General features: G+C 67.4%; 40 protein-coding genes and 6 pseudogenes. 33 read left to right on the top strand and 13 right to left on the bottom strand.

The genetic code is table 11. The annotated features are described in order from the left end of the window. Positions 1–212 precede the first annotated feature (212 nt). The 3 genes from ABFX81_RS41300 to ABFX81_RS41290 all read left to right on the top strand — a co-directional run bounded on the left by ABFX81_RS41300 (position 213) and on the right by ABFX81_RS41290 (position 2,088). Positions 213–410: a hypothetical protein gene (locus ABFX81_RS41300; protein ID WP_346139649.1), complete on the top strand. Its 198-nt coding sequence runs from the start codon at positions 213–215 to the stop codon at positions 408–410. A gap of 73 nt (positions 411–483) precedes the next feature. Continuing rightward, entirely contained in the window at positions 484–717 is a 234-nt protein-coding gene (locus ABFX81_RS41295; RefSeq protein ID WP_086852979.1) for a hypothetical protein, read from the top strand. Between the two features lie 63 nt (positions 718–780). Beyond that, positions 781–2,088 carry a hemopexin repeat-containing protein gene (locus ABFX81_RS41290; RefSeq protein WP_346139648.1) on the top strand — a complete coding sequence of 436 codons (1,308 nt, stop codon included), beginning with the start codon at positions 781–783 and terminating at the stop codon, positions 2,086–2,088. Positions 2,089–2,526: 438 nt separating this feature from the next. Here ABFX81_RS41290 and ABFX81_RS41285 read toward each other — a convergent pair whose 3' ends face one another. Continuing rightward, positions 2,527–3,369, bottom strand: coding sequence for a DNA/RNA non-specific endonuclease (locus ABFX81_RS41285; protein ID WP_346139647.1), 843 nt, complete (start codon positions 3,367–3,369; stop codon positions 2,527–2,529). A gap of 238 nt (positions 3,370–3,607) precedes the next feature. Here ABFX81_RS41285 and ABFX81_RS41280 point away from each other — a divergent pair, with 238 nt between their 5' ends. Continuing rightward, positions 3,608–4,465, top strand: coding sequence for a caspase family protein (locus tag ABFX81_RS41280; RefSeq protein WP_086852975.1), 858 nt, complete (start codon positions 3,608–3,610; stop codon positions 4,463–4,465). Between the two features lie 339 nt (positions 4,466–4,804). Here ABFX81_RS41280 and ABFX81_RS41275 read toward each other — a convergent pair whose 3' ends face one another. Next, entirely contained in the window at positions 4,805–5,239 is a 435-nt protein-coding gene (locus ABFX81_RS41275; RefSeq protein WP_346139646.1) for a hypothetical protein, read from the bottom strand. Positions 5,240–5,466: 227 nt separating this feature from the next. Between ABFX81_RS41275 and ABFX81_RS41270 the strand changes: the two genes are divergently transcribed. The 9 genes and pseudogenes from ABFX81_RS41270 to ABFX81_RS41235 all read left to right on the top strand — a co-directional run bounded on the left by ABFX81_RS41270 (position 5,467) and on the right by ABFX81_RS41235 (position 16,777). Next, positions 5,467–8,838 carry an NACHT domain-containing protein gene (locus tag ABFX81_RS41270; protein WP_346139645.1) on the top strand — a complete coding sequence of 1,124 codons (3,372 nt, stop codon included), beginning with the start codon at positions 5,467–5,469 and terminating at the stop codon, positions 8,836–8,838. Positions 8,839–9,072: 234 nt separating this feature from the next. Beyond that, a complete protein-coding gene (locus ABFX81_RS41265; RefSeq protein WP_086852973.1) occupies positions 9,073–9,528 on the top strand; it encodes a hypothetical protein in 456 nt (151 codons plus the stop codon). Positions 9,529–9,678: 150 nt separating this feature from the next. After that, positions 9,679–10,092, top strand: a complete 414-nt coding sequence (locus ABFX81_RS41260) for a hypothetical protein (protein WP_086852970.1) — start codon at positions 9,679–9,681, stop codon at positions 10,090–10,092. Between the two features lie 66 nt (positions 10,093–10,158). Next, positions 10,159–10,548 (top strand): annotated as a pseudogene (locus tag ABFX81_RS42350) (site-specific integrase); the annotation flags it as partial. Between the two features lie 296 nt (positions 10,549–10,844). After that, positions 10,845–11,030, top strand: a complete 186-nt coding sequence (locus tag ABFX81_RS41255) for a hypothetical protein (RefSeq protein ID WP_346139644.1) — start codon at positions 10,845–10,847, stop codon at positions 11,028–11,030. A 160-nt stretch (positions 11,031–11,190) separates the two neighbouring features. Next, positions 11,191–11,694: a hypothetical protein gene (locus ABFX81_RS41250; protein ID WP_086852965.1), complete on the top strand. Its 504-nt coding sequence runs from the start codon at positions 11,191–11,193 to the stop codon at positions 11,692–11,694. Between the two features lie 253 nt (positions 11,695–11,947). After that, complete coding sequence (locus ABFX81_RS41245; RefSeq protein ID WP_346139643.1) at positions 11,948–14,599, top strand: tetratricopeptide repeat protein; 2,652 nt, start codon at positions 11,948–11,950, stop codon at positions 14,597–14,599. A gap of 887 nt (positions 14,600–15,486) precedes the next feature. After that, complete coding sequence (locus tag ABFX81_RS41240) at positions 15,487–16,143, top strand: RNA polymerase sigma factor (protein ID WP_346139642.1); 657 nt, start codon at positions 15,487–15,489, stop codon at positions 16,141–16,143. Positions 16,144–16,147: 4 nt separating this feature from the next. Further along, complete coding sequence (locus tag ABFX81_RS41235) at positions 16,148–16,777, top strand: hypothetical protein (RefSeq protein WP_086842992.1); 630 nt, start codon at positions 16,148–16,150, stop codon at positions 16,775–16,777. A gap of 131 nt (positions 16,778–16,908) precedes the next feature. Here the strand turns inward: ABFX81_RS41235 and ABFX81_RS41230 are convergent, their stop codons facing one another. Next, positions 16,909–17,478, bottom strand: coding sequence for a TetR family transcriptional regulator (locus tag ABFX81_RS41230; RefSeq protein ID WP_086842990.1), 570 nt, complete (start codon positions 17,476–17,478; stop codon positions 16,909–16,911). An 87-nt stretch (positions 17,479–17,565) separates the two neighbouring features. Between ABFX81_RS41230 and ABFX81_RS41225 the strand changes: the two genes are divergently transcribed. Together ABFX81_RS41225 and ABFX81_RS41220 are read left to right on the top strand one after the other, a co-directional pair. Continuing rightward, positions 17,566–18,489 carry an oxidoreductase gene (locus ABFX81_RS41225; protein WP_086842988.1) on the top strand — a complete coding sequence of 308 codons (924 nt, stop codon included), beginning with the start codon at positions 17,566–17,568 and terminating at the stop codon, positions 18,487–18,489. A 317-nt stretch (positions 18,490–18,806) separates the two neighbouring features. Continuing rightward, complete coding sequence (locus ABFX81_RS41220; RefSeq protein ID WP_346139640.1) at positions 18,807–19,451, top strand: HNH endonuclease family protein; 645 nt, start codon at positions 18,807–18,809, stop codon at positions 19,449–19,451. Positions 19,452–19,849: 398 nt separating this feature from the next. On the opposite strand, the gene ABFX81_RS41215 is transcribed toward ABFX81_RS41220, so the two are convergent. The 4 genes and pseudogenes from ABFX81_RS41215 to ABFX81_RS41200 all read right to left on the bottom strand — a co-directional run bounded on the left by ABFX81_RS41215 (position 19,850) and on the right by ABFX81_RS41200 (position 22,895). Next, on the bottom strand, positions 19,850–21,145 hold the full coding sequence (locus tag ABFX81_RS41215) for a GNAT family N-acetyltransferase (protein WP_346139638.1): 1,296 nt from the start codon (positions 21,143–21,145) through the stop codon (positions 19,850–19,852). Between the two features lie 73 nt (positions 21,146–21,218). Beyond that, positions 21,219–21,353 (bottom strand): annotated as a pseudogene (locus ABFX81_RS41210) (ATP-binding protein); the annotation flags it as partial. A gap of 87 nt (positions 21,354–21,440) precedes the next feature. Continuing rightward, complete coding sequence (locus ABFX81_RS41205; RefSeq protein WP_346139636.1) at positions 21,441–22,163, bottom strand: hypothetical protein; 723 nt, start codon at positions 22,161–22,163, stop codon at positions 21,441–21,443. Positions 22,164–22,325: 162 nt separating this feature from the next. Beyond that, the gene (locus ABFX81_RS41200) at positions 22,326–22,895 is read right to left on the bottom strand and encodes a TetR family transcriptional regulator (protein WP_086842984.1); all 570 of its coding nucleotides are present in this window, start codon (positions 22,893–22,895) and stop codon (positions 22,326–22,328) included. 119 nt (positions 22,896–23,014) lie between these two features. Between ABFX81_RS41200 and ABFX81_RS41195 the strand changes: the two genes are divergently transcribed. Both ABFX81_RS41195 and ABFX81_RS41190 read left to right on the top strand, forming a co-directional pair. After that, positions 23,015–23,164 carry a hypothetical protein gene (locus tag ABFX81_RS41195; RefSeq protein WP_306971789.1) on the top strand — a complete coding sequence of 50 codons (150 nt, stop codon included), beginning with the start codon at positions 23,015–23,017 and terminating at the stop codon, positions 23,162–23,164. After that, the gene (locus tag ABFX81_RS41190; protein WP_086842982.1) at positions 23,161–23,688 is read left to right on the top strand and encodes a hypothetical protein; all 528 of its coding nucleotides are present in this window, start codon (positions 23,161–23,163) and stop codon (positions 23,686–23,688) included. The genes ABFX81_RS41195 and ABFX81_RS41190 overlap by 4 nt, the downstream gene beginning before the upstream one ends. Before the next feature lie 82 nt (positions 23,689–23,770). On the opposite strand, the gene ABFX81_RS41185 is transcribed toward ABFX81_RS41190, so the two are convergent. Both ABFX81_RS41185 and ABFX81_RS42345 read right to left on the bottom strand, forming a co-directional pair. Beyond that, entirely contained in the window at positions 23,771–24,283 is a 513-nt protein-coding gene (locus ABFX81_RS41185) for a DUF4396 domain-containing protein (protein ID WP_086843001.1), read from the bottom strand. Positions 24,284–24,438: 155 nt separating this feature from the next. Continuing rightward, positions 24,439–24,618, bottom strand: a pseudogene (locus ABFX81_RS42345) (DUF305 domain-containing protein); the annotation flags it as partial. A 177-nt stretch (positions 24,619–24,795) separates the two neighbouring features. On the opposite strand from ABFX81_RS42345, the pseudogene ABFX81_RS41175 reads away from it, so the two are divergent. From ABFX81_RS41175 to ABFX81_RS41165, 3 genes and pseudogenes are all read left to right on the top strand, one after another. Then, a pseudogene (locus ABFX81_RS41175) lies at positions 24,796–25,131 on the top strand (HNH endonuclease family protein); the annotation flags it as partial. An 827-nt stretch (positions 25,132–25,958) separates the two neighbouring features. Further along, on the top strand, positions 25,959–26,444 hold the full coding sequence (locus ABFX81_RS41170) for a hypothetical protein (RefSeq protein ID WP_086842999.1): 486 nt from the start codon (positions 25,959–25,961) through the stop codon (positions 26,442–26,444). Next, positions 26,441–27,106: an HNH endonuclease family protein gene (locus ABFX81_RS41165; protein ID WP_346139630.1), complete on the top strand. Its 666-nt coding sequence runs from the start codon at positions 26,441–26,443 to the stop codon at positions 27,104–27,106. Before ABFX81_RS41170 ends, ABFX81_RS41165 begins: the two co-directional genes overlap by 4 nt. Before the next feature lie 194 nt (positions 27,107–27,300). On the opposite strand, the gene ABFX81_RS41160 is transcribed toward ABFX81_RS41165, so the two are convergent. Then, positions 27,301–27,534 (bottom strand): hypothetical protein, encoded by a 234-nt coding sequence (locus ABFX81_RS41160; protein WP_086842978.1) that lies wholly within the window; start codon positions 27,532–27,534, stop codon positions 27,301–27,303. A 207-nt stretch (positions 27,535–27,741) separates the two neighbouring features. On the opposite strand from ABFX81_RS41160, the gene ABFX81_RS41155 reads away from it, so the two are divergent. From ABFX81_RS41155 to ABFX81_RS41145, 3 genes and pseudogenes are all read left to right on the top strand, one after another. Further along, entirely contained in the window at positions 27,742–28,068 is a 327-nt protein-coding gene (locus ABFX81_RS41155) for a hypothetical protein (protein ID WP_086842976.1), read from the top strand. 555 nt (positions 28,069–28,623) lie between these two features. Then, positions 28,624–29,445, top strand: a complete 822-nt coding sequence (locus ABFX81_RS41150; RefSeq protein ID WP_086842974.1) for a lipase family protein — start codon at positions 28,624–28,626, stop codon at positions 29,443–29,445. 392 nt (positions 29,446–29,837) lie between these two features. Continuing rightward, positions 29,838–29,945, top strand: a pseudogene (locus ABFX81_RS41145) (MFS transporter); the annotation flags it as partial. Positions 29,946–29,963: 18 nt separating this feature from the next. On the opposite strand, the gene ABFX81_RS41140 reads toward ABFX81_RS41145, so the two are convergent. Continuing rightward, positions 29,964–30,790, bottom strand: a protein-coding gene (locus ABFX81_RS41140) for an IS5 family transposase (RefSeq protein ID WP_428837271.1) whose coding sequence is annotated in 2 segments (ribosomal slippage) — positions 29,964–30,434 and positions 30,437–30,790 — 825 coding nt in all. Because the reading frame shifts where the segments join, the coding sequence is not laid out codon by codon here. 38 nt (positions 30,791–30,828) lie between these two features. Then, positions 30,829–31,019: pseudogene (locus ABFX81_RS41135) on the bottom strand (IS5/IS1182 family transposase); the annotation flags it as partial. A gap of 392 nt (positions 31,020–31,411) precedes the next feature. Here ABFX81_RS41135 and ABFX81_RS41130 point away from each other — a divergent pair. From ABFX81_RS41130 to ABFX81_RS41115, 4 genes are all read left to right on the top strand, one after another. Continuing rightward, a complete protein-coding gene (locus ABFX81_RS41130; protein WP_346139628.1) occupies positions 31,412–32,899 on the top strand; it encodes a NucA/NucB deoxyribonuclease domain-containing protein in 1,488 nt (495 codons plus the stop codon). A 31-nt stretch (positions 32,900–32,930) separates the two neighbouring features. Beyond that, on the top strand, positions 32,931–33,533 hold the full coding sequence (locus tag ABFX81_RS41125) for a hypothetical protein (RefSeq protein ID WP_346139626.1): 603 nt from the start codon (positions 32,931–32,933) through the stop codon (positions 33,531–33,533). A gap of 178 nt (positions 33,534–33,711) precedes the next feature. Further along, positions 33,712–34,344, top strand: a complete 633-nt coding sequence (locus ABFX81_RS41120; protein ID WP_086842966.1) for an HAD-IA family hydrolase — start codon at positions 33,712–33,714, stop codon at positions 34,342–34,344. Positions 34,345–34,383: 39 nt separating this feature from the next. Next, on the top strand, positions 34,384–34,599 hold the full coding sequence (locus tag ABFX81_RS41115) for a hypothetical protein (protein WP_086842964.1): 216 nt from the start codon (positions 34,384–34,386) through the stop codon (positions 34,597–34,599). A gap of 190 nt (positions 34,600–34,789) precedes the next feature. On the opposite strand, the gene ABFX81_RS41110 is transcribed toward ABFX81_RS41115, so the two are convergent. After that, positions 34,790–35,299, bottom strand: a complete 510-nt coding sequence (locus ABFX81_RS41110) for a lamin tail domain-containing protein (RefSeq protein WP_428837270.1) — start codon at positions 35,297–35,299, stop codon at positions 34,790–34,792. A 953-nt stretch (positions 35,300–36,252) separates the two neighbouring features. Here ABFX81_RS41110 and ABFX81_RS41105 point away from each other — a divergent pair. The 6 genes from ABFX81_RS41105 (at position 36,253) to ABFX81_RS42340 (ending at position 42,950) form a co-directional block, all read left to right on the top strand. Further along, positions 36,253–37,872: a hypothetical protein gene (locus ABFX81_RS41105; protein ID WP_346139623.1), complete on the top strand. Its 1,620-nt coding sequence runs from the start codon at positions 36,253–36,255 to the stop codon at positions 37,870–37,872. A gap of 565 nt (positions 37,873–38,437) precedes the next feature. Next, positions 38,438–39,526, top strand: a complete 1,089-nt coding sequence (locus tag ABFX81_RS41100) for a dsDNA nuclease domain-containing protein (RefSeq protein WP_086842957.1) — start codon at positions 38,438–38,440, stop codon at positions 39,524–39,526. Beyond that, positions 39,516–40,097 carry a hypothetical protein gene (locus tag ABFX81_RS41095; protein ID WP_346139621.1) on the top strand — a complete coding sequence of 194 codons (582 nt, stop codon included), beginning with the start codon at positions 39,516–39,518 and terminating at the stop codon, positions 40,095–40,097. The genes ABFX81_RS41100 and ABFX81_RS41095 overlap by 11 nt, the downstream gene beginning before the upstream one ends. Beyond that, positions 40,094–42,010 (top strand): hypothetical protein, encoded by a 1,917-nt coding sequence (locus tag ABFX81_RS41090; RefSeq protein ID WP_086842953.1) that lies wholly within the window; start codon positions 40,094–40,096, stop codon positions 42,008–42,010. Before ABFX81_RS41095 ends, ABFX81_RS41090 begins: the two co-directional genes overlap by 4 nt. Before the next feature lie 88 nt (positions 42,011–42,098). Continuing rightward, a complete protein-coding gene (locus ABFX81_RS41085; protein WP_346139620.1) occupies positions 42,099–42,755 on the top strand; it encodes a hypothetical protein in 657 nt (218 codons plus the stop codon). A gap of 45 nt (positions 42,756–42,800) precedes the next feature. Then, positions 42,801–42,950, top strand: a complete 150-nt coding sequence (locus tag ABFX81_RS42340) for a DUF7178 family protein (protein ID WP_428837269.1) — start codon at positions 42,801–42,803, stop codon at positions 42,948–42,950. Positions 42,951–43,372 lie beyond the last annotated feature (422 nt).

The raw sequence follows: 43,372 nt of genomic DNA, 5'->3' as shown, positions 1-43,372 counted from the left end.
GCAGCGGCCCGCCCCGTCGGTCCGCACCCGGACAGCTCCGGCTCGAGCTGCCCCAGCAGTCCGCCCCCATCGAGCGCGGCCGACGCCCCGAGGGTTGCGACGCCACCGGCGGTGCCCAGGCCAGCGGCTTCCTCGGCAGCCTGCTCGGCGACATCCTGCCGTTCTGAGGGCCACACGCCCCGGGGCAGGAGACGAAAGGAAGGGAAAGCACCATGTTCAACGAGAACGAGACCAAGGACTCCGGCAGCGGCCCGCCCCGTCGGTCCGCACCCGGACAGCTCCGGCTCGAGCTGCCCCAGCAGTCCGCCCCCATCGAGCGCGGCCGACGCCCCGAGGGTTGCGACGCCACCGGCGGTGCCCAGGCCAGCGGCATCCTCGGCAGCCTGCTCGGCGACATCCTGCCGTTCTGAGTCCCGAGTCATCGGCGGGACCGGCGCCGCGGACCCGTGACCGGCCCGGCCCCGCCCGATCCGAGGAAGCACCATGCGACTCGATCTGCCGAAACTGGCACCGGCGGTCGACCGGCGGGAGCACTACCTGCCGCATCGCATCGTCGTCATAGCCCGACCCCCGGGCATGCCTGAGTTCCTGGTGTACCAGGGGCCGAAGGGCCCCTTCGGCTCCCTGCCGGCCGACCCCCCGCCGCTCGTGCGCGGGTACGGACGCGGCTGGAGCTGCGCACCGACAACAGGCTGCCGGTGGACCGGCGTTCTGTGAGGAAAGGACGAGGGCGGGCCGCCCGAGCGGCGGCCCGCCACCGTGACGAGAAGGAGCGGAGCTATGGCCAAGCTGCGATCGGCGATCTCCTGGTCGAACGACAGAACTTATCTTTTCTACGACGACGACACCTACGCCGTATACGACTCCGCCACCGGCCTCCAGGAGGACTCCGGGCTCGGCATCGGCGACTGGCACGGACTGCCCCGCTCGCCCGACGCGTTCGTGTGGTGGGGCGTGGGCAAGGCGTACGCCTTTACCGGCGGCGACTATCTGCGCTACGACGGCCCTTCCAACCAGGTCGACCCCGGCTACCCGCTGGCGATCGGCCCCCAGTGGCCCGGCCTGCCGACCGGCGCCAGCGGCGGGCCCGACTGGCGCAACGGCATCGACGCTGCCGTGAACTGGGGCAACGGCAAGCTGTACCTCTTCAAGGGCGACGCGTACGTGCGCTACGACATCGCCGCCGACCGGGTCGACCCTGGCTACCCCGTCAAGATCGCGAACCGCTGGACCGGCGTGTTCCCGGCGAACCTGGACGCCGTGACGTATACGGGCGGGAGGTACGCGTACTTCTTCAGCGGCGGACAGTACCAGCGCTTCGACCTCGACACCGACCAAGTGGACGACAGCGGGCCCCTCGACCTCTCCTTCCGCTTCACCCCCACGCCCTCCGGAGGCGTGGCACCGGCCCGGCTGCTCACCCTCGCCCAGGCCAACGGGCTGATGGCCGACCTGATACGGCGCGGCAAGCTGACCCTCAAGAGCCCGCCGTTCGTCGACGGGCCAAGCGGGATCGTGTCACCGAAGCCCGACCAGCGCGTGGTGGTGAGCCCGCCGGCCTTCGACGGCATCCGCTACACCAACCAGATCGCCCCGGCGTCGACCGTCATCGACAACCTCGACCAGCGCATGCTTGTCGCCCTGTACCGGCTGACCCGCTGGACCAACTCCTCGGCGCCGGACATCGCCGAACTCCTCCACCTGGGCATCGGACACGGCGGGCCCAACCCGAAGGACTGTCACAACCAGGGCCGGGCGATCGACCTCTCGGCGATCAAGGGCGAGGTCGACGGGGCCGGGTTCACTCGGTCGGTGCTGAAGCACTGGGGCGAGCTGCCGCGGCCGGCTGGGGTCAAGGTCCGCATCAGCCCGTCGGCCGATCCACTCGGATACGGGCTGTTCACGACGGTCTTCCGGTTCGGCACCTTCGAGTGCGAGGGCAACGGCATCGGCCCGCAGAACAAGTGGCCCATGCCGGAACTGGGCGAGGGCGGCTTCGTGGTCTATCCGGACCACAAGGACCCGGGCCTCGCGGCGGCCCATCAGAACCACTTCCATCTACAGGTCGGCGTCACGAGACTGCCATGACGGCGCCGCTGCCCCGGCCGCGCCGCTCAGCCCGTCAGCTAGGTGTGCTGTTCGGAGAGGTTGGTGACGCGGCTGGCTGGGGTGTAGCCGCCGATGCCGGCTGCCAGGGCCTGGGTGCCTAGACCTGGGGACGGTGATCACGCCACCAATCACAAGTTTAAGAAGAGTGCCCCCGCCTGGTACGCGGACATGTATGAGCGGCAGCGCAAGGCGCATTCCTCGCGCCGTATCCGGGTCGAACACGGCATCGCCCACCTGAAGAACCGACAAGCGTTGGCCTGCTGTCTCGGCCGCCACGAGCACATCGGCGACACTGTTCACGCCGTCGCCGACCTGCTGACCCATCACCGGCCGCAGACCCGACGTCGCCACGAAAGACGTGAACACCGAGCCCTACCGCCATCCTCGACGTTTCCCTGCCTACCGTGCACGAGCTCGTTAGACGACGATGTCCTCGAACCGTTCCAGCTGAGTCCACCGCTTTTCGGCACGCATCCGCGGAGGAAGCCGGTCAGCAGCCGGAAGTGGACCCAGGTCCAAGCCGGCTGCCTCTGCGACGTCCGCCACGGGCACCTGGAAGGTGCGGAATGCGCCTAGCGGCGGCGGATCTCCAGCTCTTGCCGCCTCAGCCAGAGCTCGTGCGGCTGCATCACGGGTCAGGTCGGGGCTCTGATCGAGGATGTAGGCGGTGGATGCGAGTTCACCGTCCTGCATGAACGCAGCGACCTTCCAGTAGCGCAGGGGCACTTTGATACTCCGGTACGGCGGGTCGGAGTCCACAAGCACCGGCCCGGTGAACACGGACAACTTGCGGTCGAACCCCTCGGCGTGGTCCAGCAGGAAGTCCTCAAGTCCCAGCCAGAGCTTCTTGCCCTGGTTAAAGATGTCCATCTGCGGAGCGGCGTTCGTGTAATGGAATGTGTCGCTGTTGGCCGCTTCTGCTTCGCTGCTTGTACCCCAGACCGGGTCGAGTCGGCGAACGAGGTGCCCCTTGTCCAGCGGGTTGTTCTTGTAGACCGGGTGACCCGTCTGATGGCTGTCGTCGAGACGCGGGTCAAACCGCCAATCGTCGTCACGTTCGGCGTCGACAAGATTCAAGCCGTCGATCATGACCGCTGTTGATGCGGCCAGCCGCCGGTCTGGACGGAACACCACGCTGAAGTGGGTGTACGGCAGCACCACGGTCTCGATGGCCGGGTCGGTAGGCACGGGCAGCGGTACCACCGGGCCAAGGAACCGCTCGTCATAGCCCTTGCGATTCGTCAGGGACGCGCGGGTCATGGTTTCGGTACCTGGTGGTGGATCAGGCGAAGGCGTCATGCCCTTCTTGCTACCGCGCGGCGTGATCCTTATATGCCAGCTTCACCCGGATAGCCCAATCAATCTGCTTGCCCCCATTGGGGTGCTTAGTCTCAAGATCGGGGATCAGGTACGAACAGTCTTCCAACGCAGACGGCCTCGATGGGACCTGCGCTTACCTCGTGACACCCCCACCTCCACGGCAAGGAAGGAAGCCCTCATGGCTCGCGGTATCTCACTCCACCTTGGGCTCAACCGCGTCGACCCCAACGAATACAACGGCTGGGACGGCAAGCTCATTGCCTGCGAGAATGACGCACGCGACATGGATCAGCTCGCCAACAAGGCCGGGATCCAGGACCGTACGACGCTGCTCACCGCGGACGCCACGGTCGACAACGTCACCCAGGAGTTGCGGAAGGCCGCACAGACCCTCACGGCTGGCGACCTGTTCTTCTTCACCTACTCGGGTCACGGCGGACAGATCCCGGATCTCAACGGACCCGAGGACGAGCCGGACCGACTCGACGAGACCTTGTGTCTCTACGACCGGGAGTACATCGACGACGAGCTCTACCGGGAGTTTGAGGGATTCGCCGAGGGCGTCCGGATCTTCTGCCTCCTTGACTGCTGCCACAGTGGTTCTGGCATCAGGGCAGTGCGTGAAGTCCTCACCCCGGAGGCTCTCGAAGAGCAGTTCCAGACGACTGATCCCAGCGAGGTTGAGACGACGTCCAGGATCATGCCTCTGGACAAGCAGCACGAGGTGTACGAACGGGACAAGGTGCGCTATGACGCGATTCAGCGCAAGCTGAATGCCAAGGACAACCGTGACCTCGGCGCAACGGCCCTGCTCATTTCGGCCTGTCAGGACAACCAGCTCGCAGCCGACGGTCTGCGCAATGGCCTGTTCACCGCGACGTTGCTCCAGGTCTGGAACGGCGGAAAGTTCGCGGGCGGGTACAAGGCGTTCCACCGCGAGATCCTCAAGCAGATGCCGGCCAACCAGAGCCCGAACTTCTTCGTGACCGGCCGGACCAACAACCGGTTCATCCGGCAGCGGCCCTTCACGATCTGAGGCAGTACGCGCAAGGGGGCGTCCTCACGGACGCCCCCTTGTCACGTGGCGGCAGCATGCGGCGGGGCACCGGGGCTTGCGAGGAGGCGAAGGCGGCGACCAGGTCGTGGGGGATGCTGGCGCACCACAGTTACGGAGCGCCGAGGACCGGCACAGCCACGCCTGCCCATCGACGATCCTCGCCCGCGGCTGCGCATCCACACCACCGTGGCCGTTCACTGGCAGCGGGCCGGTGGCGGAGACTGGGCCGCCTACGCCGCCGACGTGGCGGACCGAACCGCCCAGAGCCCCCGGTCATCCGGGTGAGGAGCCGGGACTGCGCGGAGTTGGAAGCGTGGATTAGCACCAACACCCGAGCCAGAGGTGGCGCCACCGGCCGGCGGTGTCGCGGGAGACGCCGACGCTGGCCTCGACCACGAGCTCGGGACGCACGAGTGTGACGCTCAGCGTCTCTCCGGTGCCCCATCCGGCGGAGAACGACCAGCCCGTCCACGGGTGCCCGGGCCGGGCTGGAGCGAGGAGGCCGGCGAGTGTGCTGCTGGCGGCGTAGGCGGGGGTGGTGGTGCGGCCGGTGTACTGAAGACGCCCCTCCGTACGAACCGCCGGGTGCGTGGCCAGGCACTCGGCTGATTGCGGAATCAGCGGCATCCCCTGCCTCTGACGGCACTGGTGGTCCGGCTGGTTCAACGACCAGCCGTGGCTGTTGGCCTCGATGCGGGTGCGGGGTCCGAAGAGGGCAGCCGACCGCACGAGGGACCGCCGGACGACAGGCACGACTGCTCCCGACATACAGCCCCCTGCGGGTGGCTCCGCGCGGGTGAATGGGCCTCGGTCCGACGCCAAAGCCGCACAGGCAGGGAATCACTTACAGGGTGAACCAGGGTACGCATGCTTCCGAGGGTCCGATTCCGCGGCAAGAGAAAGGACGCCTGCCGCAGATACTAGGGCGTGGGATCCGCAGGGTGATCGATGTCCGACGCACGCTCCGCAGGCGCAGGCTGATGCGTCAGGGCTACGACCGCAGCAGGGTCTGGCGTGTCCGCAAGAGCGGCGGGTATGTGGCGCTGCTGGTGCTGACGTTCCTGGGCGCGCTGGTCTTGCTGTTCTTGGCCGTCACGGCCGTTGTCACCCTGGCGCAGGAAAAGGGCTTCAAGTCGCCGATCACGTGGCTCGACACGCAGTGCGAAAGGAGCAGGTTCGGCTGCAGCGTCCTCTTGTCCCTGTTCATGCCGTTCCTCACCCTCGCCCTGGCTACCGTTGCCTATCTGTTCTTCCGGTTCAGCCTTGTACGCAGGGTCTATCTGAGGAGGGCACGGCAGGCGCCCCACGAGCTCGTGGAGACTGCGGGCGGCATCTTCGGCAGGGTGGTCGGCCGCGACCAGCTCTGCTCCATCCTTATGGAGGACCTGCGGGACCGCCGTTTTCGCCGTACGCACGTCGTCGTCGGCGGCGTCGGCACTGGCAAGACAGCGCTTTTGGTGTTGCTGACGCAGCGGCTCGCGGAACATGGTGCGATGCCCGTGCCGCTACGGCTGCGCGACGCCAAGAAGGACCTGGACTTCCGCCAAATGGCCTTCGAACGCTTCCGCCGGGAGGTGCAGGGCCATGTCCGTTCCAGCGCCGAGGCGGAGAAGGTGTGGCGGCGACTGTGCCAGCAGGGGCGGATCGTCCTCCTCGCGGATGGGCTGGAGGAGGCGCTAACCGGCGAGCAGGAGCAGCGCGACACCATCATCAGGCTGGCCATCCGTCGCGCCAACGACGAGGCACTTCCGCTGATCATTACCTCTCGGCCGCACGCCTCGCTACGGGGCATGGAGGCCTCACTCACCGAGTTGGAGCCGCTGAGCGAGGAGGCCGCCCTCAGATACATCTCCTCAGGCAGCAGCGGGGAGGACCGTCAGAGGCTGGACTGGATCGTTGACAAGGCCGGCATTGCGCAGGCCCCCACCTATCTTCAGATCGCCGCCGAGCTCCACGACGTCGGACTCCTGGAACGCGCCCTCACCGGCCCCTCTGAAGAAGAGGCGGTGGAGACGCGGGGCGGCGACCGGACGGCCCTCAGACTCCACTTGCTCGACACCTGGATCAGCGCCCTCGTTCACGGCCGCTTCCAGCCCGAGTTGCCGCTAGCCCAAGAGGAGCGCCAGGCAACGATCCACTACCTGTCGGCGCTGGCGTGCGCGGGCCTCGGGCTGGACACCTCGGAGGTGGCATTCACCCACGTTGTGGGCGAGAAGAACCGGAAACCGTCCTTTCCCGAGATCGCCCGGGCACTGGGTCGCAGAGTACGGGACAGCGGGATTGATATCAGGCTCGCCGCCCACTGGGGCGGGCGGATGGGGCTGGTCGAAGTCAGCGGGAACCATGTCCGCTTCCAGCACAGCGTAATTCAGGCCCACCTGGGGGCCCGGTTCCTCAATGCGGTGATCCATCCGGACGTCCTGTCGGAATCGAAGCCCGGCTTTTTCTTCCCGGCGGCGCTGGAGAAACCGGGGCGGGAACTGCTGATGGCAATGGTGCTGTACTCCCGTACGCCAGAGGGCGCATGCGTCCATGAGGAGGTAAGTGCTGCGGGCGCGGAGGGTGCCGACTCCGATCGGGACCCCTGGTGCCCGGTGAGCACCGCGCGGGACCTCCTGTGGCAGGCCGCCTGCAGGGCACAGACTGTCGTGGACGTCAGTGACGACGAGACGCCAGAGACCAGTCCTCTTGCCGACCGCACCTCACACAGCAAGGCTCTGGAGCTGTACGCGGCCGCCCTGGAGATCGACAGCCTCGACGCCAAGCCGCAGCAGAAGCGGATCACCTGGGGTTTGTTCACATCCTGGCAAGATCTGCGTGCACGTGATCCGCATACCCTTCGGGTTGCGAAGGCCTTGCTTGTGGACCGGTTCGGCGAGGCCATGCGCTGGGTCGCACAGCAGCGGACCCTCGACGAGCCCGCCTACCTGGACCTGTTCGACATCGCACGTATCGAACCCTCATACCGCATTCGGGTGGCTATCGCTCACGAGATCGGCGCCGGCGGAGACCGAGCCTTCGCTGCACTGCACCCTAGCCTGCCCGGCCCCCAGGCTCCTGAGGACCAGCGGGTCAACCGTGAACCCGACTGGAGGGAAAACCTGTGGGTCAAGCAGGACCCCGACTGGAGGGAAAACCTGCGGGTCAAGCAGGGCCCCGACATCGCGGGTAAGCAGGAGATCAAGCCGCATCGGCGCGGCGAGAGCAACGTGGCACGGTGGAACAGGGAGTTGAGGGAGCGAGAGGAGCAGCGGCAGGAGGAACGGAGACGAGAACGGAACGACCGGGAGGCGCAGGAGCAGGCGGCGCGGGAAAACATCATGTGCGCATGGCTGATTCCTCTGCTCGTGGGATCGGTCACCACTCACCGGCACCAGGACACGCCGTACGAGTTCCTGGAGAGCTGGGTGCGGTGTGTGGGCCTGTCCGCAGATGCTACGGATGGGCCGGCACTCGATCTCAGCGTGGAGGTAGCGCTGGCCCAGGGTTTCAAATTCGCGGCGAACCGCCGCCAACGCCACCCGCACGCGCGTCCCGAGGCCCGCGAATACCTGCGGGAGCAAGCCTGGGACATGCTCAAGCGCACACGGTTCTGGTTTACCCGCATCACACTGCTGCACGCGCTGACGCTTTGGGACCTTCCGGACGGAGTCACCGTGACGCGTCCCTCTCGCAGCCACGAGGCCGACCCTGCGGAACAGGTCCGTCAGTGGCTTGCACAGCCGGGCGGCGAGCCGGAGCACCCGTTCGTGACGGCGGCCGCGGAACTGTGCGTCTGGGCCATGGAGACTCGGCAGCCCGAAAGATTTCTTTGGATCGATGAGTCCGGTGTTGCCGCCCACGTCGGCTCCCAGACGGCTCAAGGCGAGGTGCGCAAGCACAACCTATGGATCCCGCCCTCCACGGGATGGAGTGCCCTGCACCCGCGCGCCCAGCAGCTTCTCGCCGATGTGCTCCTCCTGCTCAATCTTGCCGAACGGGGCGACTGGCCCAAGGATCGCCTCCGGCGCCTCCAGCACACCGCCCGGCCCGTCCTGCCGCCCTGCCTCGCCCGTGGCCGCTCCCCTCTCGACCCGGGCCGCGCTGTCGTCCGCACGACGTCCTCCCAGGCGGGCTCCAACTGCCGCGACGACTGCGCCTTCGAACTGTGCCCGTACCCGCCCAAGGGCCTTGACGGCCACCGGGTGGAACTCGGCGAGGCCTTCTGCCGCGCCCAGTCCACCCTCCTGTCCCGCTCCCGTTCCTTCTTGCGTCCGAAGGCCCCATGGCAACACGGCGTGAGCCGCAGGGAGCTCCGACAGTTCTGGGAACAGATGGGCCGCCGCGCCCAACACAACGCACGGCCCCGATGAACGGGCCGAGCGCGCGGCCACGGCGCGTTGAGATGCCCTGAGTTTCGTACAGTCCTCGGCCTAGCCCGGGTCGCGTGGAGTCGGGCGGGGCTCAATTGATCACGGCGGTCGCCTCGCCACCTCAGCGCGAAGCAGACGGGGGTCGGTCCCGCTCTGCCGCCGACAGGCTGAGTTCGGCGCTATCTCTATGACGCTTTGCCATTTCAGCCATCACCACCCAATGCGTGTCGAGCGGTGGAGCAACTGCGCACGCTGATCGAGGAATGCCGCGACCCCGAGGGCTTCACCCGCCTGAAGGGGATGGTCGGTGTCGAGCGGTGGGCGTCCGCGGGCGGTGGCCGGGCCCGCCGTGCGCTGACCCGGATCATGGTCGCCAAGGGCGGCGGCCTGGCGGACATCACCGTCGGCGACGTGATCGAGTACGACACCGAACGGCGCCGCACCGCCCACGGCGTCAACGCCGGCGGCACCCTCTACTACGCCTGGCTGCGCGAGCTGGGACATCTGCCGGGCGACGCCCCGACCACCCTGCGGTTCCTCGACAAGGTCACCGGCCAGCTCACCTGCGCCCAGCTCGTCGACCGCCACCCGTCGTTGCCTCGGGGATCCGGGCCCTGCTCATCGACTACCTGGAAGAACGCCGCCCCCGCCTGGACTACGCCACCTTGGACAACCTCGCCCGGCACCTGACGCGGAACTTCTGGTCCGACATCGAACGCCACCACCCCGGCCTCGACACCCTCCACCTGCCGGCCGACGTCGCCACCGCCTGGAAGGAACCGCCTGCGCACCCGCGTCCAGCGGCGCCGACGCCCTGACGGCTCCATCGAGGAGACCGTCGTGGAACGCGCCGACCGCGTGATGATCTCCATCGCCGTACGCGCCTTCTACCTGGACATCGCACGCTGGGCGACCGAGGAACCCGCCCGCTGGGGCCCATGGGTGGCGCCCTGCCCGATCAAGGCGGCCGAGACCGCCGACCGCAAGCGCGTCACCTGGACCAAAGCGCGCGTGGACCAGCGCACCCGCGAGCGCCTGCCCGTGCTCGAGACGTTCGCCCGGGCCGCCGCCGACCACCACCGCCTGCGCGCGGCCCACCTGGCCCTCGCCCGCGCCACCCCGCCCGGCGGCCACTTCGTCCTCGATGGCGCCCCCTACACCCCGGGGCGCGAACGCGGCCCGCGACGCGCAAGGGCGGCTCGTCCACCTCGACCGAGTCGAGCACCGCGCATTCTGGGCCTGGGCGACGGTTGAGTTCCTGCGCCACACCGGCGCCCGCGTGGAGGAGATGCTGGAGATCGGCCACCACGCGATGATCCAATACCGGCTGCCCACCACCGGCGAGATCGTCCCCTCCTGCAGATCGCCCCCTCCAAGACCGACGTCGAACGCGTCCTGCTCGTCAGCCCCGAGCTCGCCGACGTCCTGGCCACGATCATCCGCCGCGTCCGCGACCCCAAGACCGGCCTGATCCCCCTGGTCACCCGCTACGACGCCGAAGAACGCCAATGGAACCCACCCGCGCCCCTGCTCTTCCAGTACGACCGCGGCGGCGAGCCCTCCACCCTCAACTCCCAGACCATCCGCCAGGTCCTCAAGGAGACCGTCGCCTTCATGGGGCTAACCGACGCCACCGGGCAACCACTGCACTTCACCCCGCAGGACTTCCGCCGGATGTTCATCACCGACGCTATCCGCACCGGCCCGCCGCCCCACATCGCCGAGGTGATCGCTGGCCACGCCAACATCAACACCACCATGGGCTACAACGGGATCTACCCCACCGGCACCATCGAGGCCCACCGCTCCTTCATCGCCCGCCGCCGCACCCTCAGGCCGGCCGAGGAGTATCGGACCCCGACCGACGCCGAGTCCTGGGCCACTTCGAACGCCGCAAGCTCTCCGTCGGCACCTGCGCCCGCGCCTATGGCACGGCCTGCATCCACGAGCACGCCTGCGTCCGCTGCTCCCTCCTGCGCCCCGACCCGGCCCAGCGCGGCCGACTGGTGGAGATCCGCGACAACCTCGTGGACCGGATCGCCGAGGCAGAGCAGGAAGGCTGGCTCGGCGAGATTGAGGGGCTCCGCGTCAGCCTCGCCGGGGCGGAATCCAAGATCAGCCAAATCGACTCGGCTGCGTCGGCCGGGCCGATCCTGCTGGGGATGCCGATGCCACGGCCAGCCTCACCATGATCGCCTCATCATGACTGGGCGGTTCCGGCTCACTGCTGTAATCAACGCGTTTGCAGCATCGGACGATGTGGGCTTCGCTGGATATGTGGGCTGGTGAACATGCCCGGCCGCCCGAGATGAGAGACCAGGACCTGGCCCATCTACGGAGAGCGGTGATCACATGCTGGTCGAATCGTTGACGGCCCTGGCACTGGCTGGTGGCACCGCAGTGGTCCAGGCCGCAGGGACTGATGCGTGGAACGGCCTGCGAAGACGGGTTGGAGATCTTTTTGCCCACGACGACGCCGCCCAGGCAGACGCCGAGCTCGAGCGCCTGGACCACACGTCCGAGGTCCTGAACAGCGCGAAGGACATTCGCAGTGAACGGCTGCGGCAGGAAGGCGTGTGGCAGGGGAGGTTCGAGGCGCTGCTGGAGAACCTCGATGCCCTCGGCCGGGAACAGGCAGCTGAGCAGCTGCGGGAGATGCAGTCGTTCGTCGCCGCTTCGACCGGTGATGTGGCTATCGGAACAGGGAAAGCTGCCGCCCGCGAAGGCGGCAGCGCGCTCACCGGTGTCAAACGCACGGGCGGCAGGAAGGCCGGCCCCGCGACAGCAGTGAACACCGGCGATGCACACGCCGAGGGGACCGGCTCCAGCGCCGTCAGCGGCATCGTCAACGAATGACTACCCGCCGCCGCAACTGAGCGAGGCGAGCCAAGGAGCTGGCATGGTTCGATGGCCGGGGGGCAGGCGCGACTCCGGCAAGGGCCCCGAGCCTCCGGAGGCGGCGGTGGGCAATGGCCACCAGCCGGATCCCCGCGACACTCTGTCCGCTGCAGTACCCGGGGCCTCAGGTACCGGGCCTACTGTGATCAACAGCGGGAACGCAACAGTCACCCACGGCGGGTTCGCCAATACTGGCATCTACAGCCCCACCGTGCACCTTCCGCCCGAGGCCATGCGACCGCCCGCCGAGGTGGACGCCCCCGCTGGCCTGAACAACCTGCCACACCAGCCGGGGCACTTCATCGGCCGCTCCCGCGACCTCGACCGCCTCGACACCGCCCGGAACACCCCTGGTACGGCGCTGGTGCAGGTGGTGCACGGGCTCGGCGGCGTCGGCAAGAGCACCCTGGCCGCGCACTGGGCCGCCACCCGCCCTCACGGATGTACACCGGTGCGCTGGATTACCGCCGACAGCCCCGCCGACGTCCAACAAGGCCTGGCCAGCCTGACTACCGCCCTGCAGCCCGCCCTGGCCAAGGCCCTGCCCGTCAAGGAACTCGCCGAGTGGGGGCTGCAATGGCTGGCCAGCCACAACGGCTGGCTGCTCATCCTCGACAACGTCAACGATCCCACCGACATCGCTCACGTGATCGCACGGGCCCCCGGCGGCCGGTTCCTGATCACCAGCCGCCTCGCCACCGCCTGGAGCCAGGCCACCAATGTGGTCCGCCTGGATGTCCTGGACGAGGCCGAGTCCCTCGCCCTGTTCAGCCGCATCACTACCGCAGCAGGCCCCCGCGACCTGGACGGGGCCGCCGCGCTGTGCGCCGTACTGGGCTACCTGCCCCTCGCGATCGACCAAGTGGCCGCCTACCTCGCCCAGAACCCCCTCACCACGCCCCGCGCCTACCTGGACTTGTTCGCCCAGCACCCGGCGGCCATGTTCAGCCAGGGCGGGGCCACCACCCCGACCGAGCGCACCATCACCCGGATCTGGGACATCACCCTGGACCAGATCACCACCCGCCAACCCGCAGCCGCCGACCTCCTGCGCACCCTGGCCTGGTACGCCCCCGAAAACATCCCTACCACCCTGCTCAACTTGCCTGATATGGACCCGGCCACACTCAACCAGGCAATCGGGCTGCTGACCGCCTACAACGTCATCACCCCCGACCCCGCCACCAACACCCTGTCTATCCACCGACTCGTCCAGGCAGTCACCCGTACCCCCGCCCCCGACAACCCCCACCGCACACACACCCACATCGACTACGCACGCACGCACGCCACCTCCAACCTGGCCAACGCCCTACCCTCCACCCGGGGGGACCCCGCCACCTGGCCCACCTGGCGAAGCCTGCTCCCCCACATCGACGCCCTCGCCGACCGCACCGAGACGGACACCATCACAACCGCCAGCCTCCTCAGTAACGCTGGCTGCTTCCTAACCAATCAAGGCTCGCCCGCCCCCGGGATCAAACGCCTCCAACGTGCTCTCACCGCCTTGGAGCGCCTGCTGGGCGCAGACCACCCCAGCACCCTGGCCACCCGCAGCAACCTCGCACTCGCCTACCAGGAAGCGGGGGACCTGGCCCGCGCCATCCCCCTGAGCGAGGAGATCCTTGCCGACCGGTTGCGGGTGCAGGGCGCAGACCACCCCGACACCCTGGCCACCCGCAGCAACCTCGCACTCGCCTACCAGGAAGCGGGGGATCCGGCCCGCGCCATCCCCTTGCACGAGCAGATCCTGGCCGACGGGTTGCGGGTGCAGGGCGCAGACCACCCCGACACCCTGACCTCCCGCAACAACCTCGCACTCGCCTACCAGGAAGCGGGGGATCCGGCTCGCGCCATCCCCCTGCACGAGCAGATCCTGGCCGACCGGTTGCGGGTGCTGGGCGACGAACACCCCCACACCCTGACCACCCGCAGCAACCTCGCCGGCGCCTATCGAGATGCGGGAGACCTAGGCCGCGCCATCCCCTTGCACGAGAAGATCCTGGCTGACCGGTTGCGGGTGCTGGGCGCAGACCACCCCCACACCCTGAGGTCCCGCCACAACCTCGCCGGCACCTATCGGGAGGCGGGAGACCTAAGCCGCGCGATCCGCCTGAGCGAGCAGAACCTCACAGACCAGTTGCGCGTGCTGGGCGCAGACCACCCCGACACCCTGACCACCCGCAACAACCTCGCACTCGCCTACCAGGAAGCGGGGGATCCGGCTCGCGCCATCCCCCTGCACGAACAGATCCTGGCCGACCGGTTGCGGGTGCTGGGCGGCGACCACCCCGACACCCTGACCTCCCGCAACAACCTCGCCGGCGTCTACTGGGAGGCGGGAGACCTAAGCCGCGCCATCCCCTTGTACGAGCAGAACCTCACAGACCTGTTGCGCGTGCTCGGCCCGGACCACCCCGACACCCTCACGACGATGGGCGTCCTCGCCCACTGGCGTGAAGAAGCCGGAGATCACTCCGGCGCCGCAACAGCGTGGAAGAAGCTGCTGACGGCTCGCGTGCGGGTACTGGGGCCCGACCATCCCGACTCAGTCACAGCCTGGGACCAGCTGGCGTCGTCCCGGGCCAAGGCTGGCGACCCAGAAGGCGCTGCGGCCGCCACAGCAGAACTGGCAGCCGGGCTTATGCGCCTCCTGGGCCCGGACCACCCCCACACCCTCTCCGCACGAGGCCACCTCGCCTACTACCAAGGCATGGCAGGCGACGCTGACGCGGCAGCGATCGCAATTACTCAGCTGCTGGAAGACTGCCTCCGCGCCCTGGGACCGGACCACCCTGACACCCGCGCCATCCGGGAATGCGCTGCGTACTGGCAGGCCATAGCCAACGAAGAGGCTCCCTGAACACGCCCGCCTACCATCACCGGCCTGTCCAGCCGCCCCGGCGGCAAGGTGCCTTCGAATGCGCGGTCCTGCCTCCCGTTCTGACGAAGCCGCATGAGGTGATTCCCGCTGTTGGCTTTCAGAACAGAGCGGTGCAACGAGCCAGCTGGTTCGGAGAAGTGACCCCAAACTGATCGCGCCGCTCCAGATGTTCCGGGGCATGGCAGACCTCCGCGGCTACCCGAGCAACACGAGGCTATGAGCGCCCTCGCAGCAGCGCACGCGCAGGGGAGCCCGCCGGCTGCACCCTGCTCCGGTGGTGCCCGATGCCCCACCGCGCAGCTGAGCCCGTGTGAAGGCCGTTGCTGCGGCTGAGGTGATGGCATGAGCCGATCAAACCTCAAGCGCCGTGATCTGCGCCACACATTCGAAGGGGAAGTGGGCGTTCCGGGGTGTGCCGCAGGCGGCTTTCGAGGGCCACCAGGAAGCGTTTTCCCTGATCACTTAGCGTGTCCGGGTGGCGACGCAGGCGGTAGTTTATGTCTGAACGTATCCACGTGATCACTTTAGGTCAAAATTTGATCGCTCGTGACATGCGCCTTCAGGGCACCTGATCCGAAATCCTGCGACTGAGGACAGCGGTGTCCTCCAGCACCACCGACCCTACGGGGAGGGGGAGTTGGTGCTGCCCGCAGACCGAAAGAGCAGGACCCCAGTGACCGTTGACGATGTGAGCGCCGTGCTGGTGGGCATCACCGCACTGCGTGTTTTCGCACCGGATGTGTGCAAGGCATCGCGACTGCTGCTCCGTGCAGGCGTCCGGGTCGGAGTGAGCGAGCTGCTGCAGAACACCGCGCGCACGCCAGCGCCGGCCCCTCAGGCCCCCCACGACCAGGAGGCCTGAGGTCATGAGCAACTTCCCGTCCTACGAAGACTCCGACGGCGCGAGCGAGGCGCAGTTCGACCTGCCGAGCACTGTCGCCGGACTCGACGGCCTCCACGGCGTCCACTACGTCATGCCCGCGACCCTCGAGGCCTTCGTCGACCTCTACGCCAAGCCTCATCTGCGCTACGCGCACACCATGCTGGGCGACAAACAGGCCGCCCGGGCTGTGGTGCAGCGCTGCTACTCGCACCTGGCGCTGAACTGGACTGTGGTCCTGAAAGCGGAGAGTCCGGAGGCCTACGCCTGGCGCCTGCTCAAGCAGCGGGTGGAGCTCCACCTGCGGATCACCGGCAGCACACACGGCCCCAGCGACGCCGCTCCGCCAGATGTTCGCACCGCTGCCATGCAGCGAGCGGCCCGGGCCACGCTGGAGGCCCTGCGCAAGCAACTGGAGGCCATGGAATCGCCCCTGGGTCTCTACACCGCGATAGCAGCACTGCCTGAGCGCCAGTACGACGTGATCGTGCTGCACTACGTCCTTGGCTACTCCACGCAGCGAGTGGCCAACATCATGGGCATCAAGCCGGACACCGTCCGCGGACACCGGCGTTCGGCCCGTGAACGCATCGCCAGCAAACTCGGCCTGGACATCCCGGTTGGCGACGAGGAGAAGGAGTAACACCGTGCCGCGCAGCATCCAAGACATCCTGGCGCAGGCCGCCCTGCCCGATGACTTCACCGACGAAGACGTCACCGAGCTGAAGCAGGAAGTCGTCCGCGAGGTCACAGCCACCCTCATGTTCGGCACCCGGCTAGCCCCCGAGGGCCGCTTCCCGACCATGCTCGACCGCGCCGACAAAGACCTCCAGGCCCTCACCGCAGCGCTCCTCTACAGCGACGGCGCTGCCGCGCACCTGGCGAAATTCGCCGAAGAGCCCGCCTACATCGACGGCGCTCTGCACTTCGCCTGCCTGCTCAGCCTCGCCGACTCCTCTGAAGGAGCCCAGTGGTGGTGGCAGTTCGCGGCCGGCGCCGGCAACGCCACCGCCGCCCACTGCCTCCACCTGTTCCACCTCGGCCGCGGCGAACTCCGCGACGCCGACCACTGGGCCCACCAGGCCGTCACCATGGACACCCACGTCCAACTCACACCCTTCTCCCGCCGGCGGACACCCCGTCACCGCCCCACCCTCGCCCTGCGCGAAGCAGTCGGCCGCCTCCAGGTCAACGAAGTCGAAGAGTGGGGCTTCCAGGTCTTCCGCCCCGACTCACATCTCGCCCACCAAATCGAAGAGCTCGCCGACGCCCCCTGACCCCTCGCCGCTCGAACGTACGGCTGCCGCGGCAAGGCCGATGCCGGGGCAGCCGATACATGGGCAGGGCAGCACCCCGCTGGCTCCGAGTCGTGTGCGCACAGCGCTGTGCACTCCTGTCGCACGGTCGGTCAGCGTGCGGTGAGGCCGGTGAGTAGGAGGGCGAGCCATCGGGCGCGGGCGGTGGGCGGCTGGTCGGCGGGGAGGGTGGAGAGCATCAGGTACAGGTCGTCGAGGGTGAAGTCGGTGCGCAGGGCGCCCTGAGCCTGTGCGCTGCGGACGAGTGGCCCGAGAGCCTGGGTGACGCGGGTCTCCACGTCCCGCATGGCGGGGTGGGCGGTGTGGTCGGCGCTGAGCGCGTGCGCGGCTGCTTTGACGGCGCGATTGCGGGCGACGGTGTCCATGACGCGGCTGAGGAAGCCGGTGAGCTCCGCCATGGCGGGTGAACCCTGGCTCTGGCGTTGCAGGCACTCTTCGGCGTCATCGGCGAGTGTTTCGAACGAGGCGGCGACCACGGCTGTGACCAGGTCGTTCTTGTTCGGGAAGTGCTTGTACAGGGTGCCCACCGCGACGCCCGCGGCAGCGGCGATCTGCTCCATCGACACCTCGGGCCCGTGCTCGGTGATCTGCTCATGCGCCGCCGTCATGATCCGGGCGCGGTTGCGGGCCGCGTCGGCACGCAGCGGTCGGGGTGAGGTCATGGGGCCCTCCGGAACCATTTGACGAAAGATGAATGATGCTTCACCATACAACATGAAGCATCATTCACGTTATGGAGGTTGATCATCATGGCCAGCACGACCGACCGATGGACCGAACAGAACATCCCCGCCCAGGACGGCAGGGTCGCCGTCGTCACCGGCGCCAACAGCGGCCTCGGGCTTGAGACCGCGCGGGCCCTGGCCGAGCAGGGCGCACACGTCGTCCTCGCCGTGCGCAACCTCGACAAGGGCCGCGAGGCCCTCGCCGGCATCAGGGAGAGCGCCCCGGGCGCCAAGCTCAGCCTCCAGCGCCTGGACCTGGCCTCACTCAAATCGGTACGCGCGGCCGCCGATGAGCTGCGCGCGGCACACCCGAAGATCGACCTGCTCATCAACAACGCGGGCGTGATGTACACCCCCCGGCAGAAGACCGAGGACGGGTTTGACATGCAGTTCGGGGTCAACCACCTCGGGCACTTCGCGCTCACCGGCCTGCTGCTGGACCTGATGCTGCCCGTGCCTGGCTCCCGGGTGGTCACCGTCAGCAGCGTCGGCCACCGCATCCGGGCCGACATCCACTTCGACGACCTGCAGTTCGACCGCTCCTACAACCGGGTTGTCGCCTACGGGCAGGCCAAGCTGGCCAACCTGATGTTCACCTACGAACTCCAGCGCCGCCTCGCCCCGTACCACAGCACCATCGCCGCCGCCGCGCATCCCGGCACGGCGGACACCGAACTCTCGCAGAACCTGAGCGGCCTGGTGCGCAAGGGGGCAGACCTGCTCCAGCCCCTGTTCAGCCAGCCGGCCTCCGTGGGAGCGCTGCCCACCCTGCGGGCGGCCACCGATCCCGCCGTCACCGGCGGCCAGTACTACGGCCCCAACGGCATGGGCGGCACCCGCGGATACCCCGAGGTGGTCGCCTCCAGCAAGAAGTCCCACGACACGGCCCTCCAGCAGCGCCTGTGGGCCGTGTCCCAGCAGCTCACCGACGTCACGTTCCCAGTCTGAGGCGTCCACCCGCGAGCCGGCCGACCAAGAGGAGAGAGTCGCCTGCGCACAGTCCTCGCTCGGTGAGACCCGGCATATGTGCCGCGCCTGGGCGTCGCCGTGCCACTCAACGGCACCCACTCTGCATAGTGACGCGGGGAACCCAACCCGCCCGCAGGGTGCTCGGCATCGAGACGTCCAGTCACGAGCGACCTGACGAGAGGGGGCTGCAGGAGGGCTGCGGCTGGTATGACCATTGCACTCACACGGGCGGCGCATCCAGCAAAGCGCTGATAGCGCCCCTTGTTGTGCCGCTATCACTGGCGCATGGTCAAGCTGTGCTGCGCGGCCTGGTCGCCGCCCTCGTGGTCCTGTCCGCCACCGTCTGCTCACCCGCCCATGCTGCAGAGACACTGCCTCTGTCTGAGGCGGTCGACCGGCTGCCTTTAGGGACGGAGTCCCGTGACGGCTACACCCGTGAGAGCTTCCGGCACTGGAACGCCGGCGACGATCCGTCCGACGGCTGCCACACTCGCGCCGAGGTCCTCATCCACGAGGCCGTCGAGGCGCCGACGGTCGGGCCGAACTGCCGCCTGAGCGGCGGGCGCTGGTTTTCCTACTACGACGGTGTCTCGGTGACGTCGGCCTCGGGCCTGGACATCGACCACATGGTGCCCCTGGCTGAGGCCTGGGACAGTGGGGCGTCGGTCTGGAGCGCGCAGCGCCGCGAGGGGTACGCCAACGACCAGGGCCAGGAGGCATCGCTGGTCGCGGTCACCGCCCGCTCCAACCGCAGCAAGGCCGACCAGGATCCGGCTCAGTGGCTGCCGCCCGCTACTGACGCACACTGCCGCTATGCCGCGGAGTGGGTGGCCACCAAACTCCGCTGGAGCCTGACCGCGGACGAAGCCGAGCTGGCAGCCCTGCGCGAACTGGGCGACAGCTGCCCGCTGCAAACCGTCGAGTACGAGCCGGCACCGTAACCTGCCGCACGGTCGGGGGGCCGGATCTCGCGTGAGCGCATCCGGCCACCCTTAGAGCCGAGCTCCTGGCGCACGTTCAGGGAGCAGCCAGGGCCGACGCCCACCACGGCGCGGGCCCGCCAGTACGTTCCCCGGCGGGCCCGCGCCGCGGTTCGGTCAGGCCGGGACCACGGTCGGCCCCTGGTCGGCCTGGGTGACGTTTGCGGGCGGTGGCTGTGTCACTTTCCGTGGATGCCATTTCGAGGGTGAGTTCGGGAGTCACTCGACGGGCACGCGCATGATCAATGTCGATGTGAATTGATGTCACTGCGCCGTTGTGTGCACTCGTCAGCTCCCGACGCCGTCGGGGATCATGCGGTGTTCGGGCGACGTGCCCAAGCTCGGCGGGTCGAGTTTTGTCAAAAGCCGAAGGAGTTGTGCGGTTCGGGGTCGGTGCAGAACATCCGGCCGAGCCGTCCGATCGCGCCTTCGGCGTGCGTAGTGATGTGCCCCGCATGCGCCAGGTGGTGCGCCGACATGCCGCCGAGGTAGAGCGAGCTGAGCGCTGGGAGTGTGATGGTCAGGTCCGCCGTCGCGTCGGTCGGAACGCACGTCACTGCGGCGTCGTCTGCCTTCAGATGCCATGTCCTGTTGTTTGCCGGGCACATCTGGTCGTCGTCGATGGTGAATTTCAGCTCGCCGGGTATGAGGTACGAGCGTTGCGTCAGAGCTCGGGGGATGTCGAGAAGACGCGCCCAGAGGTTGTCCGTCTGGCGGGTGATGCGCATCGCTCGCGGGTTCGTGAGCATCCATCGCAGGGGTTCGTCGCGCGGACGGCCGGGCGCCACGACGGTCTTGGTGAGGTCGAAGTCGATCAGTAGTCCCCACAAAGCACGGTAGGCCACAGGGTTCGTCGCCTCCAGGGCTTCCACCACGAGCGTTCCCGCCCGGTCCGCTGTCGGGGACCACGGCAGTCGGAAGTTGGCGATGCCGTCCACGTCGCCGTGCTGGTCGCGGTGGGCGAGAAAGCGAAGCGGTCCGTTTGTGCCATCTGCTTCGTCGGACAGCCCGTCCCAGCGCCCAGGCAGAGGGCTGAGCTCACCGACGCGATGTGCACGCACGTCCGCGTGTACCCGGGGCCAGGCCGTTCTCGCCTGAGCAGCGTCGACCAGCTCCAGTGACCCGGGATCCGGCTCTGCCGGAACGAGGGCCGCTTCGTGACGCGCCAGCTCCCACCGGGTGCGGTAGGTCGCAGGCGAAAACCCGAACCGCCCGTAGATGCTGCCCTCGCTCGCGCTGAGCATCGCCAACGGCTCGCCTCGTTCCAGGGCCGCCTCGAACATGGCCTGCATCATCTGCCGCAGGTAACCGCGCCGGCGATGCGTCGCAATCACCCCGGTAGCAGTGACGCCAGCCATCCTCCCCGTTCCCCCGCCAGGGACCGTCACCTCGAAGGAGATCGTCGCCGACGCGCCGACACACCTGCCGTCGACGAACGTCGCTATCGGATGGAAGGAACCGTCCTCGAAGCCGGCTGCAGCCAACTTTTCAAGCTGCTCAGCGCTCGCAGGCGTGCGCTGTGGAGGCCACGGCTCGGGGCCACCATGCCACGCGGCGTCCGCAGGCTCCCAGCTCGGCAACCCGTTCGCAAACGGCAATGCCCGGTAGTATGCAGCCATCTCATCCCGGCGCGGCGGGCGGACCTCAGTCACCATGCCCGACATTGCATCCACCACCCCCACAGGCGAGCAACCAAATATCTCCTCAGGGCCCACGCATCAGAGGGTGTCAGTCGACCGCGGCGCGTTTGGCCTGGGCCTTGGTGTGGGCGAGTCGGTAGGAGTCCGTGCCGGTCTGGATGATTGCCCCGTTGAAGGTCAGCCGGTCGACGATCGCCGCGCACAGTCGCGGATCGGTGAAGGTCGGCCGCCGGTCATCAGCGCGGCTACCTGCAGGCGTCGATCAACGCCTTCGCCCGTCTGTCGGACGGTTACCTGCGCACCGATCGGTTCAGCCGTCGCGCCGATTGTGCTCGCGTACTCCGGTGATGAGTACTCCGACGGCGAAGATCAGGACGAGAATCAAGAAGGCGATACCGAGGACGTCTTGGAGCCCACTGGCCAGGCCGCTGTAGCCCACGTCGACTCCGACGATCACAGAGCACACACCCGCAACAAGGGCCGTCCAGCCCAGCCAGCCGGTGATCCGGCGACTGGTGAGGATCGCAGTCCCGAAGAGGGCGAGGGTCAGCCCCAGCAGGATGCGGAAGTAGCTCTGGAATCCCCATTCCAGCCAGCGCACGGTCTCGGCGTTGGCAAAGCGGATCGCCTTTTCCGTGCCCGACGCGCTGACCCATGAGTCCACGGCCTGCTTCAGCCCGACGCCGTCCAGCCCCTGTAGGACAGCCCAGATCGCGGCGGTCGCCACGGCTCCTGCGGCCGCGATCTGCGCAAGCAGGGAAGGCCCGTTGGCACCGCGCAGGACGCGGTACAGCACCAGCAGGCCGCTCAGCGTCACCAGGACGCCAATGAACTGGCCAAGATGAACGGCGATCCAGGGGCTGCTGTCTGCGTACTCGGTGAAGATTTCAGGATGGTCGTCTTCCTCCCCGGAGGGATGGAGCGTCGCGGTCAAGATGGCATTGAGAAGGAAGCCCCCGAGCATGAGCCCGCCGGCGATTGTCAGCGTGCGGCTTCGCGAGCTGGCTGTATCCGCCCCTTCGCCAGTGCGCATGTCCGGACCCATGAGCAGACCCCAGTCCTCTCGGTGTCACCGACCGACATACTTGAGGATCACCAGATGCAGCCGCTCTTTCAGGACACGCAGCGACGCCTCACCCGAACGAAGTCTGATCGCGGCCGATTGCACCAGCGCCCGGGGTCACGCTCACCTGAGTCAGGGAATTGAGCGAAGTCCGTCCAGAGTGACGTCGACGAGGCGGGCCGCGGCGGCTTTGGAGGTCAGGCCGGCGGCGGCCGTCAGGGCGTGGAGGCAGTACTGCGCGAGCTCGGCGGCCGGGACATCGCTTCGCAGGTCGCCTGCTTGCGCGCCCTCGGCGATGAGGTCTTCCACGATGCCCGTCAGGTGCCGTTCGGCGTGGGTGATGTGCTCGCCCTGGTGGAGAAAGGCGGCGAGTTTGCCGCCGTGGCGTTGCCGGGCGATGGCCGCGTACGACCGCAGGACGGCTTCGAGACGCTCGCCGGCTGTCCCGGCGCGATCGCGGACTTCTGCCAGGTGCTGGAGGTGTCCGGTGATCTGGCGTTCGTGCCATGCGAGGAGGACGGCGTCGACGTCGGAGAAGTACTTGTAGAGCGTTGCGCGCCCGATGCCGGTCCGCTCGGCGACCTGTGACATGGTCACCGACCGCAGGCCGCCCGCTTCCACCAGCTGGGCGGTGGCGTCCAGGATGGCCTCGCGCACGGCGTGACGGTGGGCGTCGATCGTCTCGTTCCACAGCTTGGGCACCCCCCAAGGATACGGACGTCCAGCTCTAGATACACTCCGCCGCGAGAGAGACACTGTGTCTCGTAAACAGGTACGAGGCCGGGGCGCCGACGCTCCGGATTGAACTCTTGGAGGCCCTCATGGCCGGCTCACCGCCTCGCTCGGATGCCGATGACGACGACGGAGCGCCCCGCTGGGTGAAGGTGTCCGCGGCGGTCGCGGTCGTCCTGGTCGTGGTGTTCGTGATCGTGCACCTGGCCGGCGGCGGGATGCACGGGCACACACCGTGAGACCGTTCCCGCCACAGCTGCGCAAGCTGACACTGACCCTCCATGTCACCACCTCGGTTGGCTGGCTGGGCGCGGTCGCCGCCTTCCTGGCGCTGGCCGTCGCCGGGCTGTCCAGCAGCTCACCCCAGACGGTGCAGGGCGCCTATGTGGCGATGGAGCTGGTGGGGTGGTCCGTAATCGTTCCCCTCAGCATCGCCTCGCTGCTGACCGGCGTTCTCCAGTCACTCGGCACCGTCTGGGGGCTGCTGCGCCACTACTGGGTCATCGCGAAGCTGCTGATCACGGTGCTGGCCACGCTGCTTCTGCTGGTGCACATGCAGCCGGTCGGACACCTTGCTGACGCGACGGCCCGGGCCACACTCGCGGGCGGCGAGATGGAAGGCATGCGCATCCAGCTGATCGCCGACGCGGCCGCCGCCCTGCCGGTCCTGCTCGCCGCGGCCGCCCTGTCGGTGTTCAAGCCGCGCGGTGTGACCCGCTATGGGCGTCGCCGCCGGCGCGAGCAGAACCTCCTGCCGCACTGACTCCAGAGCCGGGTCGGTTGCTGGGCATCGCCGGATGATGCGCTGCAGCGCAAATGCGCCCGGGCGCGCGTCGTGTGAGAGGTCAGTGGTAGGCGTGGACGATGGCGTGGCCCTTGCCCCGGCCGATCATCCACTTGTTGACCGGGGTCGTGATCACGAATGCGACGGCGAAGCCGCCGAGTAGCGCGGTCCAGAACAGGGAGTCGGACAGGTGGGCGTCCATCGCGCCGCTGAGGGCGATGACGCCGTTGTCGACGAGTTCCATGATCGCGATGGAGACGGTGTCCGCAGCCAGCGCCACCTTGACGGCGCTCTTGAAGTCAAGGCCCGCCCTGCGGAGGGCGAACAGGGTGAAGGAGTAGCCGAAGACGAATGCCAGAGTGATCGCCAGGATCATGGTGGGCACGTTGCCCCACAGCAGGGCGGTGCCGATGACCATGCCGAGGATCTCGCCGATCGCGCATCCGGTCAGGCAGTGCAGTGTCGCCTTCGCCGCCGTTGCCCAGGACGCGCCGCCATGCCCGCCGTGACCGCTGGCCGCCTGGTGTGCGGCGTGGTCGTGAGCGGTGCTGGTGTGGTGTGCGGTGTGGTCCATGACCGTCATCCCCATTCCCGTCCAGTGTGGCCCGATCCCGTGTCCCACACCACAACGATATACCCCTAGGGGGTATATCGATGCAAGTGGTGGAGCGTGACAGGCAGTGGGGGTGTGTCGGGGCCGCGCCGGCCCCCGCTGCCGGAGTGATCAGCTCTTGCCAGGAGGCCGTTCATCCTGGTGATCTCGGCGGTCTGCGAGGTGATGATGGCGCCGGCCATCTTCTTGGCGCCGGGGAAGGCGCCTTCGGTCTTCCCCGTCTTGGCCATCGCCACCGCGCCTTCGTGATGCTTGATCATCACCTCCATGAAGGCGCTGTCGAACGCCATGCCGGACACGGCGATGGAGATCGCGGTGACGAAGGCCAAGGGAAGGACGATCCAGACGTGCCACAGGCGCAGGCCGCGCCGTTCGGCCCGACGTCGGGGCATGGAGAGTCTCACGATCCACTGGACGGCGGGGCCCTCGTTGCCGGTTGCGGCCCGTTCCGGCCAGGTGACCGCGCACCGCACTCCGGCCTGGACATCGACCACATGGTGCCGCTGGCTGAGGCCTGGGACAGTGGGGCGTCGTCCTGGAATGCGCAGCGCCGCGAGGGGTACGCCAACGACCAGGGCCAGGAGGCATCGCTGGTCGCGGTCACCGCCCGCTCCAACCGCAGCAAGGCCGACCAGGATCCGGCTCAGTGGCTGCCGCCCGCTACTGACGCACACTGCCGCTATGCCGCGGAGTGGGTGGCCACCAAACTCCGCTGGAGCCTGACCGCGGACGAAGCCGAGCTGGCAGCCCTGCGCGAACTGGGCGACAGCTGCCCGCTGCAGAACGTCGAGTACGAGCCGGCACCGTAACCTGCCGGCGTAGTAGGGGGCCCGGATCGCGTGAGAACATCTGGCCCCCTCAAGCTGTGAGCCGAACTCCTGGCGCACGTCCAGGGAGCCGCCAGGGCGATGCCCACCACGGCGCGAGCCCGCCAGGACGTTTACCCGGCGCGCCGGCGCGCGGTGTCGACGCCCCAGCTCCGTTCGCTCCGCCAGCGGAACACCCCCGCGTCGGCGAGGAGGGCCAATGGTCCGGGTCCAGCTGGCCCATGGAACACCCCCGCGTGCGCGGGGGAGTTCCGCTGACCCGCGAGGAGGTGGCGGCGGCCTACCAGTCCTCCCCGCCGACGCGGGGGTGTTCCGACGATCGGGGACCGCCTGTCGGCCGCTCTGGCAAAGACCAGGTCATGCGGTGATGCTTTCCACGTCGCCCGCCATCAGCAGGGCGAACGGCGCCAAGTGACCCAGCAGCCGGTCACCGCTGGCCTGGGCTAGTTGATGGCGCCCAGGACACGCCGTTACAGCGGCCGACGGTGTCAGGGGTGGGAGGTTCGGGGCGCGTTGCCTGTCCGTGCGAGAGGGTCGTGGGGGCGTCCCCCGGAGTTCAGTGGTGCGTAGGGCACAGTGGTCGTCTCGGGTGCGCGGGGGCTGGTCTGCCGGTGGTACGCCTGACCTGGCCGTTCGTGTTGCTGTCCGGCTGTGCTACGACACGCCCTTCCGGCCCCTCTTTCGGGGCAATGACCTCTGTCGCGGCTGACTGTGACCGTGGTTGATGAAGCGGACTTCCAAGCTCCGGTGCTGACGTGCGCCGGAGAGGGATGAGCCACGCCAACAACGCGCACAGCAAGGGAGCTGACATGGCAGACATCACGCAGATCCGGGCGAAGATCGAGGTCGCCAACCTGACCGGGGCAGGGTCGGACGACTGGGTGTATTTAGGCATCGCCGGCCGGGAGTTCGTCCTCGACTCCGGCAACGCTGACGACTTCGACACCGACACGAAGAAGGTCTTCGTGCTGGGCGAGCAGCACGAAGACGACACCGAGGGCAACTTCACCGTCGTCCCGGTGGTCGACGGCGAGTACAACGACCCGCGCAAGCCCCAGCTCGACACCGAGGACCTCGGCCTGTATCCGGCCTATCTCAGGGTGGAGGACGCCGGCAACAACGCGGCTCTGTGCCTGGAACGCGTCCGCGTCACCGTCCACGCGGCCGACGGCAGCGTGCACAGGTTCGACAACCTGCGCCTGGACACGGTGGCGGACAACCGCCGGATCTGGCTCCACCAGAAGTACGGCAAGCAGCTGTACCTGCGCCGCGTCAACGAGCGTGGCCAGTCGTGAGGCACCGGATTGGCTACGGCTGGCTGGCCGCGGCCGCGCTGACGGTGTCCGTGTGGGCGGGCACCGTCCCCGCGCACAGTGTCGCGCGGGGCGCGGATGAGACGCTGCCGCTGCGTGAGGCGATCGCCCGGCTGCGGGTGGCCGTGGAGGACCGCACCGGCTACGACCGTGACCGCGAGTTCGGCTCCGGCTGGGTCGACGCCGACCGCGACGGCTGCAACACCCGGGCGGAGGTCCTGCTCGCCGAGGCCATCGAGGCGCCGACGGTGTCCGGCCGCTGCACCCTGTCGGGTGGCGTCTGGTTCTCCTGGTACGACGGGCAGGAGGTGACCCGGACCGACATCGACCACGTCGTCCCGCTGGCAGAAGCGTGGGACAGCGGGGCAAAGGCGTGGGCGCGGGAGCGGCGCGTCGCCTACGCCAACTACCTGGACGACCCCCGGCACCTGGAGGCGGTCAGTCAGCGCTCGAACCGGCAAAAGAGCGACCAGGACGTCGCCGAGTGGCTGCCTGAGGAGTCCGTGCACTGCAAGTACCTGACGTACTGGGTGCCCGTGAAGCTTTCCTGGAGCCTGTCCGTCGACGAGGCCGAACTCGAGGCTTTGGAGAGCCTTGCGGACGGCTGCCCCGACACGGACATCACCTACACACCCGTCCCCTGAACGCCTGCGCCGACGGCCCCGCCGCGCCTGATTATCGTCAGCGCGGCGGCTGGCGGGGCACGTCAGTAGGGGAGAGGTCGCGCTCTTTCCGAGCGACAGTGCTCGTCGGTCCCTTTCGAGGGGAACGGTCGTTGAGCCGGTCATGGAGTTGTCGGCGCAGGCCGGGCCCGGGTGGAGGCCGTGGAGAGCGCGTGTCACCTCGCGGACCTCGCGGGCCCGGACCGTAGAGGATCCGTCGGCCGCTGGGCAGCGTAGCGCCGGATCCGGCGCCGGGCGGGGTCGGTGGAGGGAGTGCCGGCGACGCGGGTGAGGTGGAGGACTTGGCCCTGGTCCTCGCGCAGCCAGATGCGGCGGTTGTCGGCGACGGTTTCGAGGTCGAGGTTGTCGAAGACGTGGTCGCGGGGGGCGACGGTACCGCGCTCGGTCACCGGGCGTGACGGTGGCGCGCTCCGCGCGGTACTGCACGGTCCCCGAACGTCAAGGCAGCGGCGGCATAGACCACATACTTCACCCATATGGGGGATATTGCCTGGTTTGCTCCATATGTGTCACGCAGCATGGTGGCTGTCAGTGCATAGACCGCTGGAGCCTGCCGCAAGGCGGTGCCTCGGTGAACGGCATGAAGGGAGACGCCTATGTACAGCAAGAGCGGATACGAGGAGATGAGCGGCATCAGCCAGGGGGCTCACCTGGTGTCGAACCTGATCGGTGACGTCCTGCGCACCGGGCGGAGCCCTTCAGGAAGGCAGATGTCCGAAAAGGAGCAGCTCGACTGGATCACAAAGGTCGTCACGCACATCGAACAGACCAAGGGCGAAGACGAAGCGATCACGACGTTCATCGAGAGCGTCGGCAAGGGCCTTCAGAAGCCGGGTGAGTTCGTCAACGACAACGCCGGCGGGGCTATCGACGACAGCACGGTCCACCGGACGGGTTCCGGCAAGGTCGTGCCCGGTCTGTAGTTCGCGCTGCGAGCCGGCTCCCCGGACGGCTACCGCGCGGGGAGTCGGTTCTCTGATCGCGCCGGTGGCGTTGTTCGCGGCCCGTTTCCACCCCCGCTTCCGGCTCCTCGAGTGTGCCGAGGTGGCCGGCGGGGGCCGGCCTCCACCGGGGCCTGCCAGACGTCCGGACGGCCGGCAAACCAACTCTGGGGTGCTTGCTCGAGTCGGGACTTGCCTCAGACGTGTTGAGTCGCGGCACCAGCGGACGTGCCCTCCTGCTGGCCGGAGTTGTGGGCGCTACTGCCGTCGGCAGCACTACCGGCGGTTCCGGCCGACGTCGCATACCTGCGCTCGTCCGGGCTGAAGAGATCGACTGGGTTCTCACCGGTTCAGCGGCCCGCCCTGCCTCCTCGTAACCGCCTTCTGTTCGTGGTCGACAACGCGGCAAAGGCAACGAGTGACGGGCCGGGCGCGTGGCGCTGATCGGCCGGAACAGCCCATATACGAGGAGCAACAAAGGCGCCTGGCCACATCTCGTGCGGGCGCATCCCAGCTCAAGTGCGAGGAGTATCAGCGATGTCCGTGCCGTCGACCATCGACCACTCTGCCACCGGCTACAGCCTGGCCCACGCCTACTGGCTGGCCAAGGCCTCCGAACTGGCCTACAAGGACGAAGCCACGATCGAGAAGCAGGCGCGCGCCTGGGGCTTCGACCAGGTGCAGCACCATCAGACCCGCTTCAGCCCGCCCTTTCCCCTGCAGGACACACAGGCCTACACCGCGGCGAGCGATCACATGATCATCACGGCGTTCCGCGGCACGGAACCGGTCCAGATCAAGGACTGGCTCTCGGACGCCACCACACCGCCCCGCCCGGGCCCCGGCGGTACCGGCTATGTCCACCACGGCTTCGCCGAAGCACTGGAGTCGATCTATCCCGAGGTCCAAGACGCCCTCGCGGAGTACCGCACCAACGGCCAGACGGTCTGGTTCACCGGACACAGCCTCGGCGGCGCCCTGGCCATGCTCGCCGGAGCCCGCATGTACCTCGAAGAGCCGCGCCTGGCAGCCGACGGCGTGTACACCTACGGCCAGCCCCGCACCTGCGACCGGCTCCTGGCCGCCGCCTACAACAAGGGCTTCAAAGACCGCATGTACCGCTTCGTCAACAACAACGACACCGTGCCCCAGATGCCGCCCGAGCCCGCCTACACCCACGTCAGCGCACTTCGCTACATCGACTCCCGCGGCCGGCTGCACGAGACCATGCCGCTGCTCGGCTCACTCACCGACCGGGCAAGAGGCCTGACCGCCGACGCCCTGGCGCCGGCCAGTGACGGGGTACGCGACCACTTCATCGACGCCTACGTCACCGCGTTGGAGAAGAACCTCACCTGACCGGGCAGCCGACAGCCTTCTCACAGCTTGCCGCAGCGCCTATCAGCCGACGTGGCCGCCGTCAATGCCTCCGCTCGGAGCGGGCGGAGCTGGGGTGCGGGGGCGGTCGTCGGCCCAGGCACCGGCGCTGCTGCGATAGAGCGAGTGGTGCACCGAGGGGGTCCGCAACAACGTCGGCGCCAGCATGCTGCGTCGTCCGGGATCACTGGGCCGGCCATCATGAAGCTCTGCCAGGACTCGCATGCCGTTGGGCGCTGGTGGGCCTGCGTTTCAGCCTGAGGCGGTCATGATTCGTCCGGTCACGGTGCTGCTGACGGCACGGCAGGGTGGCCGGGGGAGTCAGGTTGGTGCGGGGAAGTGTGGAGGGTGCCGTCGATGAGACCGTAGCCCTCGGCCCGTACGGCCTGCTCATCGCCGTGTCGGGCGTGGCTGGCATGGTCCGCGGCAACCTCACCCTGCTCCAGGCCACCGCCATCACCGACCGCTGGGGCACAACGCACTAGGGAGCGTCTTGCCGATCATGTGTCTAGCCAGATGAGTGTGCTGGCCAGGGTGAGGGCGGCCAGGTACCGGCCGGGTTGTTTCTCGTAGCGGGTGGCGATGCCGCGCCACTGCTTGAGGCGGTGGAAGCAGCGTTCGACGACGTTGCGGCGGCGGTAGATGGACCTGTCGAAGCCGCAGGGCCGTTCGCGGCGCCGGCGTCTGCCCGCGAGTTGGTCGACCCGTTCGGGGATGGTCGCCTTGATTCCGCGTCTGCGCAGGTAGGCGCGGAAGGAGCGGGCCGAGTAGCCCTTGTCGGCCACGACGCGTTCAGGCCGCCGACGAGGGCGTCCCGGCCCGGGCCGGGCGACGCGGATCGCGTCGATGACAGCTTCAGCTTGGGTGCAGTCGTTGCGTGTGCCGGCCGTGACCGTGAAAGTCAGCGGGCGGCCCCGCCCGTCACAGGCCAGGTGGATCTTGCTGGTCAGCCCACCGCGGGAGCGTCCGAGCCCGCGCTCCTCGAGCCCCCTTTGGCGGCGGCGTGCTGATGGGCCCGGACAATCGTGGAGTCCAGCGCGACCAGCCAGTCCACCTCCGCCCTTGTCTGGGCCGCGGCCAGGATCCTGTCGAAGGTGCCGTCGGCCGCCCAGCGGGCGAACCGCCCGTGCACCGTCTGCCACGGGCCGAACCGCTCCGGCAGATCCCTCCAGGGCACACCGGTACGGAACTTGAACACGATGCCATCCATGACCTGACGGTGATCCCGCCACCTGCCCCGGGCACGGCCCACCGGCGGCAGCAACGGCTCAATCACCGCCCACGCGGCCTCAGATACTTCCCCATCCCTTACAACCGATCCAACGATCGGAAGATCGGCAAGACACCCCCTAGGTCCTCGGTGGATCACGACCGGAGCCAGAGCCGAAACGAGACAGCGGTGACGGTGCCGTGGAAGACGTAGGCGCATTTGTCGAACCGCGTCGCGATAGCCGGAAGTTCTTGAGGGCATTGATCGTCCGCTCGACCTCGTTCCTGCGCCTGTAGATCGTCGAGACTCCGCACGCCTTCACGGGACGCCCACGCCCGGGAGGCCGCGTTCCAGCAGATCACCCAATTCCGTCGGTTGACCCTGGGCCTGCTGAATGTGCGTATGGCGAAGGCTCGCGAAGACCAAACCGCGCCCACTGCGCCGCCAAGCAGTTGCTGTGCCACCGGGACTTGAACCGTCCGGCCGCCAGCACGGCCCATACCGCTCCCAGGCGCTCCTGCCCAGCAGCGAGGAGGGCAGGCGGCACCACGCGCAGGCCATAGGCCGCTAACGCGTCGATGGCTCACTCGCCGTGGAGGAATACTCCGTTGCCGGTCTGTCAGTCCCCTGTGCTTTGATCAGATCGACCCGGCGCGGACATGTCACGTCTGTGGGGTGGCCTCGCGCTGTTCTGACCAAACAGGGGGTTACAACTTGAGACCGAGAACCATGCTGGCGGTGGGCGCTGTGACGCTGGGGCTGCTGGGCAGTCATCTGGGCGTCGCGCAGGCGGCAGTGGAGCAGGAAACGGGTGCGGACACCTCGCTGACCACGAGTGTGGCCGCGACCGATCCAGTCGCTGATGAGGTGTCACCGGAGTCGGAAGCCGACGACGGTGATCCGGACGCCGCACCGTCGGCGGAAGACCTGGCCCTGGGCGCGGACAGTACGGCTGGGGAACCGGAGGCGGCCCCGGAAACCGCTGAGGACGGAGAGCGCGTCGGGCTGGCCGCCGGCCAGCAGGCCACCTGCGACGGGCGGGTGAAGGACGTTGCCGGGACTCCCGGTGCGCAGTACGCGGCCTGCGCGTCGCCCCTGGAGCCGGCGGTCGAGCTGACCTCCGACGAACAGGCAGTGCTGTCGCAACTTGAGGCTCCTGCCGACACCTCTGCGGCTGAGTCAGCCGTCCTGGCGGCCGAACCGGAAGCCGGGCAGGCCGGATCAGAAGCCACGCCGCAGACCGCCGCGTACGACACGGCACCGCCTGTTGCACCGGCCGACGAGTCCGACACCGCGGCCGCGGCAGCCAGGCCCAAGCCGTGGAAGGAACCCAAGTGGTGCATCGACGCAGGCGTGGACAACACGTGGTACATCGAACGCATGCGCGGCTGCGGCATCTGGCGTGCTGAGGTCAACGTCGAAGACGTGCGCACGGGCCGCAAGATCGGCGGTATCAAATACATCGCCATCGGCTACTCCTTCTCCGCCCGCGACTCCAAGACATGGGCCTACCAGGTAAGGCTGCTGGAGACGAAGCGGTGGGGGCGCGGGGTGAACGGGACCAAGGCGTCCGGGAGCGCTTCCTGCATCGGCAAGTGCAAGGTCGCGAAGAAGAACTTCCCGGGCCAAACGATCTCCAAGAGTGCCGAGCCCTACGGGCAGTTCTTCATGGACACCGCGATCAACACCGGTGCCTCCAAGCAGCGGGGAACGGGCCGGAGCGTCGCCTCCTGGACGTTCAGCAACCGGGAGTGGGTTGCGCCGTCTGAGCCGACGAAGCTGTCCACCGTGGACGTCCGCTGTGACAACGCGCTGCCCGGCGCTCCCCGCCAGGTCGGCTGCGTCACCCTGCAGGCCGTGCCGGTGATCAGCTACAGCCAGACCGGGCCGTGGCCCGAGGTCGCCAAGCACATCAAGGACGCCCAGGCCACCGGGCTGCCCGGCAAGTACGGCACGACGAACTTCCTGACACGGCTCACCGACCGCAAGAAGAGCCAGGAGAACCGGGACAAGGCGTGCCCGTCGAGCCTGGAGCGCCCGCCGGGCAAGTCCTGCGACGAGTACCCCTTCGCCAGTACCTGGCAGGGCGCCAAGTACGGCAACGGCAAGTTCAGCCGCCGCATGGTCAACGCCAAGCAGAACACCGATGCCGGCAAGGCCCTCAAGGGCTTCTACACCTACAGCCGCGTACTGGAAGGGGACCGGTTCCTGGTATGGATCAGGTAGACCCAGCCAGATGAGACCAGACGAGGCCACCGTGAATGAGCCAGCCCGTACAGGCACAGCCCTGGTGCACGCGGAGTACCACCTCTTCCAGATCACGGACCCGCAAGGGCCTGCGGCCGACGACCTGGACGCAAGCCGTACCGGCCTGGTGTCCGCCGATGGCGGAGCCATCGAGGTGACCACCGGGATCCACACCGGAGATGTCCACGTCACGGTCGAGCCGCACTCCCAGCGGCCCGACCCCGACCCGGGCTGGGAAGAGGTCGCTGAGATCTCATGCAACTCCCCTTCCGGGGAACTGCTCGTGACGTCCTTCATGGACGACCCCGCGGATCTGCCCTCGCTGGCCTCTCAGGGTCCCGGCTCGTACCGGCTGCGCGTCCACGCGCGCGGCCGGGACAGCGCCGTCGACCAGACGACGGTGGATGAAGCCGTGGAGTCGTATCTGATCCAGAGCTGGCCCGCTGCCCACCAGGACGCGCTTCTGCTGAAGGCGACAGACGCCTACGGGGCCCAGGTACGGGCCCAGCCGGCTGACGACACCATCGTCATCGACCACGAGGACTCACTCGGCACCCAGACCGGCCGGGAACGCGACATCCTGCACCGGGCTGAACGCGGCGACTACTCCTGACCCGCGATCACGCGCGCCTTCGGTTGGGGCGGCTGCCCCAACCGAAGAGCCGCGACAGAGATCGTTCATCTTCGATTTCGTGGGCGACCTGAGACGCCCCCTCGGCCGACCGTCGGCTCAAGGGCCTGTCCTTGGTTGTGATCTAGGAACGGTCGAACGCTGTGCTATTCATGGGCAGGTGACGGCTTCCGAGACATCCAGCAGGCCCTTCGAGGCGGTGCTGTGCGACCTCGACAACGTGATCCGCTTCTACGACTTGGCTCCACTGGCCGAGTTGGAACGCGCCGTTGGAGTGGCCGAGGGCACCACCGCAGAGGTGGCCTACGCCCCTGAAGTGGACCTGCCGCTTCTCCTCGGCAAGATCACTAAGGAGACATGGGTGGACTCCATCGCGTCGGCGCTGTCCGACCAGATGCCGTTGACGCATGCCCGGGAGCTCGGAATGGCGCTGGCCGATGCTCCGTTCCGGGCCGACGACGTGGTGGTGGCTATGCTGCGCCGGGTGCGGAGACATATGCCCCTGGTCCTGGTGACCAACGCGACATTGGAGCTGGAGCGCGACCTTGAGTCGATGGGGCTGGCGGATCTCGCGGACCACGTCGTCAGCAGCGCCCGAGTGGGAGTGGCCAAGCCTGACCAGGTGATCTACGAGATCGCAGCCGAGCGGGCCGGTGTTGCCGCCCACCAGTGCCTCTTCGTGGACGACCGGTGGGAGAACGTCGAGGCCGCCGTTTCCCTCGGGATGACCGGTGTGCACTACCAGGGGTCTACCGACCTTCAGAAGCTGCTGGACTTTCTACCCAGCAATTGAGAAGCCCACTGAGGCCCGCGCCATCCGGGCCGCGCCCTCGTGCCCCTCCTGCGCATCCTCACCGCCCAGTTCCTCCACCAGGGCGCCCACGCCCTGGTCCTCGACCACACCGGCATCTCCCACTGGTGGGCGAAGGACCTGCCGACGGTCACGCACCGCGGCAACGTCGCCGGCATCCACGACGCCCTCGGGGGTGCCTGCTGCACATCCAGGCTTCCGCTCCCGTACTTGGGGATGAGTGACGACCACACCTGAGCCCGCTTCTCCGCCACGATGGTCGGTTAGCCCCAGGACTGGGCGTGCGCTGTGGTCGTCTCGCGCCGGTAGTCAGCGTCGTGCAGTCCATCGCACTGTGCGCCGGGCCATCCTCTGGCCCAGCCTCACGCGGAGGTGACGGCGTCGCGCTCTATGGGCCGCCGCCGTGGCCGGCGGATTGGGGTGGGTCTTAGCCGTGGAAGTTGATGTAGCCGTTGCCGTCGGGGTCGTCGTTGCTCTTGGTGTAGGCGTGGACGTCGGCGCGGCTGCCTGAGGGCTTGTACAGGTAGATGGTGTCCTTGTCGTTGTTCCACAGGAAGTTGCAGTTGTCGCGGTAGACGACGTTGTGGGTGTCGGAGTCGGTGCCGTGGCCGCCGCGCAGCTTCACATAGTCGCCGGGCTGCAGGTAGTGGTTGGCGGTGAAGGTGAAGCGGTTACCGGTGGCGTCCTTGACGGCGTAGCCCTTGAGGTTGATCGTCGAGCGGGACGAGTAGTTCTTCACCGTCAGGTACTCCTCGTCGGTGTTGCCCGAGGAGCAGCTGTTGGAGTCCCGGCCCGGCGCGTCGTACTGAACTCCGCGGATCTTCAACGCCGAGCTGTACTCGGCGGCGTGGGCGGGGACGAAGGACAGGGCGGTCAGCGCGCCGGCCGTAACAGCGGCAGCCGTGACGAGGTTCTTGCGCAAGAGCGGGCTCCCCATGGTTGAGCGTGTGGTGTCGCCTGTGCAGGACACGCACCCGGGGCCGGTGGTTGCGCAGAGATGAGGACCTTCACCCGTTCGAAGGGCGTAGAGGTACGTTGCCTGCGGCGGTGGAGGCCCGGCCACCTGCGCCATCTGTCTCCACACGATGCTCCTGGCCCGCGGCGAGTGGTGCTCGGAATCAATTCGGCCACGGCCCCTCGTGCTCGCCGCACCCTCGTAGCCGGCGGCCGCACGAACGACGACCCGCCGGGTAGCTAACGGGGTTCGGTGCACACCGGCCCTCGGAGGAGGAACCGTCGTCCGGAGCTGGAACAGTTCTTCCGCCTGGAAAGAGGGCCCTGGACCTGACGCGGGCGAAACGCCGTCCGGCGACGAGGTGTTCGGATGCCCGGCACCTTCCTGACCGGGGACCAGTCGGCGGTCCCGGCTGCCGTGGTGCGGCTGGTGACAGGGGCCCTACCAGCACCCGCTATCGCAAGTCCGTGTGGTGACTGGCGGAAGCGGATGTTCCCGGTCGGGCGCAGGGTCATGGTGCCGGGTTGTCGTCTGGGCGCCGACGACGGGCGTACCGTGCCCGCACCTTGCGAGCCAGCACGAGGGAGGCGGCCAGGGCCAGACCCGACAGGAAGTTCCCGGCGAACTCGAATGCGAACTCATACACAGCACACCGCCGCGGGGCGAATGTGTCCGAACGAATGCGGTGGGTGACTCCTGTTGGCCATGCTGGTCTCCTCCTGCAGCGGGTGGCGCCGTTCCGGTCGGAAGCCGGGGCGGTGCACCCACCGTCGGGGACCAAAAAATCTTGCTCAAGAGGAAAGAAAGCGCAGACCAGGGGTGAAATAAAGCCCTTGGTGGGGGTCGGGGGAAAGAACTTGGCGAGGCAGGACACCAACGGCCGACCAGAGGAAGGCCGACCGCAGGGGCGCCCGCGCAAGGAGCTTCCGGAGGCGATGGAACCGAAGAAACGGGCCTTCGTCGAAGTGCTCCGGGTGGTCGTCTTCGATCGGATGAAAGAACTGGGCTTCACCTATGCCGCGATGATCAAGAGGCTGGGGTACAGCGAGACGAAGCTCAGCAGGATTGCCAACGGCCTGCAGCTACCCGATTGCGCGGAGCTGTTCGCGCTGCTGGATCTGGTCGACGAGAAGGCCCTTGGGCAGCCGCTGACCGAAACAGTCCGCGAACACGTGTGGGGTCTGTATCTGCGTGCTGTGGAAGTCACCCGGCCAGATCTCGCCGAGTACTACCGCTTTAAGAAGGAGGAGGAGGACATCCGGCGTCGCCAGCACGCCATGGCGGCCGAGCGGGCATCCCGGCCACCGGAGTCTGCGGCCGAAGACGACCTGGACAAGGAGCACCCGGCTGTCCAGCTCCGGGACGAAGCCGCCCGGCTGCACCTGCAGATCGCACGCGCTGGAGTCCCACTTCCTCCGCAGCCCATCGTCACGCCACCCCCCGGTGCCCAGCGCCCCCCAGCTGTCGACGCAATGCTGGACAACACCGCTTGGCTGCTGGACCAGGTTGAGCAGGCGCTGATCCGCCAAATCGCTCGCGCCGAACCCGTAGACGCTGTTTCTGATGAAGAAACCACTCGGTCTGCGCCCCCTCCGCCCGTGCCTCGGCCTTCCCCTTTTCGGTCCACCGCTGCGTTGCCGTCAGGGGAGATCGCCCGGCGCGCCGGCCACGCAGCCGCCTACCTCCTTTCGTTCGCAGTGGTCCTGTTATGTACCGTCCTGGTTGCCGGATACGTCTTGGACCGTCTGCCCACCGACGACAGTTCGCCCTCACCCTCCCGAGGCGCTGACCAGGGCGGCGGTGCCAGCGGTAACACCACCACTACCTCTGACGGCGGATCGTCCCGTAACCCTGGTGGGGCGGGAGGCACGGGAGGCACCGGTGACTCTGGCAGCGGCACCACCAACCGAGGCGCCGACAATAGCGGATCCACGACCCGCGGCGGCGGGGAGAGCAGCCCGTCCAGACTGCCCGCCCCCACACTCCTGCAGCCAGGGGACGGGGCAGTGCTCACCCACTCCCCGCGGACCACGAGGGTCGAATGGGCCGGTGTGACCGGCGCGTCCGAATACCGTGTCGAGGTCGAGTGTCAGCACTGCGTGACCATTGGCGCCTGGTCCCCACAGGCCAACACCACAACCACCGACACCAGCCACAGCTTCCAATGGCCAGCCGACAACGAGGGCCGGTGGCGGATTACCGCCATCGCGGCGGATGGGACCAGCGGAAGCACCAGCTCCTGGCGATATTTCCGCTACGACACCAGCATGCAGGCACCCGTGCAGGTCAGCCCCGCTGACGGCACGGTGTTCGAAACCTTCCCACGGACCACCACGCTTACCTGGGAGTCCGTCAGCGGGACAAGCCGGTACACCGTCGAGGTTGAGTTCTACGACACTGAGTGGCGTCCCTGGATCAAGGACGAGACGGCAAGCACCAGCTACCAGTTCGACTTCGTGGGCGTCCAAGAGGGCCGCTGGCGGGTTACCGGCATCGCCGAGGACGGAAGCTCAGGCCCCAGCAGCAGCTGGTGGCATTTCACCTACACCGTGTGATGAATCAAGAGCGTGCCCACCAAGCTGCCGGACCACACGGACGTGCGGGGTTCTCGGCGTCACAGTTATGCCGGTAACAGTGACGACGAAGCTGGCCGAGCCGCGTCCCCCACCAGCACGGGCCGGCTGGCACGGGCCATGCCCCTGCCCTCAACGGCCACGCCGACATCGTGCGTCAGCGCGGATGACGGCCCGGCGTCACCTCGATCGTGGTTGCCGGCCGTCAGGTCCGGCAGTCCGCACCGAAATCCCACCCGGATCGTCGAACATGCTCCCAGGATGAGGCCCCACCTCGGCGAGCCGCCCATCCTCTGCCAGCAGACGCACACGACTACAGAGCGTCCCCTTCACGTCGTGAACGGACCTCTGAGGGCCAGCGCGTATTGCGCGCAGCTTTTGATCCCTGCCGTGACGCACGGCGTTCGATTCGGTGCTGACCGTTGCCCCCCAGGAGCGAGTGGTGATCTACTGCATTTCCGATGTCGTTGGGGGAGGGCATACGTGCGACAAGACGTGTGTGCCGGGTGTATGGAAGTGTTGAGCCGGGGGGCGTCGAGGAGTGCCAATGGCTTTGGCACCTGCTGATGGCGGGCGGCGTAGTCGGCGGGGTTTCGCCTACCAGGACGTAGTCACTCTCCTGGACTGCTTGGACATGCTGGATGGGCAGTGGACTTCAGTGTCCTGGGAAGACCTGGAAGATATCCTCTGCTACCGCGATGACGCGCCGAACTACCGCCAGGTCAAGACGATCGAAGAGGCCGGTACCCGGCACAGCGTGGCCAGCGTCTGCAGGCCGGAAACCGCTCAGAAGACGGCAGAGACGAGCTATCTGGGCAAGTTGTTCCTGGGCAAGCCTCTTCCGGAGGGCACCCGCTTCACGCTCATCATCAACGAAGTGCCACTGCGCGACCTGTATGAGTTCGCGGTGGAACGAGATCGCCCACGCGGGTCGGTGAGCGAATCCACGCGCAACGCCGTCATCGAGCGACTGAGCTGCCTGCAGCTTCCGGACGGCCGCGACGTTGCCTGGTGTGTGGATCGTCTTGATGTCCTCGTCGTCGGCCGCACGATCGAAGACGTCGAACGAGAGACGCTGCACCGTTTGGCCCCGCATGTCGGCGCGCTCCTGGGCACCGGACCGATGTACGCGGAAGTGGAGGAGGTGATGGCCCGGCTCGTAGAGGGCATCGCTCGCAGCGCCCGGGCCCTGCGAGCGCAGAGCGTCAGCCGCGATACCTTCCAGGCCGCCCTGGAAGACAGCGTGCGCAAGGTCACTGGCCGACGCAGCGACGGCTCGACTGAACCCTTGATGACCCTGCAGGAGAAACTCCGGCCGGCAGGCGTCTCCGACGTGGAAGCCGAAGCCCAGCACGACGCCATGCTCACCTTTCGCCGCAGGCGCCGGGCCAGCATCGGCACCAGGCGGCAGCAACTCGACGACCTGGCCGACGACGTGCACGCCCTGTGCACCGTGACCATGGCCGAGCGGCGCAGCGGCCTCATCCCCCCAGGCCCCGACGCCTACCAGGCCACGATCCTCAAAGTGGCCCAGATGCCCCAGGTAGCCGAACGTACGTACAACCTCGTTGATGCCCTGGCCACCCTCAGCGACATCACCGCACGCTGCCTGAACAGGTACGTCGATGCCTCATAAAATCGGCAGCCGCGTTGTCCCGCCCCTGCACCGCCCCTGGGACCCAGACGACTCCCCGGACTTCCACGCCGCGCGCCTGCTACTGCTCATCCACCTGTGCGGCCAGCAACCGGGCTCCTACGTCGCCGGCCGGACCAAGTTCGCCAAACTCGACTTCTTCCTGCGCTACCCAGGATTTCTTGAACGCGCTCACGCCGCCATGCCGCAAGTAGTGCCACTCGGTGACGCATTTTTGGCCCAGGACTCCACTGAGGTCGAAGCGCCCATGGTCCGCTATCGCTACGGCCCCTGGGACCACCGCTACCGGCAGTTTCTGGCCTTCCTCGTCTCGCGCGGGCTGGTCACCGTCACCACCAGCCACAAGCCCGAACGCATCAAGCTCAAGGCCGCCGGCCGCCAGGCCGCGGAGCGGCTCGCGCGCACCCCTCAGTTCCAGCCGCTGGTCCGCCGCTGCGAAGCCATGCAGGGCAACCTCGCCAGCATGACCGGCACTCAGCTCAAAGACCTGATCTACGAGCTTTTCCCGGACGAGGTCGGCAACGCGCCCTTCCGCCAGGAGATCCAGCCATGACCAAGCCTGTCATCGCACACCCCGACCGCGGCATCCGTGTCGAGTCCGTCCGGCTTGTGCAGCACACCGGTGAGATCGACGAGTACACCTTCCACTCCGGCATGCTCAATATCATCACCGGGGTCCGCAACAGCTCCAAGACCACCACCCTCAAGGCGATCGACTACTGCCTGGGCGACCGTGACAGCCCCCGAGATGCCTTGACCATCGCGGTAGCCGAGAAGTACGTCGAAATCAGCACAGATCTGACACTGAACGGCACCCCGCACACGCTGACCAGGTCACTTCACCACGGCCGCATGAACAAGGTCTACATCGACGGAGACGACCTTAACGTCGACGCCTTCTCCAGCTGGATCCTGCAGGAGCTCAACTGGCCCGACCTGCAAATCCCCAAGGGAATCGTCGCGGGATCAGCCAACCAGCTCACACCTTTATCGTTCCGCAACACCCTGCGCCACATCTACCGCAACGAAAACTCCTGGACCGACTTCGCCAACAAAGAAGCCGAGTTCATCCGGCGCGCCGTCGTGAGCCAGCTCCTCGGATTCGCCCGCGTCAAGTACTCCAACACGGACTTCCATATCGCCCAGGCCAGAAAACGCCTGGCCGAAGCCCAGGCCATCGAACGTGAAGTCCAAGAGAGTACCCTCCAGGCCGTCACCGCCATCTCCGACCGCCTCAACATCCCCGTGGCCCGCTCACTGGAGCAAGTAGCAGCCGCTCGCGACGCCGTCCGAGCCGAACTCGACGCCGCCTACGAGCAGCGCCGACAGCTCACCGCCGACATCAACAGCCTGGTCCACGGCGGCCACGAGACCACCGGCGCCGGGTATGACACCACCCTCACCGCCGACTACGAGAACACCTCACGCCGCCTCCAGCGTGCCCTGGACGAGGTGACCGGCCTTGAGCAACTCCACGACGAGCACAGGCAGTCGGCCCAGACGGTCACCGCAGAGATCGGCCGTATGCAGCGCCTCATCACTTCCGTCGATCTCTTCGACGCCCTGCCTGTCCGGCTCTGCCCCGCCTGCGAACAAACTGTCGATCCACGCCGTCCCCACCACGACGACGCCTGCTACCTCTGCAACCAGCCCGTCAGCGACGACCAACGCCGGCGCCGCGCCCAGGTCGAAATCCGATCCCTGAAGTCAGAACTGGCAGATCTGCAAGACGTCATCGCCCGCACTACCGGCGATCTGCAAACCGCCCACGAACGCCGCACTCACCTGGAACAACAACAAGCCGAACTGGCCAAGCGCATCAACAACGAACGAGCCGCCCAACTAGCCCCTTTCATGACCGCGCTGGAGGACCTCGCTGGAAACATCGCCCAGCTGGAACAGAAGATGACCGCCTTCCCGGCCATCGAAGAGATCCTGCAACGCCGCATCGAGGCCACCCAGACCGTCGCATCAGCCCAGCAGGCCCTGAACGACATCACCGAGGCCCAGCCCTCGCACCAAGCCGTCGGCCTATCCCCGGCCGACCGTTGCGCCCTCTTCGCAGACCGCATGAACTCCTTCCTCCAGACCTACCGAGGACATGGCTGGGTCAAGGGAAGCATCACCATCAGCGACAGCGACCTCACCTTCTATGTCGGCACCCGCCCTTGGAACCAGATCCTCGGCGCCGAACTACGGGTGCTCTTCTTCCTCGCCTACAGCTACGCCACTCTCTTCCTGGCGAACGACCTGGACGAAGAGTGCGCCTTCCCCGGGTTCCTGATGCTCGACAACCCCTACCAGCAAGGCATCGACGCCAGCGTCATTAAGTCCGTTCTACAGGACCTGGGAAAAGCAGCTCAAGCCACGGGCACACAGGTCATCACGACTCAAGCGCTCCCCCAGTCTCTCCGAGGCGAAAACGTCCGGCACATTGAAATGCCGCAGGTTTACGAAGCAAGTTAGCGTGACTGGTGACCGAAAGACTTAAATTCGCCTCCCGGTGAGTGATGGAAATGCGCATTAGAGGCGACCGCAACATTGGGAGATTCTGGTGGATCACCGCTTGCGAGAAGAAATCAGGGAACTTGCACGCCGCTTGGCAAGCGACAGCGATCAATCTGAGCTGCTTGATAAGCTAATCGACCATCTACAAGAGAAAAATGTTGAGCTGGCAGCCCGCAGTAGGCGAGGTGCAATCCTTATCGCCCTCCTGGTTTTGCTGTTCGAACTAGTAACTCGGAACCTAGTAGGAGAAATCTCCTTCCTTTCGATTAAACTTTCCAAGTTGGCTTTCGTTACAGCCTGTATTCCGCCTATAACGGCATACATGGTCAGTTCTTTGGTCATGACCTCAAAGATTGCTGAAGTGGTACGGGAGGCCCAGAGGGCGTTGATCGAATCTGCCCATCCTTCCTGGCCGACTTCAGGTCTTCACGATCTCATCGCACCCGACTACTCCCCCCTATTCCCGCGTATTCCCACGGTTCTTACGAATAAGCTGGTGCGTGGCGGCCTGCAGCTCCTTATCGAACTGACCGAGGTGCTGCTTTTGATCATAGGCCCCGTGTGTTTCTGGGGATATGCTTACGTCAGGCTTTTTGATCTTCGGTCTGCCGCAGACGCCCTAGTGTGGTGCTCACTCGCAGCTACCTCGCTGTTCGCACTTCTTGCCGTCTTTATCGCTGCATCTAAGCCGCAGAACAATTGATGACTTCCCCTATAGTCTGTATAGAGGTAGGAGTGGATCAGTCAATTGCACGGCCAGCGGGATCGAAGGTTGGGAGCGGTTGGCCGCTACAACCTACTCGCCGACTGCTACCGGGCCGCTGCGCGGGAAATCGGAGAAGTCCCCAGCAAAGTCCAGGCCGTTACCTGGGTAGCCCACATCGAACGCAATCGATAAAGCCCGGGGGTGGGGTCTGGTTCCAGAGTTCATCTGGGTCTACAGTTTGATGCACGGGGGTGGTCTGGTTCTCCAATCGCTACACAGGCACATGACCTGATGCAGGGTCACCGGCCCCGGCCACTTCCCTCTCCTCGTTGCTCGGGCCGTAGGCCCGTTGGCCGCACCGCGCAGCGGGGCCGGCCTTTTGGCCGCGTAGCGGCTCGGGTGGCTGGAGCGCAGCGGAGGCCGCCCTCACGGGGCCGTAGGCCCCGGAGCTCCGGGAGCGCAGCGGACGGAGCGTCATCCGCCTTGCGCAGCAAGGCGGGTGGGCTGCTCGCGCAGCGAGCAGCTCCGCTCCCGCGGAGCGGGAGCGCAACACCCGCGCGCAGCGCGGGTGTTCGCTTGCATATCGCGCAGCGATATGGTACCCGCTCCGCGGG

The sequence above is a fragment of the Streptomyces coeruleofuscus genome (assembly GCF_039532725.1).
GTDB lineage: Bacteria > Actinomycetota > Actinomycetes > Streptomycetales > Streptomycetaceae > Streptomyces > Streptomyces coeruleofuscus.
Note: the sequence above shows the minus strand (reverse complement) of the source record. Positions and strands in the feature narration are given on the sequence as shown.

What these genes read in the sequence shown, in the direction of transcription:
- ABFX81_RS41270 (WP_346139645.1), top strand. Translation starts at nt 5,467, where the DNA reads ATGCGTCAGGGCTACGACCGCAGCAGGGTCTGGCGTGTCCGCAAGAGC.
- ABFX81_RS41215 (WP_346139638.1), bottom strand. Translation starts at nt 21,145, where the DNA reads ATGGTGACTGAGGTCCGCCCGCCGCGCCGGGATGAGATGGCTGCATAC.
- ABFX81_RS41095 (WP_346139621.1), top strand. Translation starts at nt 39,516, where the DNA reads ATGCCTCATAAAATCGGCAGCCGCGTTGTCCCGCCCCTGCACCGCCCC.
- ABFX81_RS41195 (WP_306971789.1), top strand. Translation starts at nt 23,015, where the DNA reads ATGGCCGGCTCACCGCCTCGCTCGGATGCCGATGACGACGACGGAGCG.
- ABFX81_RS41185 (WP_086843001.1), bottom strand. Translation starts at nt 24,283, where the DNA reads ATGGACCACACCGCACACCACACCAGCACCGCTCACGACCACGCCGCA.
- ABFX81_RS41205 (WP_346139636.1), bottom strand. Translation starts at nt 22,163, where the DNA reads ATGCGCACTGGCGAAGGGGCGGATACAGCCAGCTCGCGAAGCCGCACG.
- ABFX81_RS41150 (WP_086842974.1), top strand. Translation starts at nt 28,624, where the DNA reads ATGTCCGTGCCGTCGACCATCGACCACTCTGCCACCGGCTACAGCCTG.
- ABFX81_RS41225 (WP_086842988.1), top strand. Translation starts at nt 17,566, where the DNA reads ATGGCCAGCACGACCGACCGATGGACCGAACAGAACATCCCCGCCCAG.
- ABFX81_RS41250 (WP_086852965.1), top strand. Translation starts at nt 11,191, where the DNA reads ATGCTGGTCGAATCGTTGACGGCCCTGGCACTGGCTGGTGGCACCGCA.
- ABFX81_RS41170 (WP_086842999.1), top strand. Translation starts at nt 25,959, where the DNA reads ATGGCAGACATCACGCAGATCCGGGCGAAGATCGAGGTCGCCAACCTG.
- ABFX81_RS41110 (WP_428837270.1), bottom strand. Translation starts at nt 35,299, where the DNA reads ATGGGGAGCCCGCTCTTGCGCAAGAACCTCGTCACGGCTGCCGCTGTT.
- ABFX81_RS41105 (WP_346139623.1), top strand. Translation starts at nt 36,253, where the DNA reads ATGGAACCGAAGAAACGGGCCTTCGTCGAAGTGCTCCGGGTGGTCGTC.
- ABFX81_RS41090 (WP_086842953.1), top strand. Translation starts at nt 40,094, where the DNA reads ATGACCAAGCCTGTCATCGCACACCCCGACCGCGGCATCCGTGTCGAG.
- ABFX81_RS41280 (WP_086852975.1), top strand. Translation starts at nt 3,608, where the DNA reads ATGGCTCGCGGTATCTCACTCCACCTTGGGCTCAACCGCGTCGACCCC.
- ABFX81_RS41240 (WP_346139642.1), top strand. Translation starts at nt 15,487, where the DNA reads ATGAGCAACTTCCCGTCCTACGAAGACTCCGACGGCGCGAGCGAGGCG.
- ABFX81_RS41300 (WP_346139649.1), top strand. Translation starts at nt 213, where the DNA reads ATGTTCAACGAGAACGAGACCAAGGACTCCGGCAGCGGCCCGCCCCGT.
- ABFX81_RS41100 (WP_086842957.1), top strand. Translation starts at nt 38,438, where the DNA reads ATGGCTTTGGCACCTGCTGATGGCGGGCGGCGTAGTCGGCGGGGTTTC.
- ABFX81_RS41285 (WP_346139647.1), bottom strand. Translation starts at nt 3,369, where the DNA reads ATGACCCGCGCGTCCCTGACGAATCGCAAGGGCTATGACGAGCGGTTC.
- ABFX81_RS41155 (WP_086842976.1), top strand. Translation starts at nt 27,742, where the DNA reads ATGTACAGCAAGAGCGGATACGAGGAGATGAGCGGCATCAGCCAGGGG.
- ABFX81_RS41230 (WP_086842990.1), bottom strand. Translation starts at nt 17,478, where the DNA reads ATGACCTCACCCCGACCGCTGCGTGCCGACGCGGCCCGCAACCGCGCC.
- ABFX81_RS41290 (WP_346139648.1), top strand. Translation starts at nt 781, where the DNA reads ATGGCCAAGCTGCGATCGGCGATCTCCTGGTCGAACGACAGAACTTAT.
- ABFX81_RS41295 (WP_086852979.1), top strand. Translation starts at nt 484, where the DNA reads ATGCGACTCGATCTGCCGAAACTGGCACCGGCGGTCGACCGGCGGGAG.